A 57,671-nucleotide genomic window follows, 5' to 3' on the forward strand; every position below is an offset into this window, starting at 1 on the left:
ATGCTTTAGGGTATTTCTATGTAGAGCAGCATGTTAAGCTTGAGCAAGCCTATACCTTGTTAACAAAGGCTTTGTCGCTATCTCCGGATAGTTACTATATCTTGGATAGTCTGGGTTGGTACTACTACCAGCTTAAACAATACGACCAAGCTTTGGATTATCTTAATAAAGCATTTAAAGTAGAAGAAGATGAAGAGGTGTTGATTCATCTGGTGACTGCTTATTGGCACAATAATCAAATTAACCGAGCGAAATCATTATGGCAAAAATATCATCAGAAATTTTCGCAAAATGAAAGAGTTCAGAATTTAATCAATGAGTTGGAGTTGAAAGGAAGTCAGTAGTAGGGGGCTTTATGAATTTTTTTTAACAAACTTGAGTTTTTTTTCTTGAACTTGTTAGAAATAAATGGATAATACGCACCTGTCTTTAACGACATCGATATTAAAGGGCTGTAGCCAAGCGGTAAGGCATCTGGTTTTGATCCAGTGTACCGCAGGTTCGAATCCTGCCAGCCCTGCCAATATCCTTCCGAATTCTCAAGTCATTTTTTCCTCGAACAGGAGCGCCTTAAATGGCTAACAAAAATGTCATGATCTTTGCAGGTAATGCAAATGTCAGTCTCGCTGAAAAAATCTCTCAATATCTCGACATCCCTTTAGGTAAAGCCGATGTAGGCCGTTTTAGTGATGGCGAAATCATGGTGGAAATTAAAGAATCCGTTCGTGGTCAAGATGTTTACGTTCTACAACCAACCTGTACGCCAGAACCAGCCGTCAACTTAATGGAAATGCTGGTGATGATTGACGCACTTAAACGTGCCTCAGCAGCGCGTATTACCGCAGTTATCCCATATTATGGTTTTGCACGTCAAGATCGTCGTCCTTATTCAGCTCGTGTACCAATTACAGCACGTCTAGCGGCAGATATGATTACTGCGGCCGGTGCTAACCGTGTGGTAACGGTTGATTTACACTCAGACCAGATTCAAGGTTTCTTTGATATCCCTGTGGATAACATCTATGGATCTCCTTTATTGGTTGAAGATATGCATGCCAACTGTGATTTGGCCAATACCACGATTGTCTCTCCGGATATGGGTGGGGTAGTCCGTGCCAGAGCTGTTGCAAAATCAATTGATGCCGATATGGCCATCATTGATAAGCGTCGTCCTAAAGCGAACGTGGCTCAAGTCATGAATATCATCGGTGACATCGAAGGCAAAGATTGTATTATCGTCGATGATATGGTCGATACAGCGGGCACTTTATGTAAAGCGGCTCAAGCTTTGATGGATCGTGGTGCAAACAGCGTTTCGGCCTATGTAGTACATGCCGTACTTTCTGGACCAGCGGTTGAAAACATCAAAAACTCTGTGTTGAAAGAATTGGTGGTAACGGATTCTATCCCAGAGAGTGCTGAAGCGAAAGCTTGCGATAAAATCCGTCGTGTGAGTATCTCTAGTATGCTAGGTGAAACGATTCGTCGCGTAAACTTGGAGGAGTCGGTGACTGCTCTAATGCAGCACTAAGATTCTTTTTGGTTTATTGGAAAAGCACTCTTTTTAGGGTGCTTTTTTGTTTTTATGGTTTAGAAAAAATATTTATGGTTTTAACGTCAGCGTTATATGAGCTTTATATTGCCTTTGATTCATGCGTTTGAGTAAGCTAAATACTCAATAAAAAGAGTGGTAAATTGTTGAGTTTTAAGTATAATGCCCGCTTCCCTCATGTTTGGTCGCGAACGTGAGATGTTTTAATTTAGTGGTTTGAATAGGCGATTAAGCCCTACGTATCGATAAAATACGAAAACTGCATATTTGGAGAATAATTATGAGCCAGAATTGGACAGCAGAAATCCGTACTGAAGAAGGGAAAGGTGCGAGCCGCCGCCTTCGTCACGCGGGTAAAGTACCAGCAATCATTTACGGTGCTGGAAAAGATGCAGTATCTGTATCTTTTGCAGGAAACTTCATTAAGAAAGCATTTCAAGACAACGATAACTTCAACACGGTTTTAACTGTTGAAGTTGCTGGTGGTGCTTCTGAATCTTGTGTTGTTAAAGACGTTCAGCGTCACCCAGCTACAGGTGAAGTTTCACACATCGATTTCCAGCGCGCTGGTACTGAAAACAAACTTACTAAGAAAATCCCTCTTAACTTCGTTGGTAAAGCGATCGCTCCTGGTGTTAAAGCCGGTGGTCTTATGTCTTTCCTACAGTCTACTGTTGAAGTTAGCTGTTTAGCTAAAGACCTACCTACTAAGCTTGATGTTGATGTTTCATCAATGGAAGCGGGTACAAGTATGCGTCTTTCTGAATTAACAGTTCCTGCTGGTGTTATCATCACTGCACTTTCTCACGGAAATGCGGATTATGACCAAGCGGTTGTTAACATTGGTAAACCAAAGCGTAAAGGTTAATTAGTATTGAGGTAACACTCAAAACTAGTTGAATTTACTGTAAAGAGAGCCGGCGTTTATGTCATCTGTTCAATTAATTGTTGGCCTGGGTAATCCAGGCGATAAATATGAGCAGACCCGACATAACGCCGGTTTTTGGTTTGTGGACGAAGTTGCTAGACAATATGGTGTAGAGTTCCGTCCAGAAACCAAATTTCTCGGTTTTGCCGCCAGGGTTCAATCCAATGGATTGGACTTCTGGTTGCTCAAGCCTACTACGTTTATGAATCGTAGTGGCCAATCGATTCAAGCGTTGGCTAAGTTCTACAAAATCCCGGTTGAATCGATTCTTGTGGTGCACGATGAGTTGGATCTTCCTGCCGGAGTGGCGAAACTCAAAGTAGGTGGTGGTCATGGAGGTCACAATGGCCTGCGAGATACCATTGCCGCCATGGGTAAAGAGTTTATGCGCTTGCGCTTAGGTGTTGGACACCCAGGACATAAAGACTTGGTTGTGGATTATGTGTTAAAGAATCCTTCAAAATCCGATCGCCAATTAATCGACGATGCCAGTTATGCCGCTAGCAAGGTGGTACCGGATTTGGTTAAGGGTGACTTAGCTAAAGCAATGCAAGAGCTGCACACCAAAGCATAATCTTGAGTCATGGCCAATGATGTCATTGAGCTGCTCAAACAATCAAAATTTCAAACTATTCAAATTACATTCCGTTTTCAGGAGACACAGCATGGCTATCAAATGCGGTATCGTAGGATTACCAAACGTCGGTAAATCAACTTTGTTTAATGCATTAACTAACGCGGGCATTGAATCTGCAAACTATCCATTTTGCACTATCGAGCCAAACGTCGGTGTGGTGCCTGTACCTGACGCCCGTGAAAAAGCGTTGGCGGAAATTGTTAACCCTGAACGTGTACTTTCAGCCACGGTAGATTTTATGGATATCGCGGGCTTGGTGGAAGGGGCTTCCAAAGGTGAAGGTCTAGGGAATAAGTTCCTGGCAAACATCCGTGAAACCGATGCGATTGTGCAGGTGGTACGTTGTTTTGAAAACGACGACATTGTGCATGTTGCAGGCAAGGTTGATCCTCTAAGCGATATTGAAATCATCAATATGGAACTGATTCTTGCAGATATGGAATCAATTGATAAAGCCATTCAAAAAGTTCAGCGTATTGCGAAAAGTGGTGATAAAGAGGCTTCAGCACGTTTGGCTTTATTGCAAAAAGTGTCAGCTGAAATTGAAACGGGTAAATTGGTTCGTTTGATTGGCCTTAATGAAGATGAGCTTAAGGAATTAAGTGACTTACACTTGTTGACAGTTAAGCCAATGATGTATGTGGCTAATGTCAACGAGAATGGGTTTGAAAACAACCCGTTGCTGGATTCAGTGAGAGCTTTAGCCGAAGAACAGGGTGCATCTGTGGTAGCGATTTGTGCCTCTTTGGAAGAAGAGATTGCCCAATTGGATGATGAAGATAAGGCGGATTTCTTGGAAGAGATGGGGCAAGATGAGCCTGGCCTAAACCGTGTGATTCGTGCTGGTTACGAGTTGCTTGGGCTACAGACTTATTTTACCGCCGGTGTTAAAGAAGTGCGCGCTTGGACGGTTAAGAAAGGCGCGACCGCACCTCAAGCGGCAGGTGTGATTCACACAGACTTCGAAAAAGGCTTTATCCGTGCAGAAGTTACCGCCTATGAAGATTTTGTTCAATACAAAGGCGATGCCGGAGCGAAAGCGGCTGGTAAACAACGTCTAGAAGGTAAAGAGTACATCGTGCAAGACGGAGACGTCATGCATTTCAGATTTAACGTATAAATCTGATTCTTGTTGAGTCATTAAGTTACCAGGCCTGATAGATTGTAAAAAAATTGTCAAATAGTCGTGCGATTAGGTTGACATATTTCTCTCAGGTTTTATAATACGCGCACATTTTGGCTACATAGCTCAGCTGGTTAGAGCACATCACTCATAATGATGGGGTCCCAGGTTCAAATCCCGGTGTAGCCACCATATTTTAAAGCCCGTACTTATTCATTAAGTACGGGCTTTTTTGTTTTTGGTATGATGGTTTCTATTTTTATTAGGTTTTAGTCGATGAATAGTGTTCGTATTGTATTGTTTTCTTGGTTTGCTTTATATAGCTACCAGGCCTGGTCGTTTGCTGAGCCGTGTCAGTTAGTGGCGCAAATGGCGGGTAATAATGAATATCAACAGCAGCCAACACGTATTGCGAGCCTGAACTCGGCGCAGCAGCTTCCTAAGCAATGGAACCTTCAATTATTGGAGAACCATGGTGCTTGGTATGTTTATCAAACGGAAAAGCCTTGGTTCAGCAAAGAGGGCTGTGCGCCATTAACCAAAAAGTCGTCACTTGATGGTTCAACGGTTTTGTTTATGCCGGTTTTACTGAATAAAAAAACCGGACATAATGCGGTGATTACCGGTACATTTATTATAAAAACCTACCGTCAACGTGACTTGGCTAAGGTGGTCAATCGTTACCGTTTTATGCCGATGAGCCCATTACCTAATCCAAATTCGATGATTGTGGATGTGAAGCCTACTCAGTCGTATGATTTGTTGATACAAGCGCTGGATAGAGATAAAGACGTTGAGTTGGCCTTGCCGCTTTTAAGTGAGCCGCATCCAAAGCGTTAAACAATCGTTAACTCAAACATCAAATAGCATAAAACAAAAGGCCTCTAAATTAAGAGGCCTTTGTTTGTTAATGGGGTTTGATAGCTTTAAAAAGTGAATCAGTATTCGATTTTGCTCTCTTCAACCATTTTGTAGATGTCCACACGTTTGTCATTCCCCAAGGCTTTTAGGCCCTGGTTAATCGCTTTTTCTAGATTGCCTGGATAGAACTCTTCCAAGGTTAAACCCAAAATAGGTTCAGCAATCAAATCGCCTTTAGAGTTGTAAACATAAGTGGTTGGAGCCACTTTGACTTTTTGGGATGGCGCGAAGCTTTTCATCTCAATAGCCTGGCCTGAAAAGTCCTTCATCTGCCAGTGCGCCTTATCCATAACGATTTGTCTGAACTCGGCATAGTTTTCGATATCAGTTCTTTCTAGAAGAGGGTGGATAATGTTCTCTTCCAGTTTCTTGCAATAGTTACACCAGGTAGCCGTAAAGAAAACCACAACCGGTATATTGTGTTTTTCCGCGGTTTTACCGGCTTTCTGTAAGTCGACGGCAAGCGGTAAAATCTCGCCTGCCTTGACGTTGGTCATGGAAAATAGCAGAGCCGCAGAAAGGCTTAAGCTTAATAGTTTTGACATCATCTGAAGGCTCCTAAATTTATGAATATGTTTTGTCTGTTGTTTAACGCTTAATAGTGACATCTTTGTAAATTACAATGGCTTTAAGGATTCTTTTAACAAATACACGTAAATCAGTCGCCGTCATGCAATGCTGAAAATAACGGTGTAGTTGCTTTGTGCCAGGCCTATTAGGTTTAAAAAATCCTGAATTTTTGTAGCTTGCTAGGAACCTTTAAATTACTTTTTAATTAAAAATAATCCACCAGTAATCAGTAACCCAAGCTGAATCCAGTCTTGGTATTGCGATTCCATTGGCAGCAACAAACCGAATAGAATCAGAACAAAACCAATCGCTCTTTGGCGTTGTTGGCGATTCTGTTGTTCAAGTTGTTTTTCAATTTTGGCAATCTGTTGCGATTGAATGCTCAGACCTTGATGCGATAATTTATTCAAAGTGCTGTAGAGTAGGCCAGGTATCTCTGGCGCTTGCTCCATCCAGAACGGTAAATTGCTTTTGATTTTCTTGGCTAAGCCTTTTGGCCCAACACGTTCTTGCATCCAATCTTCTAGGAACGGTTTTGCGGTATCCCATAGATCCAATTCATCATCCAGCTGTCGGCCTAAACCTTCAATATTGAGTAAAGTCTTCTGCAATAATACCAGTTGCGGTTGTACCTCCATACCAAAGCGGCGTGCAGTTTGGAACAGACGCATCAGCACTAAACCAAAAGAGATCTCTTTCAGTGGTCTATCCCAAATGGGCTCACAGACCGAGCGAATCGCCGACTCCAATTCATTCACTCGAGTCTCTCTTGGCACCCATTCCGATTCGATGTGCAGTTCAGATACACGCAGATAATCGCGGTTAAAGAACGCTAAAAAGTTCTCTGCCAAATAACGCTGGTCTTCAGGGGTTAAGGTGCCCATAATCCCAAAGTCGATGGCGGCATAACGGCCGTCAGGCAACACAAAGATATTTCCTGGATGCATATCGGCATGGAAGAAGTTGTGCTTGAAAACCTGTGTGAAGAAGATGATGACCCCTTTGGCACTCAAATCGGTTAAATCAATCCCGGCTTCAATCAGTTTTTCGGTTTCGCTGATACGGATTCCTCGAATGCGCTCCATGGTCATGACACTTTCAGAGGTGTGTGACCAATAGACTTCAGGCACATACAATAAATCAGAGCCTTCAAAGTTACGCTTTAGTTGGCCGGCATTCGCGGCTTCCCGAATCATATCGAGTTCATCGAGAATGGTTTTTTCGAATTCGGCCACCACTTCAACCGGGTGCAAACGGCGTGCTATCTTAACCGCCGCCTCGAGCAGTTTTGCCAGACTGAACATAATGGAAACATCTTGCTCAATGACGGGTTTGATGTCTGGACGAACCACTTTAACCACCACTTCAGTACCCGAATGCAAGGTCGCTTCGTGCACCTGGGCAATCGAAGCCGAAGCCATTGGTACCGGATTAAAGCTGGAAAAAGCCTCTTCTACCGATTGATTCAGACCTTTTTCAATCAACGCCAATGAGTGGTTTTCATCAAATGGCGGGCAGTCATCTTGCAGTTTGGCGAGTTCAAGGGAGATATCGTGCGGTAATAAGTCCTTACGGGTGGATAACGCTTGTCCGAATTTAATGAAAATGGGCCCAAGTTCCTCTAAAGAGAGGCGAATGCGCTCTCCACGTGAAGCATTTGAACGCACACTCCAGTTCCACGGAAAGATTTTGTTTACCAGAATGAGCCAAGCATATTTGGTATCGGTCAAAATCATCTTATCGATTTGGTAGTGGGTGAGTACACGGTTGATTTTGATGATGCGCGAGATTTTTTTAAATAGCTTCATGGATTTCTGTCTTATGGAAGGGGGTTATTGATGATTATTGACAAGCGTTTCGATACGCTCGGCCATCTGCTGGACGTCGTTGTTGATTTGCTCAACGTCTTTCACAAAATGCTCAACTTGATTGCGGGTTGGCAAGGCATTGATTTCAAATTGCAGGTATTCACGCAGGGTATCGCCCGCATATTGTTTGGCGTTTTGTTTTCGTTCAAGCAAAGAGCGGACACCGTGCCCAATTTTAAACGCGACTAAATCACCGGTGTAATGTGACAGGTGTTCTTCCCAATCGATTTCCAAGTGGCTGATTGCGTTTATGAACTGTTGTGCAAGCTGTTGGTCGCCAGCGGTGATTTTCGCGGTCAGGTCATGGCTAAACGGTAGGCTAAGCAGTTCAGAAATATCGGTTTGAATCGCAGCGTCAGCAACACCGGCCAGCTCTCGTTGAACAGCAATGCTTCTTTGGTTGATCAGGCAGAATAAGGTTTGCTGAAACGGTGTAATGGTAATGGCAATCACTTTAGCGTCCAAGGCATCAAAAGCTTGTCCTTTTTCCTCATCTAAATAAATGGCGGTATTCACCGCTATCTCAAAAGATTTTGAAAACGTAATATCTACCAGGCCTGGTTGTTTAGTCATAACATAAGTCCAAATTTAAATTGCCGCTTGAGTTAATACCTTTCTAAATAATCAATATTTCCAGGCGCGGTGGAGAGCCACGATGCCTTCGCTCATATTGATGTATTCGGCTTTATCAAATCCAGCATCCAGCATCATCTGCTTAAGTGTCTCTTGGTCCGGGTGCATACGAATCGATTCGGCTAAATACTGGTAGCTGGCTTCGTCATCGGCAATGAATTTACCCATTTTCGGCAGGATATTAAAAGAGTAGAAGTCATACAGTTTTGCCAACATGGGTTGAGTGACTTTGGAAAACTCCAAGACCATCAATTGTCCACCTGGTTTCAACACTCGGCATAACTCTTCAAGCGCCTTGTCTTTATTGGTGACGTTGCGTAATCCGAAGGCAATGGTCGCTACATCAAAAGTGTTATCGGGAAAACCCAGGGCTTCGGCATTGGTGATGGTGTAATCCACATTGCCCACAATCCCTTCGTTGATTAAGCGGTCGCGGCCAACACGAACCATGCTCTCGTTGATATCGGCCAAAACCACCTTTCCATCTTTACCCACACGTTTAGCAAACGCTTTGGTCAGGTCACCCGTACCGCCCGCTAAATCCAACACGGTATGCCCAGGACGTACACCACTTAATTCAATGGTTTTACGTTTCCAAATTCGGTGAATTCCCATCGACATCACATCGTTCATAATGTCGTAGTTGCCTGCTACCGAGTCAAAAACGCCTTTGACCTTTTTGACTTTTTCTTCTAACGGAACTTCCGTAAATCCAAAATCGATGGTTTTTTTATCTTGACTCATAACAGAACCTTTTTAGTGTGAGCACAATGTGAGTGTGGTTAGTATTCGTTGGTTTGGCTTGATATCAAAGCGATTCTATGTATTTTTAATACTCTGCTTCAACTTGTCCAATTCTGGATGTTGATGGCCGGCGCGCATCACACGGCGCAGATAATCCACCCAATAATCTTGTTGGTGTTTGCCTAAATCGTAAAGACGTTCCCAGGTATAAAGTCCGGTATCGTGGCCATCATCAAAATGCAGTTTTACCGCGTAGTTGCCCACTGGGGTGATATCGGCAATATTGACATCCTGTTTGTCCAATTGCAGTACTTCTTGACCAGGGGTGTGGCCGGTTACTTCGGCCGACTGTGAGTAAACCCGCAAGAATTCACAGCTGAAGCTAAACTCCTCTCCGCTATCAAAAGCCACATCTAGCGTTTTTGATTTTTGATGAAGTTTAATATCAGTAGGATGTGGCATAAAATCAACCGTTACAGAATATATTGTGATAAATCTTGGTCAACCGCCAGTTCACCTAGGCGTTCGTCAACCATAGCCGCATTCACCACGATATTGGCCCCAGGCATGGTCGGCGCTTCGAAAGAGACATCTTCCAATAAACGCTCAAGAACCGTGTGCAAACGGCGCGCTCCGATGTTCTCGGTACTCTCGTTAACCTGGTAAGCGATTTCCGCCAAACGCTGAATACCATCTTCAGTAAAGCTTAAATCGACCCCTTCGGTTTTCAGCAGGGCGATGGCTTGCGTGGTTAATGCGGCTTTTGGCTCGGTTAGGATGCGGACAAAATCCTCAACACGTAATGACTTCAATTCCACACGAATCGGTAAACGACCTTGCAACTCAGGAATTAAATCCGAAGGTTTAGATAGGTGGAACGCACCCGAGGCGATAAATAGGATATGGTCGGTTTTAATCATGCCATACTTGGTTGAAACCGTACTGCCTTCAATAAGAGGTAATAGGTCACGTTGAACTCCTTCTCGTGACACTTCACCGCCACCAGCATCCTGGCGTTTGGCAACCTTATCGATTTCATCGATAAACACAATACCGTTTTGCTCAACACTCTCTATCGCTTGGGTTTTGATGTCTTCTTCATTCACCAAACGCTGCGCCTCTTCTTCGGTTAAGGCTTTAAGCGCTTTTTTAATGCTGAGTTTACGTTTCTCTTTTTTGTTTTTACCTAAGCCTTCAAACATGCCTTGCAGTTGTTGCGTCATCTCTTCCATGCCTGGAGCGCCTAAGATTTCGACATGCGCGGGTGCCGCAGCTAGGTCGATTTCGATCTCTTTATCATCCAGGTCTCCCTCACGCAGGCGTTTACGGAATTTTTGACGAGTCTCTGACATATTGTCATAACTCTCTTCTTCACGACCGCGAGCCGGTGGCAACAGAATGTCTAAAATACGCTCTTCGGCTTTATCTTCGGCTTGACGCTGGACATTTTTGATGGCGTTTTCACGCATCATTTTCACCGCGCTTTCGGCTAAATCGCGAATGATCGAATCGACATCTCGGCCGACATAACCGACTTCGGTAAACTTGGTCGCTTCGATTTTCAAAAACGGTGCATTCGCCAATTTGGCTAAACGGCGGGCAATTTCAGTTTTACCCACCCCGGTCGGACCAATCATCAGAATGTTTTTTGGAGTGACTTCCGTACGTAGATCATCAGACAATTGACTGCGTCGCCAGCGGTTACGCAGGGCAATGGCAACCGCACGTTTGGCTTCGGCCTGACCAACAATATGAGAATCTAAACTATGAACGATTTCTTTTGGTGTCATCATCGAAAAAATGGTCCTTAAAAATTTATATGAAAATAAAGCCAACATTATAAAGGAAAAGTCCTCGCTTTGTGTGTAGATGGTTTGCGTATCGACTACATGCGTGATAAATTCAGCGCTATATAAAAACCAGCACAATTTTAAGGATAAACATGTCAGTTCAATCTATTGATACAGGGGTAGTGCAACCAACCATTAAGTTCACCAAGATGCAGGGGTTGGGAAATGACTTTATGGTGATCGATGCGATCCATCAGTCAGTCGAGTTCAGTGTCGACAAAATCCAGCTGTGGTCGGATAGACATTTTGGGATTGGCTTTGATCAACTGTTGGTGGTCGAGCAAGCGAGCCAAGCGGGGGTGGATTTTCGTTACCGCATTTTTAATGCAGATGGTTCAGAAGTTCAGCAGTGCGGCAATGGCGCGCGTTGTTTTGCACGTTTTGTGTATGACAAAGGTCTGACCGATAAAACCGAAATCAAGGTGGAAACCGCATCCGGTGTGATTGTGCTTTATATTGAAGCGCAGGGTTTGGTACGTGTGAATATGGGGCTGCCCAATTTTGAACCCAGCAGCCTGCCTTTTTTGGCTTACAGCAGACAAGATGAGTATGCGTTGAGTGTTTTGGGTGAAACTTTATTGATTGGTGCCGTTTCAATGGGCAATCCTCATGCGGTCTTACCGGTGGATGATATCAACAGCGCACCGGTCGAAAAGTTTGGCGCTGCGATAGAGTCCCATTCCAGTTTCCCTGAAAGGGTGAATGTGGGTTTTGCTCAACGAGTCGACCGTAATCATATTCGGCTGAGAGTCTATGAACGTGGCGCGGCAGAAACCTTGGCTTGCGGGACCGGAGCTTGTGCGGCAATGGTGGTGTTAAGGCAGTGGCAACAAGTGGATGATGATGTGACCGTCAGTTTGCCTGGCGGAGATTTATTGATTCAATGGAATGGTCAGGCAGGCTCTCCAGTATGGATGAGTGGACCGGCGGTCACGGTCTTTGAAGGAGAGATTTAAATGAGTAATAGTGCAGTCACAGGCCCTTTAAGCAAAACTAAGATTTCTGCAGAGGAAGTCGCCAATTATTTGAACCAGAACCCAAAGTTTTTTCATGTTTTCCCAAGACTGTTAGACGATTTGAGCATACCGCATCCAAAATCGGGTCAAGCGGTTTCCTTATTGGAAAGACAGGTTTTTCAACTTCGTGAACAGCGTGATACCTTAAAGATTGAAGTGGATAATCTGGTGAACGTGGCGACTGAAAACGGCCAACTGTTTTATAAGGTTCAACAGTTTACCAAGGCGTTGATGGCCACCCAGAGTGAGCAGGCTTTGGTCTCCGCGGTTTATGAACAGATGCATGATTTGTTTGAAGTCGACCAGGTGGCGATGGTGTCATGGGATGTGCCTAAAACCAGTTTAGAGGGCATAACCCAATTAGGTGTCAGTCAATCTTGGTCGGACGCCTTGAAAACGTCACTTAAACCGCATAAGCCGGTGTGCGGTTTATTAGAGAACGAGTGGCAAATTGGCTTGTTCCATACTTCCGAAGCGATGCAATCTGTCTGTTTATTGCCAATGGGTGATGATGCGGTTTGGGGGGTATTGGCTTTGGGGAGTAAAACCAATCGTTTTCATCCAGATTTAGGCACTTATTTCTTGAATATGATGGCGGAATTGATTGGTGCCCGCCTTAATCCGTTGTTTGAAAAGTAGATATCATGTCTTTCAGTGCGTCAGAAAATCACTTTATCGGTCAGTTTATCCGCCATCTGCAGGCGCAAAATAAATCGGTGCACACCGTGTCTAACTACCAGCGAGATATCGAGGATTTTCTGGGTTTCTATTTGGCGGATGAGTTGGCAGTGACGGATGCCAGTCGCGATGAAACACAAGCCGACCATGAATTGAGAGGGATTATTGGCGCATTCAATGATTGGCGCTTAATCGATTCGCAAACTATCCGTGCGTTTATGGCTTATCGTGTACAGCATGGTATCAGCGCTCGAACCTTGGCAAGGCAACTCTCGGCGATCCGTTCTTTTTACGATTATCTATTACAAAAAAAAGTTGTGGTTAAAAACCCGGCAAAAGGGGTTAAAGCGCCTAAACAACCCCAGCCATTACCCAAAAGTGTCGATGTCGATTGGATGCAGAGATTGCTGGATCAGCCATTGGAAACTTGGCAAGATACACGTGACCAAGCGATGTTTGAGTTGCTCTATTCGGCGGGGTTGCGTGTTTCGGAATTAGCGGAATTAGATATTTCACCAGGCCTGGATGAAGCCGAATCGGGCTGGGTTCGAGTTTTGGGTAAAGGTCAAAAGGAGCGTCTGGCTCCGGTTGGTTCTAAGTCTTTATTGGCATTAAAAAATTGGCTGGCAATACGTGCAGATTACGCCAAAGAGGATGAGCAGGCGGTCTTTGTCAATCAACGGGGTAATCGTTTGAGTGTGCGTTCCATTCAAAACCAGTTGGATAAAAGAACCCTGCAAGCCGGTTTGCCAACCAAAATGTCACCGCATAGATTACGCCATGCTTGCGCCACACATGTCTTGGAATCCAGTGGTGACTTGCGTGCGGTGCAAGAAATTTTAGGGCATGCGAATTTATCGACCACCCAGATTTACACCAAACTCGATCTGCAACATCTCGCACAGGTCTACGATCAGGCCCATCCACGAGCCAAAAAACATTAACAGCTACTGCGAACACCAATCTCTGCGTAAAAAAACCATTTTTGCTTGGATGAACCACAAAGGCACGAAGACACGAAGGAAAAAAATTTTAGTATTTGTTTGGCTTCGAATTCAGTACATACAATCTAAAATATTTTTTGCTTACATTTCTAGATTGCTTCGCTTTGTTATCGTCTCTACAGCCGAGTTCTTTGTTTCGCAATGACAGTGTGAACGGCCTTTTCTTTAAAATCTTCGTGTCTTCGTGGTCAATCGAATTTTTGCATCCGCTACGTGGTTAAATTTTAAACATCGCATTAAAAACAATTTCTGTCTTATCGAAATCAATTTCCTTTAAAATAGCCAGATTAAAAAGTAAGTTACAAATAAAAAGGAAAGATATGTCTTTTCACGGAACAACGATTTTATGTGCAAAGCGTGGCGGCCAAATGGTGATTGGCGGCGATGGTCAGGTGACATTAGGTCATGTGGTGATGAAAGGTAACGCTCGCAAGGTGCGCCGTTTATACAATGGCCAGGTGATTGCTGGTTTTGCAGGGGCAACGGCCGATGCCTTTACCTTGTTTGAACGTTTTGAAGGGCGTTTACAAACCCATAATGGCCAGTTGATGCGTGCCGCGGTAGAGATGGCTAAAGACTGGCGTACCGACCGTGCTCTGCGTAAGCTGGAAGCGATGATGTTGGTGGCCGACAAAGACAATATGCTACTGATTTCCGGAACAGGCGATGTCATTGAACCGCAAGATGACTTTATCGCGATTGGTTCGGGTGGCAGTTACGCTCATTCAGCGGCACAAGCGTTAATGGAAAACACCGAGTTGTCGGCTCGTGATGTGGTGGAAAAATCACTGCATATTGCTGGAGATCTATGTATCTATACAAACCACAATTTAACCATTGAAGAATTAAGCGAATAAATATAGATTTAAATTATCAGACTCTATGAAGTCTATACAGGCCTGGTAGATTGAATTAAATAGGAGAGTTTTATGGCCAATCATGAAGTTGAGCAAAAGAATGATGAACAAGAATTGGTTTGTACAGTAAAGAATCAAGGTATGGCTGAAAAGGTCATAGAGTCGGCATTATGGAACAGTCGATTTGTGGTGATGGTGGCTGTAGTGGCAAGTTTGTTTACGGCATTTGCTATTTTTTATACAACCTCGGTTGATGTGTTTTACACCATTAGCCATTTGACGCATTACCATTCAATGGATGATGAGGGTCGTGCATTATTAAAAGCGCAAACAGTTGCTCATGTGGTCGGCTCAGTAGATGGTTTCTTACTGGGTGCCATTATGCTGATTTTCTCATTAGGTTTATATGAGCTATTTATCTCTAAGATTGATACGGCTGTCGATAATGTTGGTGCAAGTAAAATTTTAATGATTAACTCGTTAGATGACTTAAAAGACAAATTGGCGAAAGTGATTTTAATGATCTTAATTGTTATGTTCTTTGAGCAAGCGATTTTCTTAAAACCAACGCAACCTCTTGAGCTTTTATACTACTCTTTAGCGATTATGATGATTGCTTTAGCGTTGTATCTATCGCATAAGGCTTATGAACACTAAGGTCTACAACCTATATCAATAATACAAATTAAAAAGCCCCGTTATGAAGTGACCCCCAAATGTTGGACACCAACTTTGGGGGTTTTTCATGTCCAAATACAATCGAGAATTTAAACTGGCGATTGCTAAGCAATGCCTTTCTCATGAATCCAGTCTGTCCATTTCCAAGCGACTCGGTATTCCAGATCGCTATATCCGTTACTGGACACAAGTCTATCGTTTCCATGGTCAAAATGCGTTTATCAAACGTAACACACCATACTCTTTTGAAGACAAATATCGTATCCTAAAACACATGCGTGAAAATCACTGGTCTATTAGTTATACCAGTATTGTCTATAACATGAGTTCTGCGGGTACGATTTCTACTTGGCTCACTCAATTCGAACGGTTCGGCCTTTCAGGCTTACAACCTAAAAAGCAGGGTAGAAAAATGAAAAAAAACCAAAAACAAGAAATGGTTAAGCCAACTGAAAAAATGAGCCTAGAGGAGTTACGAGAAGAACTCGAATACCGTCGAGCGGAGAATGCCTATTTAAAAAAGCTCGATGCCCTGCTACAGGAAAAAGAACGCCAAACCAAGAAAAAGCAGGGCTCATAGATCAGCTTAGAACGTTCTATCCACTTAAACATCTTCTCAAGGCCGCCGGGCTTGCACGAAGTGTGTTTTATTACCATCAGGCGCGCAGTGCGCTGCCTGATCGTTATGCGGACGTTAAAAGAGCGATTCAACAACTCTTTAATGAGCATAAAGGTCGTTATGGGTATCGACGTATGACCTATGCGTTAAGACGCTTAGGTCACTTTTTAAACAAGAAGGCCGTTCAACGTTTAATGCAAGAACTGAACTTGAAGTCATTCGTCAGGCCAAAGCGTTACCGATCCTATAGAGGTCAAGTAGGCCGAATTGCCGAGAATGTGCTTCAAAGAAACTTCCGTGTTGATGCACCGGATAAAAAATGGGTAACCGATGTCACGGAGTTTAAAGTCGGAGAACAGCGAGTTTACTTATCCCCGGTGATTGACCTGTTTAACCAAGAAGTGATTAGTTATCGAGTGGCCAAGAGTGCACGGCTACCGCTGGTGACCGACATGCTAAAAGAAGCAATCAATAAGTTAACAGGCAAAGTCAAACCGATATTCCACAGTGATCAAGGCTGGCAGTATCAGCATAGTGATGTACAGAAGTTACTGAAAGAGAATGGATTAACTCAGAGCATGTCAAGAAAAGGGAACTGTTTAGATAATGCGGTTGCTGAGAACTTTTTTGGAATCCTAAAAACCGAGATGTATCATCGTAAGAAGTTCAATAGTGCTGAGCATCTAATGGAAGAAATTAAAGACTATATTGAGTATTACAATACAAAACGAATCAAGGTGAAACTAAAAGGCCTGACTCCGATAGAATATCGAAATCAGGCCTTAAGTGCCGCTTAACTAAAATGTCCAACTTTTTGGGGTCACTTCATTAATATGAGTTTAACGGGGCTTTTTTTGTTTAGAAACCGCAAAAAATGGCTTTGACCAGGCCTGGTCATTTTAAAAATCTGTTATCGAGATTTTCCCGTTCAGCTCTTTACTTCAATGCCATTAAGCGTCTAAATAGGGTTTTAAAGCCTGCATGGTTCTCTCTAAGGCGCCGGTTTGTTTGGCAAAACATTGATGGCCTTGATTGGCGAGCTTTGTGGCTTGTTCTTTATGGGTGAGCAGTTGTTCTAAGGTGGCGGCCAGTTGATGACTATCGTCTACGATTTTTACCCCGTTTTCGGCAACAAAAGGGTCGAATAACGCTTGTAGGTTTTGATAATGTGGACCCGATAATACCGGCTTATTCAAAGCAGCGGGTTCCAATATATTGTGTCCACCAAACGGCACCATGCTGCCGCCAATAAAGGCGATATCGCTGACAGCAAACCATAACATCAGTTCTCCCACACTATCGGCTAGATAGACTTGAGTGTCCGGCTGAATTTCTGCATCTTGACTGCGCTGTTGCCAATTCAATGGCTTCGATTCCAATAATTCGGTCACTTTCTGAAAGCGGTCGGCATGTCTGGGTACCAGAATCAGCAATGCATTTGGATGAGTTTGCAGTAGTTTTTTATGCGCATCCAGCATGAGTTGTTCTTCACTCGCCATTAAATCGCCATTCTCTGGATGGGCGTGGGTACTGGCGGCCACCCAAATAGGGCGTTGGTTGAGGTGGTTTTGTTGTTTCCAAATGTGAGCTTGTTCTGCTAAGTCATCAGCGATGGTTAAATCGAATTTCAAATTCCCCAGGGTTTTCACTTTGTTCTGGTTTGCGCCCAGGGTTTTGAAGTGTTCGGCATCGGCAGGAAATTGCGCCGCAATAAATTCGGTTTGGTTCAAAGCATCGCGAATCAATTGACCGCCCCATTTTTGATAGGCGTTGAAAGAGGCGGTTTTCAAACGTGCGTTGATTAACACAATGGGTATGTTGTTATCGACACAGGCCTGGTAAAGATTCGGCCAAATTTCGGTTTCGACCATAATCACCAGTTTAGGTTGAATTTGTTGTAAAAACCGTTTGACGGCAAAAGGGTAATCATAGGGCAACATTTGGTGTTGGATGGTTACCGGAGAAAACTGTAAAGCCTGCAGCGCACCTTGGGTTGAACCATTGGTAACCGTTAAGGGAAGCTCGGGATATTGTTGGTGAAGACGGCTGAGTAACGGAAAGATGGAACGGGTTTCGCCCACTGAAACCGCATGAATCCACACTCCGCCTGTTTGGTATGCGGTTGAGTTGAAACCAAATCGGCTTTTGAAACAGTCATGAATATCCGGTAGGGAGTTGTCGTGTTGTTGCTGTTTTTGATGTTTACGGCATCGTTTCCAACCCGAATAGGCAATCAACGGCATTGCCAAAAAGGTAAGAAGTCGATAACTGAATAAATTCATTTAACCAGGCCTGGTAGGTTGCGGTTGTGAGAGTTAACCATTTAAATCGTAAATCTGAATGACACCGACCACTTGGCTGTTCTCTGTTACCAATAAAGAGGTGATTTTATTTTCATTCATCAGCTCTTCGGCTTCATTCAAACGTGCTTCGGCATCTATGGTTTTGGGATTGACGCCCATTAAATCCGCCGCTTTGAGTTGCATAAAGTTGGCCGAATCGGTTTCCATGTGACGGCGCAAATCACCATCGGTGATAATGCCTTTACCGTTATCGACGATACATAAACCTAAGCGGCCTTCGTTCATGGTGTGGATGACATCTTGAACCGATGAGTTTGCAGAAACCATCGGTAGGTTTTTGCTGGTCATCTCATGTTTTACTCGAGTTAATAGTTTACGTCCAAGACTTCCACCAGGGTGGAAACGGGCAAATTCATGCGGCTGAAAGTCACGCGCTTCCATCAAGGCGACCGCTAAAGCATCTCCCATCACCAAGGTCGCAGTGGTTGACGACGTGGGTGCCAATTGGTGTGGGCAAGCTTCTCTTGGTACGGCAATATTCAGGTGGAAATCGGCATTGGTCGCCAATGTTGAATCAGGACGCCCGGTCATGGAGATGACAATATTGCCATTGTCTTTCAGAAACGGCAGGAGGCGAATCACTTCTTCGGTTTCCCCTGAGTTAGACAAAGCTAAAAACACATCTTTAGGAGAGACCATGCCCAAATCCCCGTGAAAGGCTTCGCCCGGGTGCATAAAGAAACATGGAGTCCCTGTGCTGGCAAAGGTCGCCATAATCTTTTTACCGATTAGCCCTGACTTACCCATACCACAAATCACGACTCGGCCTTGGGTGTTCAAAATCGCATCAACACTGCCTGAAAAGTTATCATCGATCAGGGTTTTTAAATGCAAAACGGCTTCGGCTTCAATATCGAGTACTTGTTTGGCGATGGCTTGATAGTCAATTGACATAAAATTCTTTAACCTTTTTTCTAATGGGGTTTGTTCAGTAGGGTTTGGCTTGTTTCAGTCTCAATTTCGCTTTAGAAATGATAACCTACATGCAAGTTATGGATGTCGGTACCTGGGTTTGGCATCTCTATCCCCGCGTTGGAAATGTGCAAATAACGGTAGCTGACTTCAAAGGCATCCCGTTTTACCCCTAAACCAAAAATGCTGCCAAACTGGAATTGTGTCGACTTGTCCTCGTTTTCGATTCTAATATCGCTCAATAGGTGTGGACCACCACCCATTTCTATAAAAGGGGTATAGGCGAAGTGTTTAAGTTGATATTGGAATACCGGAGTTAACCCGATGATATAACCAGAGTCGTTGGCGACATTCTTTTCATCGGAGTTCCAAGCGTGAAAGCTAGCATCCCAGCGGCCGGTGATTTGCCAATCTTTGGCTTCATAGACTTTTTCATCCCAATCCGCACCTATGGCAACTCGTAGATGTTTTAATTTATTGTCTGAACCAATGTCAGTACTGAAGGTTAGTTCATCGGTATTGATATGAGGGCGTAAAACACAAGGTGCGGTACCTTGAAAACAAGCAAAACCTAAAGAACCAATCGCGCCTAAAATGGCAAAGGACATAGGACCATTGTTTGAGTTTTCGGCATAACTGGTGGAAGGGGTTAAAGCAATTGAAAGAATTAATGTGCTTAAAACACCAGAAAAAATGGTTTTTGAATTTTGCATGCTGGGGATTCCTGATAAACTGTACGCACATTTTAATCTATCTATAAATGCTTTTGGTAAGGAATCTTATGCACGACTTTTCGCAATCTAAAATTCTAGTGGTTGGTGATGTAATGTTGGACCAATATTGGAATGGTAGGGCGGGAAGAATCTCTCCTGAAGCACCTGTTCCGGTGGTAAAAGTCGCCAATGAGGAGATGCGTGCCGGTGGTGCCGCCAACGTGGCGTTGAATGTGGCCGCTTTGGGCGCTAAAGCTTGTCTTTTGGGTGTGGTCGGTAAACTGGCCAATGGCGGTATGGATGCGCATGGCCAGCAGTTGACCCAGCTGATGCAACAGGCCAATGTGACAACCGATTGGGCGCTGTCGGAAAGCGGTACTATCTGCAAGTTAAGAGTGTTAAGCCACCACCAGCAATTGATTCGTATGGATTTTGAAAATCCTGTCCCTGCCGAGCCAGCCCAGGCTTTGGTTGAATTGGTTAAAAAGCATATTGCCGATTATGACGTTTTGGTGATTTCCGATTACGCCAAAGGCGCTCTGCAGTTTGTTGAGCAAATGATTGCTGTGGCGGTTGAAAAATCCATCCCGGTGTTGGTTGATCCTAAAGGGTTGGATTTTGAGCGTTACCGTAATGCAACTCTAATCAAGCCGAATCAGAGTGAGTTTGAGGCGATTGTGGGTGAGGCGTCAACTGAAGCGGCCGTTGTAGAAAAAGCCACTCGATTAATTGATGATTTGTCGTTGCAAGCCTTGTTGGTTACCCGTAGCGAGCATGGTATGGCGTTGGTTAGCCAGCAAGATAAACCTTATCTGCTGAAGTCGCAAGCACAGGAAGTCTACGATGTGACGGGGGCGGGTGATACGGTTATGGCGGCATTGGCTACCGGGTTTGCCAGTGGCTTGTCGTGGCAGAATTCGGTGCATTTGGCCAATCAGGCCGCGAGTGTGGTGGTTCGAAAAGTCGGAACTTCAACGGTTTCCAAAGCGGAGTTGGACGAGGCGATTAAAGCCGATATGCGCCATAAAGGTTATGTGGCGATGAATGAAGATGAGTTGCTTGAACTGGTGCGGTTGGCCCAACAAAACGGTGAAAAAGTGGTGTTCACCAATGGTTGTTTCGACCTATTGCATAGTGGCCATGTGCGTTATTTAAACGAGGCGGCTAAATTAGGTGAGCGTTTGATTATCGCGGTGAACTCGGATGAGTCGGTCAAAAAATTAAAAGGCGATTCGCGCCCGATCGTTGGTTTGGAAGGTCGTATGGAACTGCTTTCAGCATTGAGTTGTGTTGACTGGGTGGTCGCTTTCAATGAGGAAACCCCAGAGCGCTTGATTTGTAAATTAAAACCGGATGTTTTGGTCAAGGGCGGTGATTATAAGCCTGAAGAGATTGCCGGTTCTGCTTGTGTTTGGGATGCCGGTGGGCAGGTTGAAGTTTTGTCTTTTTGGGATGGTTATTCAACCACAAAATTAGTGGATAAAATTCAAACCGAAGAGAATGCGAAAAAATTATGAGCGAAATGAATATTGATTTTGAACACGCATTGGCCGAAAATCAAAAAGCGATCCTGTCGGTAATAAAGCAAGCAGGCCTGGTAACAGAGGTGGTTGAAAAAATTCAAGCTTCTGTCGACGCCGGCGGTAAAGTGATTTGGCTGGGCAATGGCGGCAGTGCGGCAGATGCCCAACACATGGCGGCTGAGTTGATGGTGCGTTATGTAAAAAATCGTCAGCCGATAGCTTCCATTGCGTTAACGACAGATAGCTCGATTTTAACGGCGCATACCAATGACTATGATTTTGACAGTGTGTTCTCACGTCAAATCGAAGGATTGGCCAGGCCTGGTGACGTGGTGATTGCGATGTCTACTTCGGGCAATAGCCATAATGTCGTTAAAGCGATTCAGGTCGCGAAAACGTGTGGTTGTGTTACCGTGGCGTTAACGGGTAAAAAAGACAGTGCTATGAGTGAACAAGCGGATTATTGTTTACAAGTCGATTCAGTAGAGACCGCGCGTATTCAAGAAGCACATAGTTTTTTCAATCATTTGATTTGTGAAGGTTTGGATACTCTTTATGACTAAATGTAATCTTGCATATTGGCGAAGCGGTACCGAGCCCGAAATGGGCCGTAAACCCAAAATGTTGGGGTGGTAAATGTATTATCTGGCTGGAGATATAGGAGGAACTAAAGCTTTACTTCAACTTATCCAAGTTAGGCCAGAAAATCGTAGCTCTTCAGCTATTGGCCAGCAGCGTTTCTTATGTAATCAATTCGATTCTTTGCAATCGATTGTCTCTCGTTTTTTATCTTCCTTCGATATCCCTAACTTAACCATAGAGTCCGCCTGTTTCGGTTTGCCGGGGCCGGTTCATTCGCGTCAAGTTCAATTGACTAATTTGCCTTGGATTGTCGATGCAGACCAAATCGAACAGGCCTGTTCCATTAATAGGGTGCATTTTGTAAATGATTTTTACGCCGCCGCTTTGGGCGTGGACACCCTTTCCAGCAGTGAGCTGATTTCTCTCTATCTTCCTGTAAACAGTCAAACTAATGGCGAACCAATAAAGGGCAATAGGCTTGTTATTGGTGCAGGAACGGGTTTGGGTGTGGCTCCGGTTTTTTATGATGGAGAGGCTTTTTTGCCTCAAAGTTCTGAAGGTGGGCATTTTGAATTTGCTCCAATCTCTGAAACACAGCAGCTTTTATTACAATGGTTGTGGCAGCAATGGGAACATGTTTCTTATGAAAGAGTGCTTTCCGGACCTGGGCTAGAGGCACTTTACCAGTTCTTTTCAGAGCATGCAGTGGTCACTTCTTATTCTCAAATAAGTTCACAAATTCTTAATAAAAATAAGTTGTTTACAAAACAAAATAACCCTGTAGGCTTAAATTTTGCTCCTACTGATTTTAACTTATCTAAGAGGTTACTCAACGCAGAGCAAATAAGCCAAGCGGCCGATGCTGGCGATCCTGTCGCTATTCAGGCGTTAACCGAATTTGTAACAATTTATGGCGCATTTGTTGGCGCAGTTGCACTCATTTGGCCTGCACCAAATGGAATTTATTTGGCGGGTGGGATTGCAGTCAAAATCTTAAATTGGATGCAAAAGCCCTATTTTCAAAAAGCCTATCTAGAGAAAGGCCGAATGACTCAGATTGTTGAAAATATCCCTGTTTATTTGGTGGCAGACGAGTCGTTAGGTTTAAGAGGGGCGATGCGACAAAATCAAATCTTGGCGCACAGTAAGCGAATATCGTGACTGTTGCATGTAATTTAAACGTAATCAAATAGCCATAATTTCATGTCGGTTATCTGAATTGTTTTATTGTCTTAGTTCATAACAAACACCAACAATAGGTGTGATAGAGGAATACGGAATGAAATATTATTGTGAAACCAAGTCTTCAACGGATTTAACCCGTCAAACCTTAGCGATTGTTTTGGCCGGAGGCGAGGGAAGTCGTTTAAAGGATTTAACCCGCTGGAGAGCTAAACCCGCGGTGCCTTTTGGCGGTAAGTACCGCATTGTCGATTTTGTATTGTCCAATTGTGTGAATTCCGGTATCCGTAAAATTGGCGTGTTGACCCAATATAAATCACACTCTCTGATTCGCCATATTCAGCGTGCCTGGAGTTTTATGCGTTATGAAGTGGGTGAGTTCGTAGAATTGCTTCCTGCCCAGCAACGTGTTGATAAGGATTGGTATAAAGGCACGGCGGATGCTTTATATCAAAACTTGGATATTATGCGTCGTCATACCCCTGAATATGTCATGGTATTAGGGGGTGATCATATCTATTCGATGGACTACAGCAAGATGTTGGTCGAACACGCCAATTCAGGCGCGGATGTCACTATCGGGTGTATTGAAGTACCTCGTATGGAGGCGACCGGTTTCGGAGTGATGTCGGTCGACGAGACCTTTAAGATTACCAAATTCACAGAAAAACCTGCTGACCCTGACTCCATGCCCGGTAAACCTGATAAGGCTTTGGCTTCTATGGGGATTTACATTTTCTCAACCGAATTCCTGTTTCAAAAGCTGATTGAAGACAGTGATAACCCAAATTCTTCACGTGACTTTGGTAAAGATATTATTCCCTCAATCATTGAAGATTGGAAAGTGCAGGCGTACCCCTTTGTGGATGAAAAGGACGAGCCTGTCTATTGGCGAGATGTGGGGACAATCGAGTCTTTTTGGAAAGCCAATTTGGATTTGTGCTCTATTGAACCGGAGTTGAATTTGTATGACCGTGATTGGCCGATTTGGACTTATCAAGCGCAAATGCCGCCGGCAAAATTCACTTTTGATGATGAAGGGCGTCGTGGCGAAGCAATCGATTCGATGGTAGCGGGTGGTTGTATTATTTCCGGAGCTCGCATCAAACGTTCGGTAGTGGGTAGCGGTTCACGGATTCATAGTTATTCCCATATCAAAGATTCGGTGCTCTTGCCCCGTGTAGAGGTAGGGCGAAATTGCCGTATTCAAAACGCCGTTATCGACAAGGGCGCTAAAATCCCAGACAACACCATTATCGGTGAAGACCCAGTTGAAGATGCAAAACGATTTTATATTGAAGAGTCGTCAGGCATTGTTTTGGTAACACCGGAGATGCTCGGGCAAAAGTTACATACCTTGCGATAAATTACGTTGACTTGAGTGTGTTGCATCATAAGAATCCAATTAAAAGCAAAAGAATAAGACTATGAATAAGAAAAAGATAAAAGTCGTTTTATGTTGGCATATGCACCAACCGCACTATCGAGATGGCCTAGATGGAGTTTATCGTTTGCCGTGGGTGTATTTGCATGCCATTAAAGACTATTCGGACATGGTTTGGCATTTGGAGAACTGTCCTGAAGCGAAAGTAGTCGTGAATTTTGCACCGGTTCTGCTAGAACAATTGGATGATTATGAACAACAGATGCGTGCTTGGTTGGATAACGGCGCTGAGATGAATGATCCGTTGTTAAATCTGGTTGCTGGGGTGACTCCCATTCCTAAGAGCGCTAAAGAGCGTGAAGAGGTGGTGAGTGTTTGCCAGCGTGCTTATGCGCCGACCATGATCAATGTCTTGCCACATTTCAGAGAGTTGCTGGATATGGTGCGATGTAATGACTCGAAAGAAGGGTTAGACAATATTTGTGTCAGTTATGTGAACGATCAATTCTTTACCGATTTATTGGTTTGGTATCACTTGGCTTGGATGGGCATGAGCGTTAGGGAAACCGATTATAGAGTGGATGCCTTGATGGATAAGAAATCGCACTTTACGGTTGAAGACCAACGGACATTGATGGAAATTATGACTGACTGTGTGGCCAGTATTATTCCGCGCTACAAAGCCTTAATGGAACGTGGCCAGATTGAAATCTCGATGACCCCTTATGGCCATCCAATCGTACCGTTGTTGATAGATTTTGCCAGTATGCGTGATGCGTTGCCGGATGCTCCAGCACCTAAGTACAACGGTTACCCGGATGGTTATGAACGTTCTAAATGGCACATGGAACACGGCTTAAAGGTTTATCAACAGCATTTTGAAGCTAAACCTAAGGGGGTTTGGTTGTCCGAAGGAGCCATCAGCAGTGCGGCTGTAGGCCTTTTGGATGAGTACGGTTTTAAATGGACGGCATCCGGTGAAGGGGTCTGGCGACACTCTTGTGAAGCGTCTTGCATTGATCAGCATGATTACCATAGCAAAAGAGCTTTGTATCAGCCTTTACAGCATGGGTCACAAAAGTGTGCCATGTTCTTTAGGGATGATGGTTTATCGGATATGGTCGGTTTTCAATATAAAGATTGGCACCCGACCGATGCCGCTAATGATTTCGCCCAACACATGGAAAACATAGCCAATTTTTTAGGCGACAAGGTTGAAGAGCATGTGGTATCGGTCATTTTGGACGGGGAAAATGCCTGGGAGTATTATTTTGATAATGCCAGCCATTTTTTGAAAGAGATGTACTCGAAGTTATCCAGTCATCCACGTGTTGAGATGACTACGTTTTCCGAGGCTTTGGAAAGTGGCGCCAAGATTAGACATCTGCCCGTTTTGAAATCGGGTAGTTGGGTGTATGGCTCTTTCTCGACTTGGATTGGAGACCCAGACAAAAACCGTGGTTGGGATTTGTTGGTTGAAGCCAAGCAGTGTTTTGACAAGGTGGTTAAGTCTGAAAAACTCTCCGCGATAGATTTGCAACAAGCGACCGAGCAATTGGCGGTTTGTGAAGGTTCGGATTGGTTCTGGTGGTTTGGCGGCTACAATCCATCGGATAGCGTGCAGGATTTTGACCGTTTATACCGTAGACACCTAAAAAGACTCTATCAACTGTTGGGTGAAACCCCGCCAGAAAGTCTGGATATTCCGATTTCCATGGGTGGTGGTGATATGGAAAACGCAGGGACGATGCGTCGAAATTAAATTTATGTGAGTTTTAATATCCGTGTAATCAACGTTGAGATAAATGTGTGAATAAAAGACAAGCTGGTGTACTGTTGCACCCAACTTCGTTACCAAATCAAGATGGCAAACCCGGCCAATTAAATGACCAGGCCTGGTTGTTTTTAGATTGGATGCAATCGGCTGGTTTAAGTATTTGGCAAATGCTACCGCTTACTGAACCGCATGATGATTTATCACCTTATCAAGCGGTTTCGGCATTTGCTTTAAACCCTGCGTTGTTACCGGATGATTGGCAAAAGCATTTTCAGGCGGAAGAGTTTTCTTATTACCTAGAAAATCCACCGCATTGGTTGGAGGATTATGCGCTGTTTATGGCCATTAGGGCACACCAGAATCATGCCTCATGGTCCGAATGGCCAGATGATTTCAAACATCGCCAGTCTGCCGCGCTAAAGGTGTTTTCTGAGCAGAATTCGGATGTGATTAACAAGCTGAAAAAGCAGCAGTTTGTTTTATCGGCTATTTGGCACAAACTTAAAGCTGATGCCAATCAGAAAGGAATCGAGTTATTTGGTGATATGCCCATTTTTGTGGCGTTTGATAGCGCGGATGTTTGGGCGAATCCACAGCAGTTTCAACTGGATGAAGATTTAAATCCAACTGTGGTGACAGGTGTGCCTCCCGACTATTTCTCTGAAACTGGGCAACGTTGGGGAAACCCCCACTACAACTGGCAAGTCATGCAGGATGATGGTTTTAGTTGGTGGCGTAAACGTGTTGCCGAAGCGTTGAGTCAATTTGATTTGGTGCGGATTGACCATTTTAGAGGGTTGGAAGCTTCTTGGGAAATTGATGCCAAAGAGGAGACCGCGATGAACGGCAAGTGGGTCAAAATCCCTGGAGATGAACTTTTAGCCGTTTTAAAAGAGGACTTTCCGGATTTACCGCTGGTTGCAGAAGATTTGGGAATCATCACCGATGAAGTGGTCGCCTTAAAAGAGAAGTACGGCCTGCCGGGGATGTCCGTTCTGCAGTTTGGTTTTAACGGCTTGCCGGATAATCCACACTCTTTACATGAACAGGTTGTCAATTCGGTGACCTATACCGGCACCCATGATAACGATACGACGATTGGCTGGTTTGAAAGTTTGGATGAGGGTGCAAAAAATTGGGTTATGGAGCAGTTGCGACCTTTGGCAAAATCAATCGTTGCAGAAAAGGGACTGGATGACCGTTTAGGTTATAGCATGCCTTGGCCTTTAATCATTGCAGGACTAGAGTCAGTTGCTCAACGTGTGATTGTACCGATGCAGGACTTTTTGATGTTGGATGGCCCGCATCGCATGAACGTACCAGGTACTTCAGAAGGGAATTGGACATGGCAATTCAGTTGGCAACAAGTCCCTGAAGATTTAGCTGATACCATTTATAGCTTGGTGAAACAGTCTCGGCGGTAACGCAGTGATAGAAATATAGAAACAGCAAATAAATTAGCGGTGAATAATACTATGCAAATCAGTTGGCAAACTCTCGGTAAAGTCTTGCAGGGCAATATCAATGTCTTAGCGCAAGGCCGTCATCATGACCCATTTCTCTTTTTAGGTTGTCATCCTGTCGATATTTCAGAGGAAAACAAGCATAAAGAGAATGGCTGGAGTTTGAGTGTGTGGTTGCCAACCGCAGAAAAGGCCGAAGTGGAAGGCCATGAACTGCAAAGGGTTGAGAACAGTGATTTGTTTATGGCCTTTATCACCGATAAACAAAAATTAGCATTGCCTAAACATTATGCCGTGAAATGGATTGAGGCTGACGCTTCCGAACATGAGATGGTTTCGCCCTATACGTTTCTGCCGCAGCTTGGTGAGTTGGATTTGCACCTGTTTTCAGAGGGGCGGCATTGGCAAGTCTATGATGTGTTGGGTGCACACCCAAAAGTCATAGATGGTATTTCCGGCGTACAGTTTGCGGTTTGGGCTCCTGCGGCGGAAAGGGTTTCAGTAGTGGGCGATTTCAACGGCTGGCACGGTTTAAGACACCCCATGCGGGTCAATGGCGGCTCGGGGGTGTGGGAACTGTTCATACCCGGTCTACATGCCGGCGACATCTATAAGTTTGAGATTCGTAACCGCCAATCGGGTCATTGTTTCACCAAAACCGACCCTTATGCGGTTTCCATGGAACATCGTCCTAAAACCGGTTGTGTGGTTTACCAAAGTGACTATCAATGGAATGACCAGGCCTGGTTGAAACAACTGGCGGAATTTGATTGGCAAAAATCGCCCATCAATATCTATGAAGTGCATTTAGGTTCGTGGCAAAGAGCGGATGATGGCGGTTTCTTAAGTTATCGAGAGATTGCACACCGTTTGGTGGAATACGTTCAGTGGATGGGCTATACCCATATTGAATTATTGCCGATTTCAGAACATCCATTGGACGAGTCTTGGGGGTATCAAACCACCGGTTATTTTGCACCAACCAGCCGTTTTGGCTCGCCGGACGATTTCCGTTATTTTGTGGATTATTGCCATCAACATAATATTGGGGTGTTTTTGGATTGGGTGCCGGCACACTTCCCAAAAGACGAATTTGCCTTGGGGCGCTTTGATGGCAGTGCTCTTTATGAACATGAAGATCCGCGTAAAGGCGAACATCAGGATTGGGGTACTTACATCTTCAATTTCGGACGCAATGAAGTTAGAAATTTTTTAATCAGTAATGCTTTGTACTGGATAAAAGAGTTGCATATAGATGGGTTGAGGGTCGACGCGGTCGCCTCCATGTTGTATTTGGATTACTCTCGTGAGGACGGGCAGTGGCTTCCCAATGAGCATGGCGGACGAGAAAACCTAGAAGCCATTGATTTTATGCGAAACCTCAATGAACAAGTTCACGCGCAATGCCCGGGTGCGGTGGTGATGGCAGAGGAGTCTACCTCGTGGCCAATGGTTTCACGACCAAACTGGATGGGGGGCTTAGGCTTTTCCATGAAGTGGAATATGGGTTGGATGAACGATACTTTGGACTACTTTGAAAAAGAGCCTATCTATCGTCCTTATCACCATAATCAACTGACGTTCAGTCAAGTGTATGCCTATTCAGAAAACTTTGTATTGCCACTTTCACATGATGAAGTGGTGCATCTTAAAGGCTCTTTGATTGCCAAAATGCCGGGAGATGACTGGCAAAAAGCAGCTAATTTACGATTATTGTTGGCGTATCAAGGTTTGCATCCAGGTAAGAAATTACTCTTTATGGGCTGTGAATTCGCTCAATGGGGCGAGTGGAGTGAAGCACGCTCGTTGGATTGGCATTTATGTGATGATGCCTTAAACCGTGGTGTGCAGTTATTGGCAAAGTCGGTCAATGAGCTTTATAAAACTCATCCGGCATTGTATGAACGAGATTTTGAATCAAGCGGTTTTGAATGGATTGACTGTCATGACTACCAACAATCGATTTTGAGTTTTATTCGTCAAGCGGATAATCAAAAGTTGATTTGTGTATTTAACTTCACACCGGTTCCAAGGGAAAATTACCGTATTGGTTTACCGCAAGCGGGGCAGTATATCGAAGTCTTGAATTCTGACTCGGAGTTGTTTGGTGGAAGTAATAAGGGCAATGCCGGTTATGTCTTCAGTGAAGACTTTGCATGGATGAACCAGCCTTATTCTGCTGAATTGACTTTACCGCCATTAAGTGTGGTCGTGTTAAGGCTAGGTTAGAGCTTAATAGACTTGTCTGAATCAGACATGAAAACAGTGGTTTGCTGTTTTTATATTTGTACAAATTAATCATTAATTATTGAAATTAGGACGCGGAATGAAAATTCTTTTTGCTACATCTGAAGCTCACCCATTTATCAAAACTGGTGGTTTGGCAGATGTTTCAGGTAGTTTGCCTAACGCTTTAGTGGCTTTAAAACATAAAGTGCGTTTAGTGTTGCCAGCTTATCAATCGGTACTTAAAAAGGTCGCCAACAAAGGCATCAAAAAAGTGGCCGAGTTAACCGTGAACGGTTGCGGGAAAACTTTTCAAGCGCGTGTCTTGCAGCTTAAAACCGGTGCGATTGAGGGGGTTGAGTTTCCGGTTTGGTTGGTTGATATTCCTGAGTTGTTTGACAGGCCTGGTAATCCTTATCTGGCGGAAAATGGCACTGATTGGTGGGATAACGGTGAACGTTTTGCGGTGTTCTCCATGGTGGTGGCCGAGCTGGCAATGAATCGAGCGGGTTTAAAATGGCAACCTGATGTTGTGCATAGCAATGACTGGCAAACCGGCCTGGTCCCGGCCCTGTTGAGTCTTGAAAAAGATGCTCCCAAAACCGTGTTTACTATCCATAATATGGCCTATCCTGGGAATTTCCCGAAGTCATTGTTTGACTCTCTAAGGCTACCTTGGCAGTTGTGGGGAATGGAAGGGGTCGAGTTTTACGGACACTTTTCAATGCTGAAAGCGGGTTTGATCAAAGCGGATTGGGTTTCCACGGTGAGCCCGACTTATGCGAAAGAGATTTGCTATCCAGAATTTGCCTATGGCATGGAGGGTGTTTTACAAAAGCGCGAGGAAGAAGGTCGTTTAGTTGGCATCATCAATGGAATTGACGAACATATATGGAATCCAGCTACTGATAATCTGATTGTGGAAAACTATTCGGCCAAAAAAGGTCGAATCGCCGGAAAATTGGCCAATAAACAAGCCTTGTTAAGCGAGCTTTGCCTGTTACGTGGTGAAAAAGAAAAGAGGTCTACTGAAAGGTTAACCAACTGTGTGGATAAGCCTTTGATTGGTTTGGTGGGACGTTTGGTTGAGCAAAAAGGCATGGATTTAGTGCTGGAAGTGATGCCGGAAATCATTCATCAAACCAGTGCCAATTTTGTCATAGTGGGCACGGGCGATAAGGTCTTTGAAGCCAAGGTCAAATTACTGGCACAAAAATATCCAACCCGAATTTGGGCGTTTATCGGATATTCAGAATCTTTAGCGCATAGGGTAGAAGCGGGGGCGGATATGTTCTTGATGCCGTCACGTTTTGAACCCTGTGGGTTAAATCAAATGTATAGCTTAGCGTATGGCACGCCTCCGATTGTTCATCACACCGGTGGACTGGCTGACACTGTTGTTAATGCCACGGATGAAAACATCAAAGCGGGAACGGCAACCGGGTTTGTGTTCTATGACCCAAGCCGCCACGCATTAAAATCAACAATCTTGCATGCATTGCATCTATTTGGCAAAAAACGTACCTGGCAGAAAATACAGAAAACCGGGATGGAGCAGTCTTTGGACTGGAAAAATAGTGCAAAAAAATATGTAGAAATGTATTCGGAGAAAAAGTAAATGCCTACCCAAATAGAAGCGAAAAGAATGGAAGTCATTATCGATATGTTGCAGCATATCGGTATGGAAAAAGAGGATATTGAAAGCGATTTTTTACGATACCTTTGTCACACCTTGGGTAGAAATATTACCTCTGAAGATTATTACCTATATAAGGCCTTGTCTTATGCGATACGTGATCGCTTGATGACGCATTGGAAAAAAACCTGGGAAGCCTATAACGAAAAGAAATTGAAAAAAGCCTATTACCTCTCGATGGAGTTTTTGATTGGTCGTTCTTTAACCAATAATCTGCTGAACCTCGGTGTTGAATCTGAGACTGAAAAAGCCATGTATGATTTAGGTTTGAATCTAGAGGAAATCGAAGAGGCCGAGCGAGATGCTGGTTTGGGTAACGGTGGTTTAGGTCGATTAGCCGCTTGTTTTATGGATAGTTGTGCCACATTGCAGTTACCGGTTATGGGTTATGGGCTACGTTACGAATATGGAATGTTTCGCCAATTGATTCAAAACGGTTACCAAATCGAAGAGCCTGACCATTGGTTGGGTGTCGGCCCGTATCCATGGGAAATCGAACGCGCGGAATATACTCGAGTGATTAAGTTCGGCGGTGAAACCCGCGAGTATGTCGACCCGCATACCGGACAGCTGATTGTACATTGGGAGCATGCTGAAGTAGTGGAAGCGGTGCCTTTTGATGTGCCGATTCCCGGTTTTAAAAACAGCACGGTAAATACCTTACGCTTATGGTCTGCACAGGCACAAGAAGGTTTCAACTTATCGCAATTCAATGCGGGTTCATACCATGAAGCCGTCGCTGAAAAAGCGGGCGCTGAAAATATCACTATGGTGTTATACCCAAATGATAGCAGTGAAAACGGAAAAGAACTTCGTTTAAAACAACAGTACTTTTTGGTTTCGGCCAGTTTGCAAGATGTGGTGGAACAGTGGAAGTCAAAGTACAAAGATTTCACCGATTTTGCTAAGTTTAATGCCTTTCAGCTCAATGATACCCATCCAAGTTTAGCGGTGGCTGAATTGATGCGCTTATTGGTTGATAAAGAAGGTTTGGATTGGGATGACGCCTGGCAAATAACAACCAAAACCATGGCGTACACCAACCATACCTTGTTGCCTGAGGCGCTTGAAAAATGGTCGGTTGGCTTGTTTGAAAAATTGTTGCCACGCCCATTAGAAATCATTTATGAGATTAACCACCGTTTCCTGACTCAAGTATCGATGAAGTGGCCTGCTGATGTTGAAAAGCAGCGTCGTATGTCGATTATCGATGAGCATAATAACGTGTGTATGGCCTATTTGGCGATTGTAGGTAGTCACTCTGTGAACGGGGTGGCGGCTTTGCATTCGGAACTGTTGAAAGAAGGGTTGTTTAATGATTTTTATCAACTATGGCCTGAAAAGTTCAATAACAAAACCAATGGGGTCACTCAGCGACGATGGTTGGCGGGTTGTAATCCTGAATTAAGAGCCTTGTTAAAGGAGAAAATCGGTGAGGACTGGATTACCAAGTTGACCGATTTAGAGAAAATTGAACCTTTGGCAATGGATGCTAAATTCCAGCAGGCCTGGTATGAGGTCAAACAAAACAATAAACAGCGTTTGGCGGAGATGGTCGAGCGTGAAACGGGTGTTAAGTTATCGATTGAGTCGATGTTTGATGTGCAAGTTAAGCGTATCCATGAGTACAAACGCCAGTTGTTGAATGTGTTACATGTTATCCATCTATATGTCCGTATTAAGAATGGCGATACCCAAAATTGGACCAACCGTAGCGTGATTTTTGGTGGTAAAGCGGCTCCTGGTTATGCCATGGCAAAAAACATTATCAAACTGATTAACAATGTGGCGCAAATCGTCAATGCCGATCCCGATGTAGGCGATAAATTGAAAGTGGTGTTCTTCCCTAATTATCGTGTTTCCGCAATGGAAGTGATTTGTCCGGGTACCGATTTGTCTGAACAGATCTCTACCGCGGGTAAAGAGGCTTCTGGAACCGGTAATATGAAGTTCATGATGAATGGTGCCCTAACGATTGGTACTTTAGATGGCGCCAATGTCGAGATTCGTGAAGCGGTGGGGGATGAGAACTTCTTCCTATTTGGTTTGCAAACCCCAGAGGTAGAAGAGTTACGTCACCATTACCAGCCGCAAAATTACATCAACGACAGTCATGCATTACAGTCGGTGATGTCATTGCTAGAGTCAGGGCATTTCAATCAATTTGAACCAGGTATCTTTAACGATATTATCAACTCGATTAAGAGTCCAACGGATCCTTGGATGACCTTGGCGGATTTCCAAAGTTATATCGAAGTGCAAGAGCAAGCTGCGCAGGCCTATCAAAACCGCAGTAATTGGCTAAGGATGAGTATTATCAACTCGGCAAGAAGCGGTATCTTCTCAACCGATAGAACCATGAAAGAGTACAACGATGATATTTGGAAGTTAGAGCCGATTACCATTAAAAATTAAAATCCACCAGGCCTGGTAAAAGAAAACAACCAGGCCTGGTAAAATCAAATTCCTTTCACTCTTTGTTGTCATGGCTTACTTTGACTTGGCAATCACACATCCTCACTTGTAACCTCCGTATTCATTGTTATTACCCATGCATCAGCACTATTTGATGAGATTATGTATTCAATCTCATGAAAATCTTTTTGACATCTGATTTGTAGTTGAATACTTATTAATATAGTATAAATACTTAATTTATGGTTAAGGCTTTGACTTGGGAGTAAGTATGAATCAGAAACAGTTCGGATTTACTTTGGTTGAGTTGAGTGTGATTCTTGTGGTTATCGCGTTGTTGATTGCTGGCGTTTTAAAAGCCCAGGCGATGATTGAAAACGCTCAGATTCGTGCGGATATCAAAAAACTGAAAGAATTTAAAATGATCTCTTTGCTCTATAAGGATAAGTTATCAAAGCTGCCGGGTGAGGACGCTAGCCACCCTGGTCGCCTTAAAACCGTTTTTTCGTCCGACTCTGCACCAAGTGAAGGTTATTTTTACGATGTCTATCAAGCGGGGTTGAGTAAAAGAATGAATCCGTTACCTGCTATCGGCTCGGCCTTTAAAGCGACTTGGGGTGGAAGCAGTGGCACAAATTATGGATTGATTGCCGGAGAAAATCAATTGTGTATAACTGATATAGATGTCGACTTAGCCAAATCTATAGAAAGACAGCTAGATGAAGGTTCAAGAACAAGCGGAGAAGTTGAGTACACATTAAATGGTTCTCAGCTATGTATGAAGTTATAGCTTATGACTCTTTAGCGCTAGGTTATGAAAATAACACCTGGTTTCATAATTTAAAATGAATGATTCAAAATCAAAAAATACTACTTACGGTGTTATAATTCCGTTTTTAAATTAGTGTTAGATAAAAGAGCGTTTATGTGCGGAATTGTTTGCGGCGTTGCGGAAAGAAATATTGTTCCCATTCTTTTGGAAGGTTTAAAACGCCTTGAATATCGCGGGTATGATTCATCAGGTATTGCACTGTTGGATGCAAATTCACAATTTCAGCGTGTTCGTTCTTTAGGTAAAATCGTTAATCTAGAAGAGCGTATTCAGTCGCAACAAACGGATTTTAGCGGCAATATCGGTATTGCCCATACCCGCTGGGCAACCCATGGTGTACCTGCTGAAAACAATGCGCATCCACATGTCTGTAATAATCAAGTGGCCGTGGTTCATAACGGGATTATCGAAAACTATCAAACATTAAAAGCCCAACAGCTTGCAGAGGGGTATCGTTTCACCTCAGAAACCGATACCGAAGTGGTTGCTCATTGTGTGCATAAAGAACTGCAAACTTCAGAAACCCTGTTAGAAGCGGTTCAAAAAGCGGTTAGTCATTTTCATGGCGCCTATGCTTTGGGTGTTATAGCACCTAGTCATCCAGATTTTTTGATTGCCGCCAGAAAAGGTAGCCCATTGGTTATCGGAGTTGGAATCGGTGAGCATTTTATCGCCTCAGATGTGTCCGCTTTACTGCCGGTAACACAAAACTTTATTTTCTTGGAAGAGGGCGATATTGCCGAAATCACTCGTCAAGAAGTCAAAATTTACGATATTGATGGCAACTTAGTTGAACGTCCTATTAAGCAGTCGCAATTAACCGCCAATGCAGTGGAACTTGGCGAGCATCGTCACTATATGCACAAAGAGATTTTTGAGCAGCCACAAGCGGTTATCGATACTTTAGAAGGACGAATCACCAAAGACACCGTGCTCACTTCAGCCTTTGGTTTTCAGGCCGAAGAAATTTTTAAAAGCATTCAACAAATCCAAATCATCGCCTGTGGAACTTCTTATCACTCAGGTTTAGTTGCTAAGTATTGGTTTGAAGATATTATCGGTCTACCGTGTCAGGTAGAGGTCGCCAGTGAATACCGTTACCGTAATCCTGTGGTGCAAAACAATACTTTATTTGTGACTATCAGCCAGTCGGGTGAAACGGCGGATACCTTAGCAGCATTACAACAAGTAAAACAGCTAAAAAATAAATTCAATATCCCAACTTTGACTATTTGCAATGTACCTGAATCCAGCCTTACCCGAGAAAGTGATTTAACCTTTCTCACTCATGCAGGCCCAGAAATCGGGGTAGCGTCAACTAAGGCGTTTACCACTCAGTTAGTTGCCTTATCTTTACTATTGACCTCGGTAGGTAAGACTCTTGGTTTAATGGACTTTAAGCAAGAGCAAAAAATCGTACACGGCTTATTAAAACTACCAGGCCTGGTGAAACAAGCATTGGAGCAAGAAGATACAATCCAAGAGATAGCGAACTGTTTTGCCGATAAGCATAATGCACTTTTCTTAGGGAGAGGAACTATGTATCCCATCGCAATGGAAGGTGCGTTAAAACTTAAAGAGGTTAGTTATATCCATGCCGAAGCTTATCCAGCAGGTGAATTAAAGCATGGCCCTCTAGCCTTGATTGATGATCAGATACCTGTGGTTGCCATCGCACCAAAAGATGATCTACTGGAAAAGTTAAAATCCAATCTTCAAGAAGTCAAAGCTCGCGGTGGGCAAATGATTGTCTTTGAAGATGAAGAGTCCGATATCAGTTCAGATAAAGAGTTTAAAGTAGTAAAAACCACCACCAACGTGGGTCGTATCACAGCGCCTATTACCTTTAATATCCCTTTGCAATTATTAAGTTACCATGTGGCATTGATTAAGGGTACCGATGTGGATCAGCCTAGAAATTTAGCAAAATCGGTAACTGTTGAATAATAATCAAAATATATAAATTAGGAAGTTAGCATGTTTAATAATCAAACGATACTCATTACGGGTGGTACAGGGTCTTTCGGGAAAAAGTACACACAAATTATTCTTGAAAAGTATAAGCCGAAGAAAATCATTATTTTTTCTCGTGATGAGTTAAAGCAGTTTGAAATGCAGCAAACTTTTAATGATCCATGTATGCGCTACTTTATTGGTGACGTTAGAGATGCGAGTCGTTTGCTTGAAGCAATGGAAGGGGTTGATTATGTGATCCATGCCGCCGCCATGAAGCAAGTACCTGCGGCAGAATATAACCCTATGGAGTGTATCAAGACGAATATATATGGCGCAGAAAACGTGATTAAAGCGTCCATTAAAAACAATGTTAAAAAAGTGATTGCTCTATCAACGGATAAGGCTGCTAACCCAATTAACTTATATGGATCAACCAAGCTGGCATCGGATAAATTATTCGTTGCAGCCAATAATATGGTTGGTCAGCGCGAAACACGTTTTTCTGTTGTGCGTTATGGCAATGTTGTCGGATCACGCGGTTCTGTCATCCCATTCTTTAGAAAATTGATAGCTAATGGCGCTAAAGAGTTACCTATTACGCATGCTGATATGACTCGTTTTATGATTACGCTTCGACAGGGCGTTGAATTTGTTTTAAAAGACTTTGAAAGAATGCAAGGCGGTGAGATTTTTATTCCAAAAATTCCATCCATGTATATGACCGAACTAGCCAAAGCGATTGCACCTGAGTTGCCACATAAGATTGTAGGAATTCGACCAGGCGAGAAACTTCATGAAATTATGTGTCCAGCGGATGACAGTCATCTGACACTTGAGTTTGAAGATCATTACGTCATTTGCCCAACAATCCAGTTTGCGCACCATTGTGACTTTACAAAGAATAGACTGGGTGAGGAAGGGAAACCGGTAGAACAAGGTTTTGAATATAACTCCGGCAATAATGAAGATTGGTTGACCCATGAAACATTGCTCCAAATGGCAGAAGAAGTCGACCCGATGTGAGCACAGATATGATCCCTTACGGAAAACAAGATATTAACCAAGACGATATTGCCGCCGTTTTGGATGTACTTAATTCGGACTTTCTAACCCAAGGCCCACAAGTGCCTTTGTTTGAAAAAACAGTCGCCGACTATTGTGACGCGCAATTTGGTGTTGCTGTTAATAGTGCGACTTCCGCATTGCATATTGCCTGTTTGGCTTTGGATCTAGGTGAAGATGATATTATATGGACGTCACCAAACACCTTTGTTGCTTCAGCCAATTGCGGGTTATATTGCGGCGCAAAAGTGGATTTTGTGGACATTGACCCACAAACTTACAATTTATGTGCGGATAAACTGGAACAAAAGCTTATTAAAGCCAAATCACAAAACAAACTTCCTAAAATTGTGATTCCAGTACATTTCGCCGGACAGTCGTGTGACATGAAGCGTATTCATCAGCTGAGCCAAGAATATGGTTTTAGCATCATTGAAGACGCTTCTCACGCTATTGGCGGTAAATACTTAGATAAACCCATTGGCGACTGTCAATATTCCGATATTACGGTATTTAGCTTTCACCCAGTTAAAATCATTACCACAGCAGAAGGCGGTTTGGTGACCACTAATCAACCAGGCCTGGCAGAAAAAATGCAACTGTTGCGATCTCATGGCGTCACCCGTGACCCAAAATTAATGACCAAAGAATCTGAAGGTGGTTGGTATTATCAACAAGTTGATCTTGGGTTTAATTATCGCATGACTGAAATGCAAGCGGCTCTAGGTGTGTCTCAAATGCAGCGCTTAGATGAATTTGTGGCCAAAAGGCACCAATTGCAACAACGATACGATGAATTATTGCAAGATTTTCCAGTCATTACACCATATCAAAGTCTGGACGCTTATTCCGCGCTACACCTTTATCCTATTCAGATTGAATTAGATAAGGTTAATAAATCGCATAAGCAGATTTTTAAAGACTTAAGACAAAACGGTATTGGCGTAAATCTTCACTACATTCCGGTGCATACCCAGCCCTATTATCAAAACATGGGCTTTAAACTGGGTGATTTTCCCAATGCAGAGAACTATTATAGCCGTGCAATCAGTATTCCAATGTTTCAAGGCTTAACCTTTGACATGCAGGACCAAGTGGTCGATACGCTGAAAAAGGTATTGGCATGAAGCTTTGTGTGATTCCTGCGCGGGGTGGCAGTAAACGCATACCGCGAAAAAACATAAAAGAGTTTTGCGGTAAACCGATGATTGGCTATTCCATTGAGGCGGCATTGCAATCCAATTGTTTTGATCAGGTGGTGGTTTCTACGGATGATAAAAAAATTGCCGAGATGGCAAAATCATTTGGTGCATCTGTGCCGTTTATGAGGCCGGATGAACTGGCGAATGATTATGCAGGAACCATTCCGGTCATTAAACATGCGATTGAATGGTTTGAAGAACAAGGTGAAACACCAAGTGTAGTTTGCTGTCTATACGCTACGGCCCCCTTTGTTCAAGCAGGTGTGATTCAACGAGCCTATGAACAGCTTCAGGAAACCCAAGCGGAATACTGTTTTACGGTGACTAGCTTTGCATTTCCCATCCAAAGAGCCATTAAATTAACAGAAGAGAGACGTGTGGAAATGTTCTATCCAGAACATTTCAGTACACGATCGCAAGACCTAGAAGAAGCCTATCACGATGCTGGACAGTTCTATTGGGGTAAAGCGATGGCATTTAAGCAACAAAAACCTTTATTTTCGGGGGATGCCAGTCCTTATATTTTACCACGCCATTTAGTACAAGACATCGATACAGTTGAAGATTGGAAAAGAGCAGAATTGATGTATCAAGTGCTAAAGCAAAATGGAGATATTGCTTGAAACTTGTATTCCGAACCGACGCTTCAATTACAATCGGCACGGGTCATGTAATGCGTTGTTTGACCTTGGCCAAAGCTTTAGCTAAAAAGGGTGCAGACGTTCAGTTTATTTGTCGTGATCATGTAGGCAATTTAATCGCAAAAATTCGCCAAGAAGGGTTTATCGTTCGTACGCTTAACACAAGGTCTAGTCATTCTGAACAAACAGAATCAAAAGAAGCGCCGAGGTTATTTCATTCAGAATGGCTTGGTGTCACGCAACAACAAGATGCAAACGACTGTCATTCAATTTTGGAAGCAATCCAGCCGGATTGGTTGGTTGTGGATCATTACGCAATTGACCAGGCCTGGCAGAAAGCCTTAAAACCTAATTATCAAAATCTTATGGTGATTGATGACCTGGGTGATAGACAACACATTTGTGATTTGTTGCTGGATCAGAACTATGGCGCAACAGCCGATAAGTACCAAAGCCTTGTGCCCGAACATTGCAAAATTCTTGCTGGTGCACAGTATGCCTTGTTAAGACCTGAGTTTGCAAAGTGGCGGCAAGTCAGCTTAAAACGTCGTGAATATGAACAGAAGGTTAAAAGCATTTTAATCACATTAGGTGGTGTTGATCCAGACAATTACACTGGAAAAATACTTCACCAATTGGCTAAAACAGAGTTAGACCCTAATCTTGAAATAACAGTGATCATGGGCGCAACTGCCCCACATTTTGAAACAGTAAAACAACAAGCTGAAAGCATGAATGTCAAAACCCGTGTTAAAACTAATGTTATCAATATGGCTGAGCTAATGGCGAATGCGGATTTAGCCATCGGTGCCGCAGGGGCAACCACTTGGGAACGTTGTTGCTTAGGGTTGCCAACAATCCAGCTAGTGATTGCTGACAACCAGCGGCAAATAGCGCAAGCTTTGGCAAAAGACAATGCTATTAAGCTATTGGTGAATATCCAAGAACTACCAGGCCTAGTGAAAACTGCTAAAGATTGGAAGAGTGCAGTTTTTCATACTTGCAAGAATCTAACTGATGGTTTGGGTTGTCAAAAAGTAATCGAGTTAATCAGATAAAATGAAAATAACCATATTAAACAGTTCAGAAACTCATCCAATTAACCCATGGTTGAAACGTTGGATGGAAGAAAAATCTTCAGAACATGAGCTTACTCTAGTTAGACAAAAAAATAAGCTCATTGGTGGGGATTTACTTTTTTTGATTTCATGCAGTGAAATCATTAACGCAGTAGATAGAGAAAAGTTTAAACACGTATTAGTTATTCATGCCAGTGATTTGCCTAAAGGGCGTGGCTGGAGTCCGCATATTTGGGAAATTGTGAATGGCGCTTGTGAAATGACGGTGAGTTTACTTGAAGCTGATGATGCGGTGGATACAGGTGATATTTGGCATAAACTAAAGTTAAAAATACCTTCTACTGCACTTTACGATGAAATAAATCAGTTACTCTTTGATGCAGAAATTGCATTAATGGATTATGCCGTTAAAAATTTCGGAAAGGTTATCCCTAAACCACAAGGTGAAAGTGTTGAGCCATCTTATTGGTCTAAACGCACGCCAAAAGACAGTGAACTTGATATAAAAGGCTCCATTGAAGAACAGTTTAATTTAATACGTGTTTGTGATCCTGATCGTTTCCCAGCTTTTTTTTATAAAGATGGTAAAAAATTCATTTTAAAAATTGAGGCCGACAATGAATAAATTTATCAATATCGATAATCGTAAGATTGGACAAGACTATTCTCCCTATGTCATTGCAGAAATGTCAGCCAATCATAACGGCAATATCGAAAACGCTTACAAAATCATTGATATGGCAAAAAGATCGGGTGCAGATGCGATTAAAATGCAAACTTATACGCCAGATACTCTTACTATAGATTCTGATCTACCTGATTTTCAGCTGACTGATGGCTTATGGGCTGGACGTAGCTTATATCAGCTTTATCAAGAAGCTTATACCCCATGGGATTGGCATAAACCCTTATTTGAATATGCTAAAAAAATTGGCATCACTATTTTTAGCTCACCATTTGATAATACATCGGTTGATTTGTTAGAAGAATTAAATGCACCAGCATATAAAATTGCGAGTTTTGAAGCAGTTGATTTGCCCTTGATTAAATATGTGGCACAAACTGGTAAGCCGATGATTATTTCAACAGGCATGGCCGATGCTGAAGAAATTCAAGAAGCAATTGATGCGGCTAGAGAAGGTGGCTGCAAACAACTTGCTATTTTACATTGTGTTAGTGGCTATCCCGCGCCGGCGGAAGACTATAACTTATTGACGATTCAAGATATGCAAAAACGCTTTAATCTACCAGTAGGCTTATCCGATCATACATTAGATAATACCACCGCCATCACCAGTGTTGCATTGGGTGCCTGCATTATCGAAAAGCACGTTACGCTGGATCGCAATGGTGGTGGTCCTGATGATAGTTTTTCACTGGAAGAAAGCGATTTACAGCAACTCTGTTCAGGCACAAAAACAGCCTGGCAAGCATTAGGAAAAGTGGACTACGGTCGTAAATCCAGCGAGCAAGGTAATGTTAAATTCCGCCGTTCCTTATATTTTGTAAAAGACATCAGAACAGGCGAAGTGATCACTGCAGAGCATGTGAAAAGTATCCGACCTGGTTATGGGCTGGCACCAAAGTATTTAGAAACGATAATTGGACAAACCGCAATACAAAATATCAAACACGGTACTCCAGTTAGTAAAGAAATGACAGAGTAATATGCTTATAAAGTTGCAAATTTCTGACGTGATGCCTTTTATGCCAAATGTATTTGTGGACATCACTAAATTTATTGACATAAACAAGCAAGTGCTAGAGATTTACACAGAAGAAATGCGCAAGCCACTACATTCAAGAAGTTTCGACAATGCAATCAAGTTGAATTCTATGAGAGTTAATACTGTCGAATTTAATTATGTTGAAGCGTTTCAACTGATGAGAGAGATAAAATGAAATCGGTTGCTTTTGTTGCTAATTATCAAAAAACTATATTCTTCCATAAGATAGCAGAAAAATTGACTGAAAAAGGTATTAAGATTTATTGGGTTTCTGTATCTAAAACTTGGACTGATTACCTTCTAGAGCAAGGTGTTCATCAAGAAGAAATTCTTTTTCTGCCTCGTTCGATTTCAAAACAAAACAACTCTGCACTAGGTGACTTTAAATTAAATGAGTTGATATATTCAGATCGTGTTTTAAGACATGAAACTATATTTGGTCAGAATTATTTAACATCAATTCAAAAACCTGTGTATGACTTTATTGTAAAAAACAAAATTTCTATTGTCTTCGGTGAAATTACTTGGGCACATGAGGTTTTAATTAATAGGATGTGTAATTCTATAAGTGATTTGAATTGCCAGTACTTAAAGCCTCATACCATACGCATTCCAAATGGTAGGTTTGCCTTTTTTAAAGATGAATACGAAAAAGAAATTTACGAGGTTGAATCAAACCCAGCTCATCCTGTTATGTGGGACTTTGAGCTTAAGAAGCCAGATTATTTTCACTTAAATAATCTTAAAAACTCTTTAACAAACCGTATTAAAGGAATATTGAAAAAAATAACGCTAGTCTTTCACAAAGAAAAAAATGATTTTGAAGATCCAACTCAAAGGGTTAATAAATTCCAATTTTTAATTAATAAGGCTCAGGAAGAAATAAATTTTTACTTGTATAGGTTTTTCGTAAAAAAATTAAGCTATGGAGATTTACCGGAAAAGTTTTGGGTATATTACCTTCATAAGCAACCTGAAGCTTCAATTGATGTTATAGGCCGTTATTATGAGGATCAGCTAAAAAATATATATTGGTTAGCAAGGCAATTGCCTGATGATTGTTTTTTGCTAGTTAAAGAGCATACCAACGCGATTGGTGATCGATCCCCTAGCTTTTTTAGAAAAATAAGCGGTATTAATCGAGTCGAATTGATTGATGAATCAATTGATTCATATACATTAATTAAGAAATCGAGAAAAACATCTACTGTGTCAGGTACAGTTGCTTATGAGGCTGCACTTTTAGGAAAAGATGTTATTTTATTTAGCAATGCGTTTTTTTCTTCATTGCCTACTATTCAAAGTGTTAGTCAGGATCTTTCTCTAAATAAAAAAACTATAGATCAATTTAAAGCCTACATATTTGCTAATTCCTTTGAGGGAATAATAAGTGATCCGCTAAGTGATGAACGATGTATAGAACAAAAAAATATTGATAAAATTACTTTTGCATTCATGTGTGTTTTAAATCATGGTTAGAAAACTATGGTTCATATCATTTCTTTCTTTTTCTGCCGCAAAAGCAGTGGTTTTCTTGGTACCTTTCCTTATATTATGGTCAGAAGGTCAAGAATATTATGTTATGGCCGAACAGGTGATTGCCATTGCATTGCTGTCATGGCCAGTAGTAGCATTTGGAATGACAGCGGTTTATCCTTATTTCACTCTCGAAAAAAAACATTCTCCTTTTCAATATCATTTTTATAAACATTTACTTGTTTCTCTTTCCTTGATTTTGATTGTTTACCTGTTATCCATTCATGTGTTTAATTTGGGGATAAAGGTTAATACAGCAATCTTGTTGGTTTTGTTAATGGTTTTTTCCTATTTCTTTTCTATTACATATAAATGTAGGAATGATGTAAAAATATCATCTTTTTTTGACGCATTACCTTACGTGTTCATCTTTTTATTTATAGTTGTGGGAAGTCAATCACTTTTTTACGCTGAGTTATTTTCAATTTTTATCATTATTTTTTTAATTTATGTTGTTTTTAAAGAATTACAAACACAAAACAAAGAAGGTTTACAAAACACGAAGAAAAGAAGCCTTGGGGTTTATTACAAAAAAAGCTTTTATAGTTTTTTAGTTAGTTGGATTGCGATAGTAGTTGTGATGTTTCCCAGAGCATACATTCCTGAGATATTGTCTAATGATGAATCCCAAACACTTTATTTATCTTTAAGGGTTGCAGCAGTTTTAGTTTTGGGATATCAATTTTTACAAATAAGCTTTTATTCTGAGCTATATAAGATTTCTAATATCGCCTTTTTTAAACTTTGGTGGGTATTTTGGGTGGGTGGTTTAATTTTTTTCTTAGTTATTATGTTTTTTATGAAAAGTCAGTTGAGTGTTTGGTCCGTTTTTTACACCTTTCTTTGGATTTCGGTATCTTTCTTAGAATTGCAAGTTGTTCGAAAGTCAGCACAGAAAAAAGTATTATATCGTGGGATTTTCCTGCTCCCTTTAATTTTGATATTTTTGTTTATAGATAACTTCTCAGGTTTTGCGTTAATTTCAGCTGCTTTATTGTTGATGTATATTTTTATCCAATTGACTTCGGTATTTGATGTTCGTATCACTAGTAGGCTGATTCAACTTCCCGTATTGATTTTTGTCTTGTTCGGAGTAGCTTATGTTTAGATTATTTCTAATTAATTGTATTGTTTTATTGGTATGGATTCCTAGGTTAAGAAATTTTTTTTTGAATCTGTGCGGATTAAATCTTCACAAAACTTCTAAAGTTGGCCTTTCATTCATTCTGAACAAAAATATCAAGCTTGGTAAATATTCAAAAATTTCACATTTTAATTTTTTACAGTGTGATTCAGTTACTCTTCTAGAAAACTCTACCATAGGAAGATTGAACTTTTTTAGGGGTAGATTTGATGTTTATATGGAAGATAATAGCCACATTGGTAATTCAAATATACTTAAAAATAATGGCTTAAGGGTGATACCTAAGGTATCTAGTCTTAAGTTAGGATTTTGTTCAAAAATTACAAGTGCTCATTATATAGATCTGTCTTGTAATGTTATATTTGGTAATAACTGTATTGTTGGTGGGCGTAATTCAACTTTATGGACTCATGGGTTTGTACATTTTAATAAGGGTACTAAACGTTTGATAAAGTTAGAGGGAATCCATATTGGAGATGGGGTCTATATTGGTTCGAACTGTGTCTTAAATCCTGGAACTGTTATATGTGATGAGATCAATATCGGCTCTGGTACCTCTATTGCTGGCCACCTCAAAGAGGCTGGTCTTTATGTTAATCAGAAGGTGAGATATGTTAAGTTGGGTAGTTTGGATGAATTTCTAGAAAATAGGGAATATGATCCTAAATACAAAACGGGAAATATAAGGGTTTTGTAAGTGTTATTGCAGTTAGTCTTTACTAGACAATCAGAGATTAATGTGAGGATTACGATGGATATGAATGTGATGAGGTTTCTGTGAAGAAATATTTGCTTAGACAAGCCTATCAAGGAGAGCTTGATAATTCTCTTATTTATAGGGATAAGGCGGTGTGTTTGACGGCACAGATTTTTTAATGGTGATTTGAAAGACACCTTAGCGAATTTATAAATGATAAAGATCTGATTCGGGATGACAGAGCGAAGCAGCTATATTTGGATGAAATTCAAAATTTTTGTAAAACTAAAAATCAAATATGACGAGAACAAGACCATTGGTTAATAATGGTGGTATTTAATGCTCTAGTTGTTTATGGATTTTTAAAGGGAATTTAATTGAAGTTTACTATAAATAGTTTACATCCGATAAAGATGTTGGTATTTGCTTGGCTGTTATGGCTTATAGGTTTCTTTTTAATACCAGCTTCATACGGCAATGTTGAGTACACGGCTTCAGGAATTGTTACATTATTGTCATTAATGTTTTTATTTGCTCTTGGAGTTAAATTTGTAAAGTACCTACCATTTAAAAACATATCAACGGGTGATATGTTATATGTTCAACAGCCTGGCAAGAGGGTTTTAAACTTCCTTTTTGTATTAGGTGTGTTAGGCGTTGTATTAAAATTTTTTGAACACATTTTTTTGCACTCTGCATTTTCTTACTCGTCGTTATTTGAATATAAAATGTCAAGAATGTATAGCGAGCTTAATTCAGGGGGGCTCGGTGTTTTATCTGCACTTTTGTATCCTTTCGGTTTAGTGGTTTTGATTTTTCAGATTAATGGGAGATATTTTAGAAATAAAATAAAGGTCTTGTTTGTTTGGTTGGTAGGGGTTTATTGGTTTTTTGATGCACTTATCATGTCTTCCATGACTGCCATTGTTTATGTCTTTTCTATGGTTTTTGTGGCGCATGTTATTGCAAATGGCTTGAAAGGTAACCAAACAAATATTCCCTTTTTTAGGGTTTTATTATTAACGGTTTTAACTATTTCATATTTCGTTTACCTAACTTTTTTTAGGGTTGATGTTGATTTTATTTCGGTATCTTTAGAATCAAAAGCCTTGTTTCCAAATTTTGAAGTTAATAGCGTATTTTTATTTTCGTTACTAAATTTTTTACACTATGTGGTGCATGGAGTTGTGGAGTGGTTTCGTCTATTTAATCATGTTGGTTTGTCAAATTATTATTTTGGAATGTATGAATTTTACCCATTTGTGAAGCTATTTGCATTTTTAGGGTTCGAAGTTCCGACTTTTTCCGAACTTGCCTCAGTTGCACACAAAACAGGTGTCTATACTTCATTTTGGGGGCCATTTATTCTAGATTTTGGCGCATTGTCTTTTGGTATGGCTTTTTTCTCTGGAATTGTTTCAAGTTATTTCTATAAAGGGTTATTTTCAGGTAACCTTTCTAGTCTTTTGATTTATCCCGTTATTGCCATGCAAATAATATTTTCTCCAATTATTAATATATTTTCTGGAGTAATTATCTATTATTTATTATCTGCAATTATTTCGGTATTTCTAATAAAAACATTAAGTAAGCGGATAGTACATTGAAAAAAATTGCTGTTATTCATGACTGGTTAGTAACCTATGCCGGTGCCGAAAGAGTACTAGAGCAGATATTGGAAGTTTATCCTGAAGCCGATTTGTTTAGTATTGTAGATTTTTTGCCTTCTGATGAGCGTGGTTTTATTTTGAATAAACCTGTCAAAACTTCATTCATCCAAAAGTGGCCAAAAGCAAAAAACAATTATCGAAGTTATTTACCGCTAATGCCCTTGGCCGTTGAACAGTTTGATCTTTCTGAATATGACCTCATTATTTCATCTTCTCATGCGGTTGCTAAAGCGGTTTTAACAGGTCCAGATCAGTTACATATTAGTTATGTTCACTCACCTATTCGCTATGCTTGGGATTTACAGCATCAATATTTGCGTGAGTCAGGATTGAATAAAGGTTTGAAAGGTTGGGTTGCAAAGTATTTATTGCATCGGATTCGTAAATGGGATGTGGGTACGGCTAACCGGGTTGATGTTTTTGTAGCGAATTCGAATTTTATAAAACGCCGAATTGAAAAGGTTTACCGTCGTGAATCTGATGTTATATTCCCCCCAGTATCCGTTGATGAGTTTGATTTATTTGAAGATAAAGAAGAATTTTATTTAACCGCTTCGCGTATGGTTCCGTATAAAAAAATGGATATGATTGTTGAGGCATTTGCTCAAATGCCTGAAAAAAAATTGCGTGTTATCGGAACTGGGCCTGATTTTGAAAAAATTAAAAAGGTTGCGCAGTGTTATTCGAATATAGAGTTGCTGGGATACCAACCTTTTTCAGTTTTAAAAGAATCTATGCAAAAAGCAAAGGGATTTATGTTCGCTGCCGAAGAAGATTTTGGTATTACACCTGTCGAGGCTCAAGCCTGTGGCACGCCTGTGATTGGTTTTGGTAAAGGTGGTTTGTTAGATACTGTGATCGATGGGAAAACGGGAATCTACTTTAAAGAACAAACAATGGGTTCTCTAATGGAAGCAATCAACCGTTTTGAGCAAGTTAAGTTTGAACCTCAGGTTATTCGTAACCATGCACTTCAATTTTCAAATGAAGTCTTTAAACAAAAGTTTTCTGATTTTGTAGAACAAGAGTGGGGCAAATTTCAGGAAAAATTAAATGATTAATATATCATATTGTTAGGAGGTATCGGCACTCGCCTTTGGCCTTTAAGTCGTAAGGTGCTACCCAAGCAGTTTGTAGGCTTATTCGATGGAAAATTGTTTTTACTCAAAGCAGTATTTTTTTAATGGTAAATTAGTTAGATAAGTTTTTTATGTGTTGAAGTCCCTGGATCAAGCCCGAGGATGTGTACCGCTACAGATTAAAGTACTAGTCGGTGAATATACTGGTTAAGACGATATCGTTAGAATTGATGATATTTATGGAAGATAACAAATTAGATAAAATATGATATTGTAAATGCCTACAACTTAGTAGGCATTCTTGTTTATAAAGCCTTTAAAAATCGTAAGAATGATAATTCTTATGTCAAACCACAATGTCCAATTGTTAATATAGTGAAGATCGAATTCGATACGTTTTTCCATTTTTTCTACGGTATCTGTTTCACCTCTCCAGCCGTTGATTTGTGCCCATCCCGTAATACCCGGCTTTACTAAATGACGTTGCATATATTTAGGAATGATTTTTCTGTATTCTTCGTTATGTGCAATGGCATGCGGTCTAGGGCCAACGATACTCATTTTGCCTTGTAGTACATTAATAAACTGTGGAAGTTCGTCAAGACTCGTTTTTCTTAGAAAAGCTCCTAATGGCGTTATGCGTGTATCGCCCTTAGTTGCTTGTTTTACGATAGAGCCATTATCTTGGGTTGTCATTGATCTAAACTTATAGACCTCAATTTCTTTACCATTTAAACCATAGCGTTTTTGTTTGAATATGACTGGCCCTGACGAAGTCAGTTTTATGGCAATAGAGATAACAAGTAAAATAGGGCTAATTAATATTAGTATGAGCAATGATAGTAAGACGTCTTCAAGTCGTTTAATAACCAGAGAAGAGTTACAACTAAGCGGTGTATCAAAGACACTGAATACAGGCATGCCTTTTATATCTTGCATCTTGGCATGCATTAAATCAAAGGTAAAAAGGTCGGGTACGTATTTTACAATGGCTGTTGTATCTGTAAGTTCGTCTAGTAGGTGTTTGATTTTTAGATCAGCCCCCAAAGGAAGGCAGATGTATATTTCATCATACTTTATGTTTTTAGTATCTTCTGCAACAACTTCAATTGAACCAATCACAGGGATATCATTTATTTTTTGATTAAGTATTTTAGGGTTGTCATCGTAAAAAGCGGTGACTTTATACCCCATCCAAGGGTTTTCATTAATATTCTTGGCTAGTTGCTTACCAATTTTTCCAGCTCCTATTATGGCTATTTTTTTATGATTTTGGGCTGATTTTCGAAGGTAAATTAAGGCGAGTCTAATTGCTATGCGGTAGGCGATTAAAATAAACATAACGAATATGGCCCAAGTTGTTACAGCAAGCCTAGAGTAATTTACAGTATCTTTGTACCAGAAAGCTAAGATAATAAGAATTGCCCATGTTATTAACCAAGCTTGCATGATTAATTTGGCACTTTGAAATATTGAGCGACCTCTCCAGTTCGTATAAACTCCCGTAAATTGAGAAGTTAGTAGGAGTAAGACTCCTGCACTAGCTCCCATGATTTGATAGCGTTCATGGAAGGGGGTATTAAAAAGTAAAGTAATTAATGAAAGCAATATGAAAGGAAGTACTAAATCAATAGCCCTATGAAGATAAACAAAAATAGAGCGGTCAGGGAATATTTGCAAAACGTAACACCTAAATTAATGAAAGATGAATTAATGGTTCGTATTATAACTTAGTTTATTTTTCGGTGTTTGATCTTGAATTAAGTTACGTATTTTGAGTTTTAGTGGTGTAAAAAATACTTAATTTATTTTCTAGGGTATGTTATTGTAATTTCTGTCTTTGAGTAAATTCAATGACTTAAGTTTAATGAATACATGATTTTGGAGAATGAAATGGTAATTAAAAATCGTTTTTTGGTTGTTTTATTTAGTACTCTATCAATTGGTGTTTTATCAATTTTAAGTTTTTCTGTTTCTGCTAGCCCTGTGAATGTCAATACGGCTTCTGCTGAGGAGATTTCTGCAGCACTTTCTGGTATTGGTCCTGCAAAGGCGGCGGCAATTTCTGAACATTGTCAAAAGATGGCTTGTAGCAAGCCAGAAGATCTATTAACGGTTAAGGGTATTGGTGAGAAGACCTTGGCCAAAATCTCAGCTGATTTGCGTTTTGAAGATGAAAAATAATGCACAGCGGTTTTAACAGTTCTTTCTATGAAAATATTCCAAAAAGCCTGGTCAAATTGCCAGGCTTTTTGGTTTTTAGAGTCTGCCTTTTTTGGTTATTGCTGGTTTTAAGTCAGCTTAGCGCTGCAGCGGAAAACCAGAATGTTGCGTTAAAACTTAAATCAAAGCCAGATTTAATGCTCTTAAAGATCTATCAACCAGGCCTGGAGGTTTCTGGTTGGGTAATGAGTGAAAAGCTGGATGGTGTAAGAGCCTATTGGGATGGTAAAAACCTGATAAGTCGTCAAGGTAATGTATTTAACGCCCCTGCTTGGTTTACTGCGGAATTTCCTGATTTCGAATTAGATGGTGAGTTATGGCTAGGTCGCAATCAATTTGCAGAAACGGTCTCCATTGTTCGCCAACAGGTTCCTGATAATCGTTGGAGTCGAATTACCTATAATGTTTTTGAAGTACCTGGTCAGCAGGGTAATTTAATGCGAAGGCTAAAAGTAGTTGAGCGGTTTGTAAATGAGAAATCGGCAAAATATCTGAAGGTCATTCCTCAAAAAGCCATTATTCAGGATACAGATATACAGTTAGAGCTTAAGCGTGTTTTGGGGCTTAAAGGTGAAGGGCTGGTCGTTAGAAATCCTAACCTGCCTTATCAAACAGGAAGATTGGATTCCGTGCTTAAAGTGAAACTTAAGCAAGACGCTGAATGCATGGTGAAAGGTTATTCAAATGGTCAGGGTAAATACCTGGGTAAAGTGGGCGCGATAATTTGTGAATTATTGCCTGAACAACTAAGCCAGTTATTTCCAAGCTTGAGTGATAAGAATAATATTACGATTAATATCGGCAGTGGTTTAAATGATGAACAAAGAATTCATCCACCTAAAATAGGAGCAATCATTACCTTTCAGTACATGGGATTAACCAAACATGGCTTACCACGTTTTCCGGTGTTTTTGCGTGAGAGAAGCTCGGTAGAGTGAGCTTGTATCATTCATTGTTAGTTTTAACAAAATTACAATTTAAGTGTATGATAGTAATGAATTATAAAAAGGATGTTGCTCATGGCATTGGCCTATTCAGAACACTATACAGTTAGAGATTATGCACTTTGGGAAGGTGATTGGGAGTTGATTCATGGAGCCCCTTATGCAATGGCTCCTTCACCGTCGATTTCACATCAACGTATTGAAAAAGGTTTTTTATTTCAATTTGATTTATCCTTAAAGAAATGTACCAACTGCGAGGTCTTAGCTGAAATTGACTGGCAAAGTTCAGATGATACCGTGGTGCGCCCTGATGTATTGATTGCTTGTAATATTGAAGGCGAAAAACTCACAAAAACTCCAGAGCTAATTGTTGAAATTGTTTCGCCTACATCGGCAAAACGCGATGAGTTAACTAAGTTTGAACTTTATCAGCAAGAAGGGGTGAAGTTTTATATCTTGGCCTATCCTGATGAAAAGATGGCAAAAGTGTATCGTTTACATGAAGGTCGTTTTATTAAAGAAGCCGATTATAGTAATGAACGGTTTGATTTTAAGATTAGAGAGTGTGATTTAAGTATAGATTTTAGTCAAATATGGCGTGACTAAATCTTATTCAAGATTTTTAAGAGCCAGGCCTGGTTCTTATTTATTAGAAGGTATTTCTAGAACCTACCAGGCCTGGTTATTTGTACCGATGCGTTTTTTGGTTTTGAAACAGATTAGCTTTTCATAAAGGCTTCAACACGGTCAATCGCATTGATCAGGTTTTCCATGCTGGTAGCAAAAGAAAAACGCATGTGTTTATCTGCACCAAATGCGGAACCTGGCACGGCGGCAACCAATTGCTCTTCAAGTAAAGCGCCGACAAAATCGGTATCGGTTTTATAGCCTTTAAGCGCCATCGCTCCAGAAATATCCATAAAGGCGTAAAACGCGCCTACGGCATGGATGCACTTGAAGCCTGGCAATGAGTTGATACGTTCAACCACATATTGATGGCGTTTCTTGAATTCCACCAACATGGTTTGAATACACTCTTGCGAGCCATTTAAGGCTGCGACCGAGGCCGCTTGGGAAATTGAGCAAGGGTTTGAAGTGCTTTGTGATTGAACTTTGCGCATACCCGCAATCAAATCAACCGGCCCGCCCGCATAACCAATTCGCCAGCCTGTCATAGAGTAAGCTTTAGATACGCCATTCATCACTACGGTACGGTCATAAAGTTCAGGGCACACTTCTAGGATGTTGGTAAATTTGCTGTCGTCCAACATGATGTGTTCATACATGTCATCTGAGGCTATGATGATATTAGGGTATCGAATTAGAACATCCGCCAAAGATTTAAGTTCTTCTGCGGTATAAACCGCACCCGTTGGATTTGATGGGCTGTTTAATACCAACATTTTCGTTTTAGGGGTAATCGCCGCCTCTAATTGCTGTGCATTGATTTTGAAACCTTGCTCAATGCTGGCTTCAATAATGACTGGTTCACCGCCTGCCAACAGAGCCATGTCTGGGTAAGAGACCCAGTAAGGAGCAGGGATAATGACTTCATCGCCATCATTCAAAACGGCTTGGCAAAGGTTATAGAAACTTTGTTTACCACCGGAAGAAACCAGGATTTGGTTCATCTCATAATCAATGCCGTTATCACGTTTAAATTTGGCTTTAATCGCCTCTTTAAGTTCGGCCGTTCCGTCTACCGCAGTGTAACGTGTATCGCCATTTTGAATCGCAGAGATACCTGCGGCTTTAATGTGTTCTGGTGTGTCAAAATCAGGTTCACCGGCACCAAGGCTAATAATGTCTTTACCTGCGCGTTTTAATTCTTGGGCTTTTGCAGTAATTACAAGTGTAAGAGAGGGTTTTACACGATTGACACGGTCAGATAAGTTGGCCATTGATTGAATTTCTCCACAGGTGGTTGAGCGGGTATAATATCGAGCTGAATTACCAAATGTCGCCAAAATTTGAGTGGCTAAAAGTTTTGGTAAAGACGCGGAAATTTACTCTAAGCTCTAAAAAAGTTAATACCCTCCATTCTACTGGAAGTTATAGGTATTTTTAAAGGAAAAAATGTGTCAAAAGCGTTTGAATTAGTTTCACCTTATCAACCTAGTGGAGATCAGCCTACTGCGATTGCCGAATTGGTCGAAGGAATCCGCGATGGAGAGGCTTATCAGACCCTATTGGGGGTAACCGGTTCAGGTAAGACGTTTACGATTGCCAACGTCATTCAAACCGTGCAACGTCCCACGATTATTTTGGCTCATAACAAAACTTTGGCGGCTCAGTTATATGGCGAGATGAAAGGCTTTTTCCCGAATAATGCGGTGGAGTATTTTGTCTCTTATTATGACTATTACCAGCCAGAAGCCTATGTGCCTGCTTCGGATACCTATATCTCTAAAGACTCTTCGGTCAATGAACAGATAGAGCAATTGCGTTTATCGGCCACCAAAGCCTTGCTAGAACGTGAAGATGTGATTTTGATTGCGACTGTGTCAGCCATTTACGGCTTGGGCGATCCGGAAATGTACCTGAAGATGATTTTGCAGTTACGTTTAGGCGATGCGATTTCGCAACGGGATATTTTAGCGCGTTTGACCTCAATGCAATACACACGTAACGATGTTGAATTATGGCGGGGTACCTTTAGGGTTCGCGGTGATGTGATTGATGTTTTTCCGGCCGAAGCGGAAGAGTATGCGGTGCGTATTGAGTTGTTTGATGACGAAGTGGAAAGTATCGCTTGGTTTGACCCGCTAACGGGTGAGGTATTAAGTCGTCCAACTCGGGTTACGGTTTACCCTAAATCGCACTATGTGACACCACGCGAACGTGTGTTGGAAATGGTGGAGAAGGTCAAGGTTGAACTCAAAGAGCGTTTAGAACAATTGCGTTCTATGAATAAACTTGTTGAGGCGCAGCGTTTGGAAGAGCGCACCAAACTCGATATCGAGATGATGGTGGAGCTGGGTTACTGCACCGGGATTGAGAACTATTCACGTTATCTATCCGGTAGAAACGCAGGTGAACCACCACCGACCTTAATGGATTATTTTCCAAAAAACTCGTTGTTAGTCATTGATGAAAGCCATGTCACCATCCCCCAAATTGGCGGCATGTATAAAGGCGACCGTTCAAGAAAAGAGAACTTAGTGGGGTATGGTTTTAGACTGCCGTCGGCTTTGGATAACCGACCGATGATGTTTGAGGAGTTTGAACGTGCCATGCCGCAAAGTATTTTTGTGTCGGCCACTCCCGGTAAATACGAGGCGGAGCATTGCTCCCATATGGTCGAGCAGGTGGTGCGTCCTACTGGATTATTAGACCCGATTATTGAGGTTAGACCAGCAACCACCCAGGTGGATGATTTGTTGGGAGAGATAAAGTGGCGCGCCGACTTAGGGCAACGAATTTTGGTCACTACCTTAACTAAACGTATGGCGGAAAACCTCACTGAATATTTTGAAGACCATAATGTACGTGTGCGTTACATGCACTCGGACATCGACACGGTTGAGCGCATTGAGATTATTCGTGATTTACGCTTAGGTGAGTTTGATGTATTGGTGGGGATTAACCTGTTGAGGGAAGGGTTGGATATCCCAGAAGTCGCCTTGGTGGCAATCTTAGATGCGGATAAAGAAGGTTTCTTACGTTCGGAGCGTTCTTTGATTCAGACCATAGGGCGTGCGGCACGAAATGTTGAAGGTAAGGCGATTTTGTATGCGGATAAGATAACTCGCTCAATGGAAACCGCTATAGGGGAAACCGAGCGTCGTCGAGCTAAACAGATTCAATACAATCTGGAACGTGGAATAACACCTAAAGGTCTGAATAAAAAGGTCAGCGATATTTTGGAAGATTCACCTTATGCATCCAAATCAACCAGGCCTGGTAAGTCTAAAAAAGTGGCTGAAAACTCTACGGAATATGCTCACCAAAAACCGATGACACCAGCAGAAATGGCCAGCCATATCAAGAAAATTGAAAAACAGATGTACAAGGCGGCTAAAGAGTTGGATTTTGAAACGGCCGCACAACTTCGTGATGAGCTTAAAACTTTGAAAAGTAATATGGTTGGGATTGGCGATTTACGTTAAAATACCAAGCTATTTTTTAACTTTCTTATTATTGTTAAGTGTTCATTATTTTATGTCTTTATTTTCAAGTAGTTACAATCTGATTGGTAGGTCATTACGTTTGTTTTTGATCATTAACGTCATGCTGATTGCATCTGTGCAAGCGAGTCAGGTTGAAGAAAAAAACCTAGTAAAGCAAGCGGAAGTTTTTCAACAAGGGCTTGATGCCGCTCAAAAGGGCAATTTAGAGCAAGCATTGACTTTATGGAATAACTTGAATAAGTCTGGTGATCTAATTCCGGAATTAAAGCGTGCCATTGAAAATAATATTGCGGTTATCTTAATTAAACAAAAGCGTTATGAAGAAGCTAAAAAACGTCTAGATTCTGCCTTACAGGCTGATGTCCAGGTAGCGACTACGTTAGAAAACCTCAATCAAATTTACGCTTATGATGCTCAGCAAGCCTATCAACGTGTTTTCAAAGAAACGCCTGTGATTTTACCCAAAGCGCAGTGGCTTTATTTTGATGTTAAACAAGCTAATTTACCTAGCGATAACGTGATTACCGACGCCCAAAATGCGGATGCCGTTCGTCTGGTTAAAAATAGGTTGGAGCAGTGGCGCCAGGCCTGGTCTGAACAAAATGTTGAAACTTACCTCGGTTTTTACGACGATAAGGCGTTTATACCCAAAGATGGCATGTCATTTAACACTTGGAAGAACAGCCGTTACCGTAGTTTGCAAAACCCTAAATTTATTAAAGTGTTTTTGGATAAAATCCAGATGACACCGATTTCGCCGACAATGATGCGGAGCCGGTTTTTGCAGCGTTATCATTCAGACCGCTTCAAAGATGATGTTTACAAAGTATTGTTGTGGCAAAAGCATGATGGGGCATGGAAGATTGTCCAAGAGGTCGTGATGTATGAAGGCCACTAATCATATGTATTCGGTTCCATTCAACAGGGTCTTTAATATGCGTAACCTGTTTAAAACGTCTTTAATGGCATCTTTGATGACAACCAATCTACTAGCGTTATCGGTGCAGGCGGACGACGTCGTTAAGGTGGAGCAACAACTGTTGTCGAGTTTAAATGCCATTAACAGCTTGGAGTTGGATAAGGCGTTATCCAATATTTCGGATTTGCAGAAAAACTACCCTAAATACAAGCTTGCCCAACTTTTAAAGGCCGATTTACTGGCCGCAAAATCCGGGCAAACAGCCTTGATGCAAAAGGTGCATCAAGCCAATCCTAAAACGGTTGATAGGCTACTTTCTGAAGCAGAGGTGCGTTGGCAGTTTTCCAAAGACAGTTTAGATAGCTCAACCGGGTTTGAAGATTTTGTTCTCAAAACGGCGAATCAAAAACATGTCATTTTAGTCTCGCTTGAAGAGAGTCGTTTATACCTGTTTGAACGTAATAAAACTGGTCAGATGCAGCGGGTTGCCGACTATTATGTGACGATGGGCAAAAAAGGAAGTGGAAAACAAAAAGAGGGCGACCAGAGAACGCCTATCGGCGTTTATCACATGGTCGACTTGCTTCCTGGTTCAACTTTACCGGACTTATACGGGGTAGGCGCTTTGCCACTCAACTATCCCAATCTTTGGGATAAAGCACATGGTAAGACAGGGTCTGGTATTTGGTTGCATGGCGTACCAAGCGACACCTATACCAGAGCGCCAAGAGCAAGCCGAGGTTGTGTGGTTTTGAATAATGCAGCGATGCAGCGTTTATTGGCTGATTATCAATTGCCCTATTCAACACCGGTTGTCATTGTCGATAAAAAACACTCTGCTTTAGGGATTTCTGAAAGTAAAGAGCGTCTTTTAGCGGATGTTAGAGCCTGGTTGCAAGACAATAATCATATCGTT

General features: G+C 41.8%; 52 protein-coding genes, 2 tRNA genes and 1 pseudogene (2 of these 55 cut by a window edge). 44 read left to right on the forward strand and 11 right to left on the reverse strand.

What is annotated here, in order from left to right; all coding sequences use genetic code 11:
* The 8 genes from L6421_RS02230 to L6421_RS02265 all read left to right on the forward strand — a co-directional run.
* A protein-coding gene (locus L6421_RS02230; protein WP_237262689.1) for a tetratricopeptide repeat protein crosses the window boundary here: on the forward strand, nt 1-344 show its end. 1,447 nt of this gene lie to the left of the window's left edge; only the last 344 of its 1,791 coding nucleotides appear in the window; the start codon falls outside the window, past its left edge; it ends in the stop codon at nt 342-344.
* A gap of 104 nt (nt 345-448) precedes the next feature.
* Nucleotides 449-523: transfer RNA gene (locus L6421_RS02235), tRNA-Gln, on the forward strand.
* 51 nt (nt 524-574) lie between these two features.
* Nucleotides 575-1,531 carry a ribose-phosphate pyrophosphokinase gene (locus L6421_RS02240; RefSeq protein WP_237262698.1) on the forward strand — a complete coding sequence of 319 codons (957 nt, stop codon included), beginning with the start codon at nt 575-577 and terminating at the stop codon, nt 1,529-1,531.
* Between the two features lie 301 nt (nt 1,532-1,832).
* Nucleotides 1,833-2,420, forward strand: coding sequence for a 50S ribosomal protein L25/general stress protein Ctc (locus tag L6421_RS02245; protein WP_237262718.1), 588 nt, complete (start codon nt 1,833-1,835; stop codon nt 2,418-2,420).
* 58 nt (nt 2,421-2,478) lie between these two features.
* On the forward strand, nt 2,479-3,054 hold the full coding sequence (pth, locus tag L6421_RS02250) for an aminoacyl-tRNA hydrolase (protein WP_237262728.1): 576 nt from the start codon (nt 2,479-2,481) through the stop codon (nt 3,052-3,054).
* Between the two features lie 91 nt (nt 3,055-3,145).
* Nucleotides 3,146-4,237, forward strand: coding sequence for a redox-regulated ATPase YchF (ychF, locus tag L6421_RS02255; RefSeq protein WP_237262744.1), 1,092 nt, complete (start codon nt 3,146-3,148; stop codon nt 4,235-4,237).
* A gap of 118 nt (nt 4,238-4,355) precedes the next feature.
* A tRNA-Met gene (locus L6421_RS02260) sits at nt 4,356-4,432 on the forward strand.
* Nucleotides 4,433-4,516: 84 nt separating this feature from the next.
* On the forward strand, nt 4,517-5,080 hold the full coding sequence (locus L6421_RS02265) for a hypothetical protein (RefSeq protein ID WP_237262747.1): 564 nt from the start codon (nt 4,517-4,519) through the stop codon (nt 5,078-5,080).
* A gap of 98 nt (nt 5,081-5,178) precedes the next feature.
* On the opposite strand, the gene L6421_RS02270 is transcribed toward L6421_RS02265, so the two are convergent.
* The 6 genes from L6421_RS02270 to hslU all read right to left on the reverse strand — a co-directional run bounded on the left by L6421_RS02270 (nt 5,179) and on the right by hslU (nt 10,778).
* Complete coding sequence (locus tag L6421_RS02270; RefSeq protein WP_237262756.1) at nt 5,179-5,709, reverse strand: thioredoxin fold domain-containing protein; 531 nt, start codon at nt 5,707-5,709, stop codon at nt 5,179-5,181.
* Nucleotides 5,710-5,925: 216 nt separating this feature from the next.
* Nucleotides 5,926-7,539, reverse strand: coding sequence for a ubiquinone biosynthesis regulatory protein kinase UbiB (gene ubiB / locus L6421_RS02275; protein WP_237262764.1), 1,614 nt, complete (start codon nt 7,537-7,539; stop codon nt 5,926-5,928).
* A gap of 24 nt (nt 7,540-7,563) precedes the next feature.
* Nucleotides 7,564-8,172: a ubiquinone biosynthesis accessory factor UbiJ gene (locus L6421_RS02280; RefSeq protein WP_237262766.1), complete on the reverse strand. Its 609-nt coding sequence runs from the start codon at nt 8,170-8,172 to the stop codon at nt 7,564-7,566.
* A gap of 51 nt (nt 8,173-8,223) precedes the next feature.
* Nucleotides 8,224-8,976 carry a bifunctional demethylmenaquinone methyltransferase/2-methoxy-6-polyprenyl-1,4-benzoquinol methylase UbiE gene (ubiE, locus tag L6421_RS02285; protein ID WP_237262770.1) on the reverse strand — a complete coding sequence of 251 codons (753 nt, stop codon included), beginning with the start codon at nt 8,974-8,976 and terminating at the stop codon, nt 8,224-8,226.
* Between the two features lie 75 nt (nt 8,977-9,051).
* Nucleotides 9,052-9,438, reverse strand: a complete 387-nt coding sequence (locus L6421_RS02290) for a gamma-butyrobetaine hydroxylase family protein (protein ID WP_237262772.1) — start codon at nt 9,436-9,438, stop codon at nt 9,052-9,054.
* A gap of 11 nt (nt 9,439-9,449) precedes the next feature.
* Nucleotides 9,450-10,778: an ATP-dependent protease ATPase subunit HslU gene (gene hslU / locus L6421_RS02295; protein ID WP_311195302.1), complete on the reverse strand. Its 1,329-nt coding sequence runs from the start codon at nt 10,776-10,778 to the stop codon at nt 9,450-9,452.
* Nucleotides 10,779-10,918: 140 nt separating this feature from the next.
* Here hslU and dapF point away from each other — a divergent pair, with 140 nt between their 5' ends.
* From dapF to L6421_RS02330, 7 genes are all read left to right on the forward strand, one after another.
* A complete protein-coding gene (dapF, locus tag L6421_RS02300; RefSeq protein ID WP_311195288.1) occupies nt 10,919-11,782 on the forward strand; it encodes a diaminopimelate epimerase in 864 nt (287 codons plus the stop codon).
* Nucleotides 11,783-12,481, forward strand: coding sequence for a DUF484 family protein (locus tag L6421_RS02305; RefSeq protein ID WP_237262775.1), 699 nt, complete (start codon nt 11,783-11,785; stop codon nt 12,479-12,481).
* 5 nt (nt 12,482-12,486) lie between these two features.
* Nucleotides 12,487-13,464, forward strand: a complete 978-nt coding sequence (locus L6421_RS02310) for a tyrosine recombinase XerC (RefSeq protein WP_237262777.1) — start codon at nt 12,487-12,489, stop codon at nt 13,462-13,464.
* 380 nt (nt 13,465-13,844) lie between these two features.
* Nucleotides 13,845-14,381: an ATP-dependent protease subunit HslV gene (hslV, locus tag L6421_RS02315; RefSeq protein ID WP_237262780.1), complete on the forward strand. Its 537-nt coding sequence runs from the start codon at nt 13,845-13,847 to the stop codon at nt 14,379-14,381.
* Between the two features lie 72 nt (nt 14,382-14,453).
* Nucleotides 14,454-15,038, forward strand: coding sequence for a YqhA family protein (locus L6421_RS02320; RefSeq protein WP_237262782.1), 585 nt, complete (start codon nt 14,454-14,456; stop codon nt 15,036-15,038).
* A gap of 88 nt (nt 15,039-15,126) precedes the next feature.
* Nucleotides 15,127-15,639, forward strand: coding sequence for a helix-turn-helix domain-containing protein (locus L6421_RS02325; protein ID WP_237261460.1), 513 nt, complete (start codon nt 15,127-15,129; stop codon nt 15,637-15,639).
* Nucleotides 15,549-16,475, forward strand: coding sequence for an IS3 family transposase (locus L6421_RS02330; RefSeq protein WP_237264475.1), 927 nt, complete (start codon nt 15,549-15,551; stop codon nt 16,473-16,475). Before L6421_RS02325 ends, L6421_RS02330 begins: the two co-directional genes overlap by 91 nt.
* Before the next feature lie 153 nt (nt 16,476-16,628).
* Here the strand turns inward: L6421_RS02330 and waaA are convergent, their stop codons facing one another.
* The 3 genes from waaA to L6421_RS02345 form a co-directional block, all read right to left on the reverse strand.
* A complete protein-coding gene (gene waaA, locus L6421_RS02335) occupies nt 16,629-17,960 on the reverse strand; it encodes a lipid IV(A) 3-deoxy-D-manno-octulosonic acid transferase (RefSeq protein WP_237262785.1) in 1,332 nt (443 codons plus the stop codon).
* Between the two features lie 33 nt (nt 17,961-17,993).
* A complete protein-coding gene (locus tag L6421_RS02340; RefSeq protein ID WP_237262787.1) occupies nt 17,994-18,935 on the reverse strand; it encodes a KpsF/GutQ family sugar-phosphate isomerase in 942 nt (313 codons plus the stop codon).
* Between the two features lie 71 nt (nt 18,936-19,006).
* A complete protein-coding gene (locus tag L6421_RS02345) occupies nt 19,007-19,666 on the reverse strand; it encodes an acyloxyacyl hydrolase (RefSeq protein WP_237262790.1) in 660 nt (219 codons plus the stop codon).
* A gap of 68 nt (nt 19,667-19,734) precedes the next feature.
* Between L6421_RS02345 and hldE the strand changes: the two genes are divergently transcribed.
* The 23 genes and pseudogenes from hldE to L6421_RS02460 form a co-directional block, all read left to right on the forward strand.
* Entirely contained in the window at nt 19,735-21,183 is a 1,449-nt protein-coding gene (gene hldE / locus L6421_RS02350; protein WP_237262792.1) for a bifunctional D-glycero-beta-D-manno-heptose-7-phosphate kinase/D-glycero-beta-D-manno-heptose 1-phosphate adenylyltransferase HldE, read from the forward strand.
* Entirely contained in the window at nt 21,180-21,752 is a 573-nt protein-coding gene (locus L6421_RS02355; protein ID WP_237262794.1) for a D-sedoheptulose-7-phosphate isomerase, read from the forward strand. Before hldE ends, L6421_RS02355 begins: the two co-directional genes overlap by 4 nt.
* Nucleotides 21,753-21,825: 73 nt before the next feature.
* Nucleotides 21,826-22,932 (forward strand): glucokinase, encoded by a 1,107-nt coding sequence (locus L6421_RS02360; protein ID WP_237262796.1) that lies wholly within the window; start codon nt 21,826-21,828, stop codon nt 22,930-22,932.
* Between the two features lie 118 nt (nt 22,933-23,050).
* Entirely contained in the window at nt 23,051-24,319 is a 1,269-nt protein-coding gene (gene glgC, locus L6421_RS02365; RefSeq protein ID WP_237262798.1) for a glucose-1-phosphate adenylyltransferase, read from the forward strand.
* A gap of 61 nt (nt 24,320-24,380) precedes the next feature.
* Nucleotides 24,381-26,099 carry a glycoside hydrolase family 57 protein gene (locus L6421_RS02370; protein WP_237262800.1) on the forward strand — a complete coding sequence of 573 codons (1,719 nt, stop codon included), beginning with the start codon at nt 24,381-24,383 and terminating at the stop codon, nt 26,097-26,099.
* 47 nt (nt 26,100-26,146) lie between these two features.
* A complete protein-coding gene (gene malQ / locus L6421_RS02375; protein WP_237262801.1) occupies nt 26,147-27,538 on the forward strand; it encodes a 4-alpha-glucanotransferase in 1,392 nt (463 codons plus the stop codon).
* Nucleotides 27,539-27,589: 51 nt separating this feature from the next.
* Entirely contained in the window at nt 27,590-29,806 is a 2,217-nt protein-coding gene (glgB, locus tag L6421_RS02380) for a 1,4-alpha-glucan branching protein GlgB (RefSeq protein ID WP_237262803.1), read from the forward strand.
* Nucleotides 29,807-29,903: 97 nt separating this feature from the next.
* Nucleotides 29,904-31,421, forward strand: a complete 1,518-nt coding sequence (glgA, locus tag L6421_RS02385; protein ID WP_237262805.1) for a glycogen synthase GlgA — start codon at nt 29,904-29,906, stop codon at nt 31,419-31,421.
* Nucleotides 31,422-33,914: a glycogen/starch/alpha-glucan phosphorylase gene (locus L6421_RS02390; RefSeq protein ID WP_237262806.1), complete on the forward strand. Its 2,493-nt coding sequence runs from the start codon at nt 31,422-31,424 to the stop codon at nt 33,912-33,914.
* A gap of 271 nt (nt 33,915-34,185) precedes the next feature.
* Nucleotides 34,186-34,704 (forward strand): type II secretion system protein, encoded by a 519-nt coding sequence (locus tag L6421_RS02395; protein ID WP_237262808.1) that lies wholly within the window; start codon nt 34,186-34,188, stop codon nt 34,702-34,704.
* Nucleotides 34,705-34,839: 135 nt separating this feature from the next.
* Nucleotides 34,840-36,693, forward strand: a complete 1,854-nt coding sequence (gene glmS, locus L6421_RS02400) for a glutamine--fructose-6-phosphate transaminase (isomerizing) (protein ID WP_237262810.1) — start codon at nt 34,840-34,842, stop codon at nt 36,691-36,693.
* 30 nt (nt 36,694-36,723) lie between these two features.
* Nucleotides 36,724-37,725 (forward strand): UDP-N-acetylglucosamine 4,6-dehydratase (inverting), encoded by a 1,002-nt coding sequence (gene pseB, locus L6421_RS02405; RefSeq protein WP_237262811.1) that lies wholly within the window; start codon nt 36,724-36,726, stop codon nt 37,723-37,725.
* A complete protein-coding gene (pseC, locus tag L6421_RS02410; protein ID WP_311195289.1) occupies nt 37,722-38,891 on the forward strand; it encodes a UDP-4-amino-4,6-dideoxy-N-acetyl-beta-L-altrosamine transaminase in 1,170 nt (389 codons plus the stop codon). Before pseB ends, pseC begins: the two co-directional genes overlap by 4 nt.
* On the forward strand, nt 38,888-39,589 hold the full coding sequence (gene pseF, locus L6421_RS02415; RefSeq protein ID WP_237262813.1) for a pseudaminic acid cytidylyltransferase: 702 nt from the start codon (nt 38,888-38,890) through the stop codon (nt 39,587-39,589). The genes pseC and pseF overlap by 4 nt, the downstream gene beginning before the upstream one ends.
* The gene (gene pseG / locus L6421_RS02420; RefSeq protein WP_237262815.1) at nt 39,586-40,665 is read left to right on the forward strand and encodes a UDP-2,4-diacetamido-2,4,6-trideoxy-beta-L-altropyranose hydrolase; all 1,080 of its coding nucleotides are present in this window, start codon (nt 39,586-39,588) and stop codon (nt 40,663-40,665) included. The genes pseF and pseG overlap by 4 nt, the downstream gene beginning before the upstream one ends.
* Nucleotides 40,666-40,729: 64 nt before the next feature.
* Nucleotides 40,730-41,311, forward strand: a complete 582-nt coding sequence (locus tag L6421_RS02425) for a formyltransferase family protein (RefSeq protein WP_237262818.1) — start codon at nt 40,730-40,732, stop codon at nt 41,309-41,311.
* Complete coding sequence (gene pseI / locus L6421_RS02430; RefSeq protein ID WP_237262821.1) at nt 41,304-42,353, forward strand: pseudaminic acid synthase; 1,050 nt, start codon at nt 41,304-41,306, stop codon at nt 42,351-42,353. The genes L6421_RS02425 and pseI overlap by 8 nt, the downstream gene beginning before the upstream one ends.
* A gap of 231 nt (nt 42,354-42,584) precedes the next feature.
* Entirely contained in the window at nt 42,585-43,892 is a 1,308-nt protein-coding gene (locus L6421_RS02435; protein ID WP_237262822.1) for a hypothetical protein, read from the forward strand.
* Entirely contained in the window at nt 43,885-45,057 is a 1,173-nt protein-coding gene (locus L6421_RS02440; protein WP_237262823.1) for a hypothetical protein, read from the forward strand. The genes L6421_RS02435 and L6421_RS02440 overlap by 8 nt, the downstream gene beginning before the upstream one ends.
* Complete coding sequence (locus L6421_RS02445) at nt 45,050-45,790, forward strand: acyltransferase (RefSeq protein ID WP_237262824.1); 741 nt, start codon at nt 45,050-45,052, stop codon at nt 45,788-45,790. Before L6421_RS02440 ends, L6421_RS02445 begins: the two co-directional genes overlap by 8 nt.
* Before the next feature lie 377 nt (nt 45,791-46,167).
* Nucleotides 46,168-47,397 carry an O-antigen polymerase gene (locus tag L6421_RS02450; RefSeq protein ID WP_237262825.1) on the forward strand — a complete coding sequence of 410 codons (1,230 nt, stop codon included), beginning with the start codon at nt 46,168-46,170 and terminating at the stop codon, nt 47,395-47,397.
* Nucleotides 47,394-48,521, forward strand: coding sequence for a glycosyltransferase family 4 protein (locus tag L6421_RS02455; RefSeq protein ID WP_237262828.1), 1,128 nt, complete (start codon nt 47,394-47,396; stop codon nt 48,519-48,521). The genes L6421_RS02450 and L6421_RS02455 overlap by 4 nt, the downstream gene beginning before the upstream one ends.
* A gap of 3 nt (nt 48,522-48,524) precedes the next feature.
* Nucleotides 48,525-48,608 (forward strand): annotated as a pseudogene (locus L6421_RS02460) (sugar phosphate nucleotidyltransferase); the annotation flags it as partial.
* Nucleotides 48,609-48,827: 219 nt separating this feature from the next.
* On the opposite strand, the gene L6421_RS02465 reads toward L6421_RS02460, so the two are convergent.
* Entirely contained in the window at nt 48,828-50,219 is a 1,392-nt protein-coding gene (locus tag L6421_RS02465) for an undecaprenyl-phosphate glucose phosphotransferase (protein WP_237262831.1), read from the reverse strand.
* A 213-nt stretch (nt 50,220-50,432) separates the two neighbouring features.
* Between L6421_RS02465 and L6421_RS02470 the strand changes: the two genes are divergently transcribed.
* The 3 genes from L6421_RS02470 (at nt 50,433) to L6421_RS02480 (ending at nt 52,312) form a co-directional block, all read left to right on the forward strand.
* The gene (locus tag L6421_RS02470) at nt 50,433-50,723 is read left to right on the forward strand and encodes a ComEA family DNA-binding protein (protein WP_237262834.1); all 291 of its coding nucleotides are present in this window, start codon (nt 50,433-50,435) and stop codon (nt 50,721-50,723) included.
* Nucleotides 50,723-51,700 carry a DNA ligase gene (locus tag L6421_RS02475; protein WP_237262836.1) on the forward strand — a complete coding sequence of 326 codons (978 nt, stop codon included), beginning with the start codon at nt 50,723-50,725 and terminating at the stop codon, nt 51,698-51,700. Before L6421_RS02470 ends, L6421_RS02475 begins: the two co-directional genes overlap by 1 nt.
* An 81-nt stretch (nt 51,701-51,781) precedes the next feature.
* The gene (locus tag L6421_RS02480) at nt 51,782-52,312 is read left to right on the forward strand and encodes a Uma2 family endonuclease (protein WP_237262838.1); all 531 of its coding nucleotides are present in this window, start codon (nt 51,782-51,784) and stop codon (nt 52,310-52,312) included.
* Nucleotides 52,313-52,425: 113 nt separating this feature from the next.
* Here L6421_RS02480 and L6421_RS02485 read toward each other — a convergent pair whose 3' ends face one another.
* Nucleotides 52,426-53,607 (reverse strand): pyridoxal phosphate-dependent aminotransferase, encoded by a 1,182-nt coding sequence (locus L6421_RS02485; RefSeq protein WP_237262841.1) that lies wholly within the window; start codon nt 53,605-53,607, stop codon nt 52,426-52,428.
* A gap of 177 nt (nt 53,608-53,784) precedes the next feature.
* On the opposite strand from L6421_RS02485, the gene uvrB reads away from it, so the two are divergent.
* The 3 genes in view from uvrB to L6421_RS02500 are tightly spaced (at most 52 nt apart) and all read left to right on the forward strand, a layout consistent with a single transcriptional unit that may run on beyond the window.
* Nucleotides 53,785-55,815: an excinuclease ABC subunit UvrB gene (gene uvrB, locus L6421_RS02490; protein WP_237262845.1), complete on the forward strand. Its 2,031-nt coding sequence runs from the start codon at nt 53,785-53,787 to the stop codon at nt 55,813-55,815.
* Nucleotides 55,816-55,867: 52 nt separating this feature from the next.
* Entirely contained in the window at nt 55,868-56,734 is an 867-nt protein-coding gene (locus tag L6421_RS02495) for a tetratricopeptide repeat protein (RefSeq protein ID WP_237262846.1), read from the forward strand.
* Nucleotides 56,721-57,671: the 5' portion of a L,D-transpeptidase family protein gene (locus L6421_RS02500; RefSeq protein WP_237262848.1), read on the forward strand. It continues 174 nt past the right edge of the window; only the first 951 of its 1,125 coding nucleotides appear in the window; the start codon lies at nt 56,721-56,723; its stop codon lies beyond the right edge, outside the window. The genes L6421_RS02495 and L6421_RS02500 overlap by 14 nt, the downstream gene beginning before the upstream one ends.

Source organism: Thiomicrorhabdus immobilis (assembly GCF_021654855.1).
GTDB lineage: Bacteria > Pseudomonadota > Gammaproteobacteria > Thiomicrospirales > Thiomicrospiraceae > Thiomicrorhabdus > Thiomicrorhabdus immobilis.

What these genes read in the sequence shown, in the direction of transcription:
- L6421_RS02240 (WP_237262698.1), top strand. Translation starts at nt 575, where the DNA reads ATGGCTAACAAAAATGTCATGATCTTTGCAGGTAATGCAAATGTCAGT.
- L6421_RS02245 (WP_237262718.1), top strand. Translation starts at nt 1,833, where the DNA reads ATGAGCCAGAATTGGACAGCAGAAATCCGTACTGAAGAAGGGAAAGGT.
- pth (WP_237262728.1), top strand. Translation starts at nt 2,479, where the DNA reads ATGTCATCTGTTCAATTAATTGTTGGCCTGGGTAATCCAGGCGATAAA.
- ychF (WP_237262744.1), top strand. Translation starts at nt 3,146, where the DNA reads ATGGCTATCAAATGCGGTATCGTAGGATTACCAAACGTCGGTAAATCA.
- L6421_RS02265 (WP_237262747.1), top strand. Translation starts at nt 4,517, where the DNA reads ATGAATAGTGTTCGTATTGTATTGTTTTCTTGGTTTGCTTTATATAGC.
- L6421_RS02270 (WP_237262756.1), bottom strand. Translation starts at nt 5,709, where the DNA reads ATGATGTCAAAACTATTAAGCTTAAGCCTTTCTGCGGCTCTGCTATTT.
- ubiB (WP_237262764.1), bottom strand. Translation starts at nt 7,539, where the DNA reads ATGAAGCTATTTAAAAAAATCTCGCGCATCATCAAAATCAACCGTGTA.
- L6421_RS02280 (WP_237262766.1), bottom strand. Translation starts at nt 8,172, where the DNA reads ATGACTAAACAACCAGGCCTGGTAGATATTACGTTTTCAAAATCTTTT.
- ubiE (WP_237262770.1), bottom strand. Translation starts at nt 8,976, where the DNA reads ATGAGTCAAGATAAAAAAACCATCGATTTTGGATTTACGGAAGTTCCG.
- L6421_RS02290 (WP_237262772.1), bottom strand. Translation starts at nt 9,438, where the DNA reads ATGCCACATCCTACTGATATTAAACTTCATCAAAAATCAAAAACGCTA.
- dapF (WP_311195288.1), top strand. Translation starts at nt 10,919, where the DNA reads ATGTCAGTTCAATCTATTGATACAGGGGTAGTGCAACCAACCATTAAG.
- L6421_RS02305 (WP_237262775.1), top strand. Translation starts at nt 11,783, where the DNA reads ATGAGTAATAGTGCAGTCACAGGCCCTTTAAGCAAAACTAAGATTTCT.
- L6421_RS02310 (WP_237262777.1), top strand. Translation starts at nt 12,487, where the DNA reads ATGTCTTTCAGTGCGTCAGAAAATCACTTTATCGGTCAGTTTATCCGC.
- hslV (WP_237262780.1), top strand. Translation starts at nt 13,845, where the DNA reads ATGTCTTTTCACGGAACAACGATTTTATGTGCAAAGCGTGGCGGCCAA.
- L6421_RS02320 (WP_237262782.1), top strand. Translation starts at nt 14,454, where the DNA reads ATGGCCAATCATGAAGTTGAGCAAAAGAATGATGAACAAGAATTGGTT.
- L6421_RS02325 (WP_237261460.1), top strand. Translation starts at nt 15,127, where the DNA reads ATGTCCAAATACAATCGAGAATTTAAACTGGCGATTGCTAAGCAATGC.
- waaA (WP_237262785.1), bottom strand. Translation starts at nt 17,960, where the DNA reads ATGAATTTATTCAGTTATCGACTTCTTACCTTTTTGGCAATGCCGTTG.
- L6421_RS02340 (WP_237262787.1), bottom strand. Translation starts at nt 18,935, where the DNA reads ATGTCAATTGACTATCAAGCCATCGCCAAACAAGTACTCGATATTGAA.
- L6421_RS02345 (WP_237262790.1), bottom strand. Translation starts at nt 19,666, where the DNA reads ATGCAAAATTCAAAAACCATTTTTTCTGGTGTTTTAAGCACATTAATT.
- hldE (WP_237262792.1), top strand. Translation starts at nt 19,735, where the DNA reads ATGCACGACTTTTCGCAATCTAAAATTCTAGTGGTTGGTGATGTAATG.
- L6421_RS02355 (WP_237262794.1), top strand. Translation starts at nt 21,180, where the DNA reads ATGAGCGAAATGAATATTGATTTTGAACACGCATTGGCCGAAAATCAA.
- L6421_RS02360 (WP_237262796.1), top strand. Translation starts at nt 21,826, where the DNA reads ATGTATTATCTGGCTGGAGATATAGGAGGAACTAAAGCTTTACTTCAA.
- glgC (WP_237262798.1), top strand. Translation starts at nt 23,051, where the DNA reads ATGAAATATTATTGTGAAACCAAGTCTTCAACGGATTTAACCCGTCAA.
- L6421_RS02370 (WP_237262800.1), top strand. Translation starts at nt 24,381, where the DNA reads ATGAATAAGAAAAAGATAAAAGTCGTTTTATGTTGGCATATGCACCAA.
- glgB (WP_237262803.1), top strand. Translation starts at nt 27,590, where the DNA reads ATGCAAATCAGTTGGCAAACTCTCGGTAAAGTCTTGCAGGGCAATATC.
- glgA (WP_237262805.1), top strand. Translation starts at nt 29,904, where the DNA reads ATGAAAATTCTTTTTGCTACATCTGAAGCTCACCCATTTATCAAAACT.
- L6421_RS02390 (WP_237262806.1), top strand. Translation starts at nt 31,422, where the DNA reads ATGCCTACCCAAATAGAAGCGAAAAGAATGGAAGTCATTATCGATATG.
- L6421_RS02395 (WP_237262808.1), top strand. Translation starts at nt 34,186, where the DNA reads ATGAATCAGAAACAGTTCGGATTTACTTTGGTTGAGTTGAGTGTGATT.
- glmS (WP_237262810.1), top strand. Translation starts at nt 34,840, where the DNA reads ATGTGCGGAATTGTTTGCGGCGTTGCGGAAAGAAATATTGTTCCCATT.
- pseB (WP_237262811.1), top strand. Translation starts at nt 36,724, where the DNA reads ATGTTTAATAATCAAACGATACTCATTACGGGTGGTACAGGGTCTTTC.
- pseF (WP_237262813.1), top strand. Translation starts at nt 38,888, where the DNA reads ATGAAGCTTTGTGTGATTCCTGCGCGGGGTGGCAGTAAACGCATACCG.
- L6421_RS02425 (WP_237262818.1), top strand. Translation starts at nt 40,730, where the DNA reads ATGGAAGAAAAATCTTCAGAACATGAGCTTACTCTAGTTAGACAAAAA.
- pseI (WP_237262821.1), top strand. Translation starts at nt 41,304, where the DNA reads ATGAATAAATTTATCAATATCGATAATCGTAAGATTGGACAAGACTAT.
- L6421_RS02435 (WP_237262822.1), top strand. Translation starts at nt 42,585, where the DNA reads ATGAAATCGGTTGCTTTTGTTGCTAATTATCAAAAAACTATATTCTTC.
- L6421_RS02440 (WP_237262823.1), top strand. Translation starts at nt 43,885, where the DNA reads ATGGTTAGAAAACTATGGTTCATATCATTTCTTTCTTTTTCTGCCGCA.
- L6421_RS02445 (WP_237262824.1), top strand. Translation starts at nt 45,050, where the DNA reads ATGTTTAGATTATTTCTAATTAATTGTATTGTTTTATTGGTATGGATT.
- L6421_RS02470 (WP_237262834.1), top strand. Translation starts at nt 50,433, where the DNA reads ATGGTAATTAAAAATCGTTTTTTGGTTGTTTTATTTAGTACTCTATCA.
- L6421_RS02475 (WP_237262836.1), top strand. Translation starts at nt 50,723, where the DNA reads ATGCACAGCGGTTTTAACAGTTCTTTCTATGAAAATATTCCAAAAAGC.
- L6421_RS02480 (WP_237262838.1), top strand. Translation starts at nt 51,782, where the DNA reads ATGGCATTGGCCTATTCAGAACACTATACAGTTAGAGATTATGCACTT.
- L6421_RS02485 (WP_237262841.1), bottom strand. Translation starts at nt 53,607, where the DNA reads ATGGCCAACTTATCTGACCGTGTCAATCGTGTAAAACCCTCTCTTACA.
- L6421_RS02495 (WP_237262846.1), top strand. Translation starts at nt 55,868, where the DNA reads ATGTCTTTATTTTCAAGTAGTTACAATCTGATTGGTAGGTCATTACGT.